Source organism: Janthinobacterium sp. BJB446 (assembly GCF_002735655.1).
Classification (GTDB): Bacteria; Pseudomonadota; Gammaproteobacteria; order Burkholderiales; family Burkholderiaceae_D; genus Janthinobacterium; species Janthinobacterium lividum.
Genome location: NZ_PDZK01000001.1, coordinates 2,340,252 through 2,397,642, shown reverse-complemented (window position 1 = coordinate 2,397,642; position 57,391 = coordinate 2,340,252). Strand labels below are relative to the sequence as shown.

The window sequence follows — 57,391 nt, the reverse complement described above, 5'->3', positions numbered from 1 at the left end:
CCGCTTGAATTGAGGCCTAAATTGCCCTGTATCCGGGCATATGAATGCAATTGCCGCGTGGCATTATTTGACGCTGCACACTGCCGCGCGCGGCAAGTGCAGGGCCAGCTGTCCTGCTAGAATCGGCATGGCGGCCCCGTCGCATGGATAAAAATATCATCAGGAGTCACATATGTTCCAATTGTTTGGTTTTGGCGGCGCCCGCTGCCCGCGCTGCGAGCACAAGAACGGCGCTGCCGCCGGCTATTGCGCGCAATGCGGCTTGTCGCTGGGAGCACCGGACAGCGACGCGGTGCTGCATGCCAATCAATGGCATCTTGCTGATGGGCAACTAGCACTGTTCTTTGGCGTGCGCGAACTGTCTTCGCTGTTCGGCAGCGCCGCGCGCCGCCTGCAGGTGCCGGCCGAGTCGCGCGCCTGGATCGTGCAATCGGACGCTTTCACCTTGATACCTGCCGGCGACTATGACAGCGCCGCCTTCTTCGCGCGCCTGCCCGCGCTGCTGCCGGCGCGTCCGGCCGAAGTGCTGATCGCGCGCGCCGACGCCGTCAGCCTGGAATTCGACTTGCCCGGCCTGGCCAGCACGGAGCGGCTGGACGTCGCCGCATCCCTGCGCGTGGATATCGCCCTGGGCCAGCCCGATGCGTTCGCGCGCCAGTTCATGCGCGCACCGGGCGCCGTCACGCGCGCCCACCTGCACGCCCTGTTGCTGCCATCCGTGCGCCAGATCGCGCTGGAATTCATCGGCAGCCGCGCGCTGCGCGAGATGGATGCGAATGCCGACCTGCGCCCGGAATTGAATGAACGCCTGCAATCGGCGCTGACGCAGCGCCTGGCGTCCAGCGGCCTGGCCGTGGCGCGCGTGGAAACCCTGGCGCTACGCCACGACAAGCGCGCAGGCGACGCCGGCGCCAGCATCGGCACCCTGTGGCTGGGCGGCTTGCCGGCGCAGGAACTGGAGCAGCACAGCCTGGAACGCATGAAGCAGCTCGACCAGCTGTATGACGAGGAAGAGTGGCAGCGCATCCGCCGCGAGGAACTGGCGGCGCGCCACGCGCATCGCCGCGCCGAACTGACGCAGGACGCGACGGTGGAAAAGGCGGAACTGAACCACCAGGAAGCGGAGCGCCTGCAGGCGCTGCGCGGCCGCCAGATCGACCTGTACGGCCGCATCCTGGAAGCGAAGTCGCGGCGCCAGGCGCTCGACCATGGCGCCGCGCTGGCGCTGGGCGAACTGGAACAGGAACTGGCGCAGAAGGGCGCGCAGCGGGCCGATGAAGCGGCCAACTGGGAACACGTGCGGGCGCTGGCCGCCATCAAGATGCGCAGCGAGCTGGAATTGTCGCAGCTGCATGGGCGCGAACAGATCCAGCTGGCGCAGCAGCGCTTTACGCATCAAGTCCACTTGCAGTCGATCGCGCAGCAAGTGGAAAGCGCGCTGCTGATCGACGACGAAACGGGGCGCCGCACCCAGCTGGCGCGCCTGCGCCAGGCGGAAGCGGATGCGGCCCAGCGCGAGGCGCAGCTGGAAGCGGAACAGCACCAGGCCGCCTGGCAGGGCCTGATGCTGGCGAACGCGGCGCGCAAGCGCGAAGCGGAGCGGGTGCAGGAGTGGGAAGACCAGATGCAGCTGGCGCGCCAGCGCGAACTGCTGCGCGCCGAGGCGCACAAGGATGAAGCGGCCCAGGTGCAGGCGGCGGAAATCGCGGAAAAGGTGGCGGCGCTGCGGCGCGGCGGCGCCCGCGAAGATGCCATCGCGCAGCAGGAAAAGCTGCTGCGCACCATCGAGGCCGATGGCGTGCACGCGCGCCAGCTGCAGCAGCAAACGCAACTGGCACAGCTCGACGCGCTGGCCATCGAGGAACAGCGCCAGCAGCTGCGCCAGCTGGAGCAGGAAGCGCAATGGCAGCGCGATCTGCTGGCCATGGCGCAGCAGCGCGAAAGCGATTACGCGCGCTGGAAGGGCGAGTACGAAGCCCTGCTGGCGCAGCAGGCGCATGCGGCCGAACTGGCGCGCATCGATATCGACCGCATCGAGAAAATCGGCTCGCTGAGCGACACGGGCAAGGTGGCCATGGCCGCCGGGCAGAACGCGGCCGCGCTGGCGCAAGTGCTGAAAACGCAGCTGCAGGCGGGCATGAGCGCCGAGCAGATCCACGCGCTGGCGGCGCTGGCGGCGGCCGAGAACAGCGTTTCTCCCGCCGATGCGCTGCGCATGGCGCAGGACGGCGTGGCGCAGGAGCGCAGCTACCTGGAAGGCCAGGCGGAACGCGAACGGCGCCAGCAGCTGGACCTGATCACCCTGCAAAATGCGGCGCATGCGCATGGCCTGTCGGCGCAGGCGCAGCTGGGCGTGGCCGTGGCACAGGCGCTGCAGCCAAGTGTCGGGCTGGGCGCCGCTGCGCCGCTGCGCTGCAAGAACGGCCATGCGCAGCGCGCGGGCCATCCGGAAGATAAATTCTGCGCCGCCTGCGGCGTTGCCTTGCAGCCTTGATGGAAGCGTTTCACCCCAGATGATGCAAAAAGCACGAGACAAACTGCGGGAACTGCGCGCCCTCCACGATGACGGGCTGCTCAGCGAGCAGGAATTTGAAAGCCGCAAGAACGCCATCCTCGACGCCGAGTACGCGCCGCCCGGCGCCGCATCTGCGCCCGCGCCGCTGCCCGTGCGCCAGGGCACGGAGCTGGGCTTCATGACGGGCCAGGAAATCGGCCCGCAAAACCGCCGCTACCGGCTCGAACGGCTGATCGGCACGGGCGGCATGGGGCAGGTGTGGCAAGCCACCGACCTGGCCACGCACGCGGAGCTGGGCAGCAGCGAAATGGTGGCGCTGAAGATCTTGCCGCCGCAGCTGACGCAAAGCGCCACGCATGCAAAACTGCTGATCGAGGAAGCCACCCAGGCGCGCAAACTCGCGCATGAAAACATCGTGCGCGTCTACGAGTGGGCGCAGGATCCGGCCACGGCCAGCTATTTCATCATCATGGAATGCCTCGATGGCGAAGACCTCGAGCACTATCTGGCGCGCGAGGGCGCGCTGCCGCTGTCGACAGTGCAGCAATTGCTGCAGCCGGTGGCCGACGCCCTGTCGTATGCATGGGAAAAGCACAAGCTGGTGCACCGCGACATCAAGCCTGGCAATGTCTTCCTGACGGCGAAGGGCGACGTCAAGCTGCTCGACTACGGCATCGCGTCGCGCGTGCGCAATGCGGACAGCAGCCTGGCGCTGGACATGCCGAATGCGGGCACGCACGGCTACCGGGCGCCCGAGGCCGGCGCCAACCAGCGCCAGCCCAGCCCGCGCCTGGACGTGTATGCGGTGGCGGTGATGATTTACCAGATGCTGGAAGGGCGCATGCCGTTCGACGACATGCGCAGCGCCAGCCACTTGCCGTCGGCGCCGCAAGCGCTCAACGCGCAGCAGTGGCAAGTCTTGCAGAACGGTTTTTCCTTGACGACGGAATTGCGGCCGCAATCCGTGCAAGCCTTGCTGGAAGGGCTGGAGCGGGCCGCCGGGCCGTCGCCCGAAGAACTGGCGGAACAGGCGCGCCAGCAGCAGGCGCGTGCGGCGCAGCAGCAAAAGCAGGCGGCGCTGGCCGCCGAACAGGCCCGCGAGGAAGAGATCAAGCGGGCCCGGATACGCCAGGAAGAACTGGATCAGCGCCGCAAGGCGGAAATCCAGGCGGCCGCGCTGGAAAAGCAGCGCCAGGACAAACTGCGCCGCGAGCAGGAGGCGCAGCGCCATTTCGAAGCGGAAGAGGCGCGCAAGCTGCGCAAGGAAGCGCTACGCGGCCAGCTGCGCGCGCGCCGCGAAGCCGACGCGGCCACCGCCTTGCAGGAACACCAGGAATTACAGCGCAAGGCCATCGTCGCCAAGGCGGAGGCGGCCTACCGCGCCGAGCAGGAGCGCGCGCGCCGCGAAGAGGCCAGCCGCGCAGCGCAGCACCAGGCGCCGGCCGCCGCCGCAGTGAGCGAGCCGGCACCGGCGCCCGCACACGCGGAACCGGTGGCCAATGCCGAAGGCATCTTGCGCGATGATTTCCTCGATGGCGCGGGACAGGGGCCGGAACTGGTGCTCATTCCCAGCGGCCGCTTCCAGATGGGCGCGCACGAGACGGAGCACAAGGCGGCCTTGCAGGCCGGTTCGCAGCAGTCATGGCTGGACCGCGAAACACCGCAGCACTGGGTCGGCATCGAGCGCCCGTTCGCGCTGGCGCGCCACCCCGTCAGCGTGGGCGAATGGCGCGCCTTCGTCAAGGCGACCGATTGGGCGGGCGGTTCGGAAACGGACTGGGACAATCCCGGCTTCGTGCAGAACGAGCAGCACCCGGTGGTGGGCGTGAGCTGGAATGACGCGCAGCTGTACCTGGCGTGGATGAGCGAACGCACGGGCCGCCAGTACCGCCTGCCCAGCGAAGCGGAATGGGAATACGCGTGCCGCGCCGGCACGCGCACGGCCTTCAACGTGGGCGACACGATCAGCACCGAGCAAGCCAACTACGACGGCCTGTATGTGTACAACGGCGGCCCGCGCGGCGTGTACCGCGGCGGCACGACGCCGCTGGGCACATTCGCGCCGAATTCCTGGGGCCTGTTCGACATGCATGGCAATGTGTGGGAATGGGTGCAGGACGTGGTGCACGATAATTACGAAGGCGCGCCCGTCGACGGCAGCGCGTGGGAAGAGGGCAGCGACAGCAGCCGGCGCATCCTGCGCGGCGGCTCCTGGCTGTACCACCCGCGCTACCTGCGCTCGGCCTTGCGCAACGGCTTTTCCACCGTGCTGTCGAACGACATCGTGGGCTTCAGGGTGGCGCGCACGCTCGATTAGCATGTTGTTAAGTCGCTCATCTTGGCGGATACTTCATGCACCTTAACCGTGCCGGAGTGTCCGTGTTCAAACGCCGCCTGCTGTCCATCGTGTTTGCCTGCCTGCCCCTCGCCGCCCTGGCCGGCGATCTGCCCTCCTATCCCTTCATCCACGCGACGGGCACGGCGTACAGTTTCGTCACGCCGGACCTGGGCGAGATCGATTTCGACGTCAGTGTCTTCGACCCGGCGCCGGACGTGGCCACCGCGCAGGTAGCGGCGCGCATCGCGGAAATCAAGGCGCTGCTGGTGGAGCAGGGTTTGCCCGAGGCGGCGGCCGGCATCGAGGTGCGCGACGTGCGCAAGGAGATCCGCAAGGGCGCCGAGCAGGACCCGGCCAACCCGCAGTACCAGATCAAGGCGAGCGTGCATATCAACGTGGCGGATTTGTCGAAATGGCCCGCCGTCATGCGCCCGCTGCTGGCCATGCCCAACCTCGATGCGTTTGCCGTCACCTTCGGCGCCACGGAGCGCATCCGCCTGGAAGAGGAACTGATGGGCGAAGCCGTCAAGGATGCGCAGCGCAAGGCCGATGCCATGGCGCGCGGCTTCGGCAAGCGCGCGGGCGCCGTGGCCGGCATCTCGTCGGACCAGCTGAAAAACCTGGGCAATGCGGTAGGCCTGGTGCCTTCGGACCGCTACAACCGCGCGAATAGCCGCCAGCGCCAGAACCCCGAAGACATGCTGATGGTCACCAGCCTCAAAATGGCGCAGACGGTCGACGCCGTGTTCCGTATCAAATGACCAGGTAGCAGGGCAGCAGGCTGCGCAAAGCGGGCAAACGGTGTAAATTGTGGCTTTCCAAACGCACCAAGGAACGCCATGACCATCAAAGCCATCCGCGATCAGTCGCAACCCATGCGCCACATCGTGCACGTGCGCGATCACATCATTTCCGCCGACGCCTCGGTGGCCGAAGGGGGCGGCGATTCTGGCCCCTCGCCGCACGACCTGTACGACGCGGCCCTGTCGGCCTGCAAGGCGCTCACCGTCGTCTGGTACGCCAAGCACAAGGGCATCCCCCTGGAACACGTGGAAGTGTCGACCGAGCGCGATGCCAGCGAAGAGCGCAAGGGCGTGTACCGCCTGGCCGCCACCCTGCACCTGACGGGCGAGCTGACGGATGCGCAGCGCGAGGAATTGCTGGCCGCGGCAGGCAAATGCCCGCTGCATAAATTGATGACGGCCGTGACGACCGAAGTGACGACGGTGCTGGCATGAGCGCGGCCATCCTGAAAAGCCACGAAAAGGACCTCGGCGGCGGCTTCGTCGTGCGGCGCCTGCTGCCCTCCGCAGTAAAACAGGCCGTCGGTCCCTTCATCTTCTTCGATCATTTCGGCCCCATCGACGTGGCGCCCGACGCCAACCACGACGTGCGCCCGCATCCGCATATCGGCCTGGCCACCGTCACCTATCTGTTCGAGGGCGCGATCGACCACCGCGACAGCATCGGTTCCTGCCAGCGCATCGAACCGGGCGCCATCAACTGGATGACGGCCGGACGCGGCATCGTGCATTCGGAGCGCACGCCGCCCGACCTGGCCGGCCAGCCGCACCGCACGCACGGCTTGCAGCTATGGGCCGCGTTGCCGAAGGCGCATGAAGAGGACGAACCGAGTTTCACGCACACGCCGCAAGCCGACATTCCCGTCGTGCCGCTCGATGGCGCCGTGGTGAAAGTGTTGATCGGCACGGCCTTTGGCCAGACCTCGCCCGTGCGCACCTACATGCAGACGGTATACCTGGATGTGGCGCTGCAGGCGGGGCGCGAGTTGCGGCTGGAAGGCTTGCCGGCGGAAGCGGCGATTTATCCGATCAGCGGGGAAGTGCTCGTCGATGGCGTGGCGCTGGTGCCGCACACCATGGCCTTGCTGGAAGCGGGAGCCGCGCCCGTGGTGACGGCAGGCGGCGGCCCGGTGCAGTTCGTCGTCATCGGCGGCGAGCCGCTGGACGGCCACCGCTTCCTGTTCTGGAACTTCGTCTCGTCGAGCAAGGAGCGCCTGTCGCAGGCGGCCGACGACTGGAGCGCCCAGCGCATGGGACAAGTGCCGGGCGAGACGGAATTCATCCCGTTGCCGAAGGCGCCATTGCGCCCGGCAAGCTAGGCATCGTTCAGAAGCGCGCGCGCAAGGTCAGTTGCGCCTTGCGCGGTTCGCCATAGAAATTGCCCCACGCAGGCGCGCCCACTGTCTGGTAGTAGCGCTTGTCGAGCAGATTCGTCACGGACAGCGACACCGTCCAGTTGCGGTCGATCTGGTAGGCGGCGCGCGCGCTCCACAAGGCATACGCGCCTTGCGCCACCGTGATGTTCTGCGTCACGCGCGAGCTCTCCGTCTGGAAGTTCACGCCGCCGCCCACGCTCCACTTCTGCAGGGCGCCGGGCAGGCGGTAGTCGCTCCACGCGCGCAGCATGTGGCGCGGCGAGTAGGTGCTGGCGAACATCACGCCCGCATTCGACGTCTGGTCCAGGTACTTGAAGTTGTTCAGGGTATAGCCGGCGAACAGCTGCCAGCCCGGCGCCACTTCGCCGCTGATTTCCGCATCGAGGCCTTCGCTGCGTACCTTGCCGGCCGAGAAATAGCACTCCGTGCCGCTGGAGCAGGTGTTGACGAGGTCGAGCTCCGCGCGGTTGCGCTGTTCGATGCGGAACAGCGCCAGCGAGGTATTCACCTTGCCGTCGAACAGTTCACCTTTCACGCCCACTTCCAGGTTGCGGCCTTTCAGCGGGTCGAGCAGGGCGCCGTCGGCCGTGCGCTGGTTCTGCGGCTGGAAGATGTCGGAGACGCTGGCATAGCCGGACCAGCGCGGGTCGAATGCGTAAATGACGCCGCCATACGGCGTGACGACGCCATTTTCGTGGTACGGGTCGATATACACCTCGCCCGTGTCGCGGTACACGCTGCTCCATTTGTAGTTCGACACGCGCGCACCGGCCACCACCGTGAGCGGATCGCTGACGCTGAAGCGGGCCACGCCGTAGGCGCCCGTCTGCGTCATGGTTGTTACGCTGGGATCGCCCCGGTAGCTGTTTTCACGGAACCAGGCGTCGCTCGGTTCGGCCACGCCGTGGTTCGGCCGCAGCGGATTGTTTGCTTGCTGCAGCAGGGCCAGGCTGAAATCGCTGTCGCTTTCCAGCCTGTTCGTGCTGATGCCGGCGCTGAATCCATGACGGCGGCCGAAGGCGTTGAATTTTCCATCGAGCGACAGGTCGATGCCCTTGTTGGTGCTGCCGTAGTCGAACACGCCGCCATACATCATCATGCCGGCCAGTGTGGCGGGATTGAGCGCGCCCTGGCTGAACATGTATTTCACGTCATGCCGCTCGCGCGTGTAGTTGGCGCTGGCCTTGAGCGACCAGTCGGCGTCGAAGCGGTGCTCGAATTCGGCGAAGACGGCCGTTTGCCTGCTATTCCAGCGGTTCCAGTCGGCGCCCAGGAAGGTTGCGCGGGGCAGCTTCGGGTCGCTGCCATCGCGGTAGCGCGGCATGCCGGAGAAAAACGGCGTCGAGTGCAGCTTCTCGTAGCTGGCGCCCGTCGTCAGCTTGCTGCCCGGCGCCAGGTCGAATTCCAGCACGCCATACAGCACGTCGGTGCGGCTGTCGGCCACGTCATAGAAATAATCGCGCTGCTCCATGGAGGCCACGGCGCGGCCGCGGATGCTGCCCGATTCGTTCAATGGGCCGGTGACGTCCACTTCGCCGCGCACGTCGTTCCAGCGGCCCGCGCCGAGCGCCAGCTGCACCTGCTTTTCCGCCAGCGGACGCTTGCGCACCATGTTGATGGCGGCGCCCGGCGAGCCCGTGCCCTGCAGCAGTCCCGTGGCGCCGCGCACGATTTCCACGCGATCGAGCATGGCCGTATTGCTGGTAAAGCTGTTTGCCTGCGGGTAGTACATGGCGCGGTTCACGCCATCGAACTGGTACGTTTCGACCATGAAACCGCGCGAATACACATAGCGCCCGCCCATGGGGCTGTCGTACATGGTGATGCCGGTGGTATTGGCCAGCACGGCGTCGATGGTGTTGAGGTTCTGGTCATCCATCTTCTGGCGCGTGACGACGCTGACGGATTGCGGGATCTCGCGCAGGGTCTGCACGCCCTTGCCGACGGTGACGGCGCGCGCCGCATACGAGTTGCTGTGCTCACTGACAGGGTCGCGCTCCATGCTGGCGCTGACCGTCACGGGCGCCATGGTCTTTTCCACGCCGGCCGCCGAGGCGGAGGAGGGAGGGGCCTGGCGCAGCACATAGGCGCCGTTCGGCAGCTGCACGGCTTCCAGGCCGCTGCCGGCCAGCACCTGGGCGAAACCCTGTGCCACATTATGGCTGCCGCGCACGCCGGGCGAGCGCAGTCCCCGCGTCTGCGCGGGATCGGTCGACAGGCTGACGCCGGCGGCGACGGCAAAGTCGTTGAGGGCGGTGGCCAGCGGCCCGGCTGGCACGGCATAGGCTTGCGGCGCTGCGGTGGCGGCGACCTGGCCTTGCGCCAGCGCGGGCGCGGCGACAAAGGCGGCGGGGGCGGCGCAAGCCATGGCCATGACGGCTAGGCGGATGGCGCGCGCGGCGGGATGGAGAACGGGGGGGGTCAGCTGCATGCTCGGTCTTTCTGCTCAGAGGGATAAGAAAATGGCGTATGAATCGGCTTCTTACTTGTCAAGCCGAAGCAGCGCATCGAAACACCAACCCCTGGCGCAAAAAAACTGAAAATAATTATGCCGGCCGTGCCGCCACCGTGGCCCAGTAGCGCGTGAAGTACGTCACTTGCAGCCCGTGCGAGGCGCACAGGCTTTCCAGCACGGCGTCGATATCGTCGAGGCGGTAAGTGCCCGTGACGGGGCGCCGCGCCACGCCGGCGTCGCACGCCAGGCGTCCGCGCCGGTAGCGCGCCAGTTCCGTGACCAGTTGTTGCAGCGGCCAGTCGGCGGCCACCAGCATGCCGCGCAACCAGCTGTCCTGGTGCGCCGGCATGGCCTGCACGTCATCCGCGCCGGTGTCGCCAAAGCGCAGCTGCTGTCCCGCTTCCAGACGGCGCACGGCGTCCGGGCGCGCCGCGCAACGTACTTCCACGGCGTGCTCGAAGACGCTGACGGTGCTGCCATTGTCGTCGCAGCGTATGCCGAAGCGCGTGCCCAGCGCGCGGATCACGCCGTGCGGGGTGTCGACCAGGAAGGGGCGCGGGTCGGGCGCCGTCGTGATCATGATTTCGCCATGGTGCAGGCGGATGCGGCGGTGCGTGGCGCCGTAAGCGACATCCAGGGCGCTATCCGTATTCACCTCCATGCCTCCGCCATCGGCCAAGGTCACGTGGCGGCGCTGGCCCGGTGCCGTGCGCAAGGACGCCGTCAGGGCTTGCCATGGGCCGGACTGCAAGCCCGCCTGGCCCAGCGCGATGCCGCCGCCGGCCGCCACCAGCAGGGCGAGTATCCTGGCGGCCGCGCGCCGGCGCTGCTGCGCCGCCTGCAGCGCGGGCATCGCCAGCGCTGCCGGTATCGTGCCCAGCTGGCCGTGCATGCGTTGCAACAAGTCCCAGGCCCGTTCATGCTCGGCGCTGGCGTCGCGCCATGCCTGCACGGCGGCCAGGTCGGCGCTGCCGCACTGGAGTTCCACATGCCAGTGCGCGGCGGCGGCCAGCACCTTGCGGGCAATGGGTGCGGAAGGCGAGATCGCGGGGCCGAACATCAGCCGGCCGCCAGCATCAGGCATTCCGTGTAGGCGCGCACCAGGTGTTTTTTCACGGTGGGCAGGGAGACGCCGAGGCGCCGGCTGATGTCCACATAGCTCAGTTCTTCGATCTGCGCCAGCAGGAAGATGGCCCGCGTGCGCGGGCCCAGGCGGTCGAGCAGGCGGTCGATGGCGAGCAGGGTTTCGATGATGATGGCATGCGTTTCGGCGCACATCGATGCCGGCTCGGCTTGCTGCGCCAGCGCTTCCAGGTAGGCCTGTTCCAGCGCCTGGCGCCGGTAGCGGTCGATCAGCAAGCCGCGCGCAATGGTCGCCAGGTAGCCGCGCGGTTCGCGCAGGGGCGCCAGCGGTGTCACCTCGCGCTTGCCCAGCAGGCGCACGAACGTATCCTGCGCCAGGTCGGCCGCCTCGGCGCGGTTGCCCAGCTTGCCGCGCAGCCAGCCATACAGCCAGCCGTGGTGCTCGCTGTACAGGGTGCTCAGGTGGCTGGTATGGACGGGACTGACGGTGCTCACTGCGTTCTCCAGGCAAGGGAAGAGCTGGGCTGACGGAACGCGCGGTGCCGGCTGGCTGGGCTGTTTGAGAATGATACTCATTATCACATTGCCACGTCGCCGGCGTCAATTGGCGTCGCCGCCGAGGCGCCAGCGCAGCTGCCATTGTTGCAGATCTGCCCAAGCCTGCTGCAGGGCGCCGGCGGACCAGTGCAGCAGGCTGTCGAACGCCAGCAGGGTGCGCCGCAGGTGGATGCCGTCAAAAAACACATGGTCGGCCACGACGGTGGCGGCCAGCCAGGCGGCGATGATGACGATGATGTCGTGGCGGCCGCTTTTCCACCAGCGCAGCGAGTGGCGGCGGAAAATCCACGGCACGCCCAGCGGATTGGGCCAGTCGGCCAGCAAATGCATGATGCCGCCGGCGGCAAAGCCGAACAGGGGCGGCGCCCACAGGTGGTGCGGCAATTGCAGGTACGTGTAGACGAGCAGGGCGATCCAGGCCAGGCCCCAGTGCGTCCACGTGCGGTGCGTGATCCACAGCCGGTGCGTGCGCGCCCACCAGGCCACTTCCAGCCAGTCCGGCGCCGTGCCGCCCAGCGCACCCATGACAAAGGCGAGCACGCTCAGCACTTGATACGGGCCACCGGCGCCAGCGTGCGCGACCAGGGCCGCGGCGATCACGCCGGCAGCCCAACCGGTCGCATGATGCGCTTTGTTGGAAGCCATAGGAAATGTAAAACGCCATGCGGGCGTTGTGTGAAATACAGGGGAATATTAACTGGATGAATATACAGTACGGAAGGGTAGGTAAGGGGGCTATTTGCAGAATATCTGCCGATAATTTGTTAAATTGTGTGTCGGGATGGCTTGGCCAGCGGACTCGGCAAGTCATGCCGGGCGGTCAAGTGTATTGTGCGGCTGATAATGCAATTGGCGCAGGGCGCGCTATGCTGAAGGCAGTCCTGTGTTTTGAAGAGGTGTCGCCATGAAAATCCCGCGCGAATTGCAGATTCCCGCCATCGTGTTTACGCTGGAAGCGGTGTTCATACTCGGCCTGTCGATGATTTTCCTGATACTCGTGCCGCGCTAGCGCCTGGTAGGTAACTGCAGATTTACAACACTGAACAAAACCGTAGCGAGCGGAAGGGAGAGGTGGTCGAGAAGCGCAACCGTACTCGGTACGGGGGCGCCGAGCCGGTGAGCATCGCAGGCCGCCTATACCGACGCGCAGTAGGTTTGGTTCAGTGTCCCTATGCAGTTTGCATGGCGCTGTCGCACAGGGCAGCACCTTCGGTGCGGATGATCCAGCATTCCGGATACGGCTCGCTGGCGAAGCGGTTGTGCCGCGCGAAGCCGCTGAGCTTGTCGAGCGCGGTGGCGGGGGCCAGCGCGGTTTCCTTGCCGCTGGCCGTGTCCAGGTGCCAGAAGCCGCCATTGCGGTGGAAGAGCACAGGCAGGCAGCTGGCTTGCGGCGTGGCAAGGTGGCTTGCCGGCGTGGGCTGGGTGTCGGGCAGCAGCAGGTAAAAACACTCGGCGCGGGCGCCGTGGTCGATACGGTGCAGTATCACGCCGTGCGCGAGCAGGGCCGTGACGCTGAGTACGACGATACCCTTGATGCTGGCAGTCAATTCGATGCGCATGCCCAGGCGCAGGGGCACGGGCTTGTGCTTGCCGGGCCACACGCCGTCGAGCAGCATGCCGTAGCGCGACACATCCTCGATTTCAAAGCCTTGCTGGCTGCGCCGGATGATGGCGTGGCGGCCCGACAGGCGGCGCGTCAAGCCACTGTTGTCCTGGCCGTCGGGGCTGAAATGGCTGAGCAGCACATCGGCTTCCGGGTCCACCAGTTCGAAGCGGCCCAGCATGCATTCTTCCAGCGCGAACAGGCGGATCTGGCGCTGTTCGCCCGCTTCCGGCGCCGCATTGACGAGGCAGGCGGCCTGGCTCGGGTGCGGATGGCAGTGGCTGGCGGCGGGCAGGTCGACTTCGATCAACTCCTCGTCCCAGGCGATGGTGGTAAAACCCATGTCGATCTTGCCTTGCGGCGCAGACAGATCCACGTGGGCGATGCCGGCATTGCGCGCCGTCACGTCGAGGTTGCAGCCGTCACCCCCCGTCACGCGGGCGATCGAGGCGTCATCGGCCATCACGCGCACGTTCTTGTGCGTGCTGAGGAAGATTTGGTGGATTTCCGTCAGGGTGGCGTCGCGGCGCGGCACGAGGATGACGAAGGTGCACACCCATTTCTGCGCCACGGCGCCATCGACGTGGCTGTGCACTTCCACTTCGATCTGGTATTGCCCGTGTTCCTTGTTGCGCGAGGAAAACTCGACAAACACGGGACGCCAGTCACCGCGCGTGGTGCGCACGAAATCATGCTGCACGTGCCCGCGGGGGATCAGGTCCGAGCGCAGGCGCAAGGTCAGCTGCGGCGCGCAGGCGGCGCTCATGCCGCGCAATTCCATTTTCAGGGTTTGCCGTCCGCCTGCCGCGCGCGGATCGAAGCCGCTGATGTGCAGGTGGGCTTGCACCGGCTGGTAGGCCTGCGGGCCCGATGGCGGCGCAACCGGCGTTGGCGTGAACGCCGGAGGCGCGGCGGAAGCGGGCACGGGGCTCGTCAGCGTTTGCATAGCAGCATCGCGAATAACAGCATCACGGGCAGGGGCGTGCGAAGGCGCCGTTGCCGATGGCTCGGAACGGGCGCTGCGCAGTGCGGTCAACAGGTCGTAGCTGCTGGGGGCATTCGTCGTTTGCGGGTGGTTGCCCGCGCAGACTGTTTCCCCAGGCAAGACCCAGAACGTACAGTGCGGGTGCTCCGGGTTGCTGCATTTTTTCATGACATTCTGACTCGAATCGAGCGGGGGCATTTTGCCCTCTGTTATACATGAGAGCTTACGCGCTTTTGCGCCCGCTTGGCAACTTTCACGGTGCCGGAATCCACTCTTTTTGCCCAAATTCATGTCCCTGGTCACACCCTGTCATACATGCCATCGAAACTATTGCTTAAAAACACATTTTATGTCTTTCTGGATATGTTATTTTGATATTGCCTGAAACAGGTTTCCAGCCACGCGCGTGGACGCCGGCTGTGCATGGTTACATTCGCGACAAGAGCTGGAAGGCGTTTTGTATTATGCTGGCACAGCCGTTCTCCCGTTGCTGCCTGACTTCGAAAGATGACCATGCCTGTCCAACGTCCGCTCCAGCTTGCCATTGCCTATGGCGCCACCTTGTGCGTATTTTTGGCCATCGATGCCCTGTGGCTGGCCGTGCTGATGAAACCGATGTACGCCGCGGCGCTGGGGCCGTTGCTGGCGGATACGCCCCGCTGGGCGCCGGCCACGCTGTTTTACCTGCTGTACGTGGCGGGCCTGCTGGTCTTTGCCATTTTGCCCGGCTTGCGCTTGCGCCGCGGGCGCACGGCGGCAGCGCTGGGCGCGTTGCTCGGGCTGCTTGCCTACGGCACCTATGATTTGAGCAACTACGCGACATTGCGCGACTGGCCGCTGGCCTTGACGGCGATCGACATGGCCTGGGGCGCCGTGCTGTCGGCCGTGTCGGCGACGGCCGGCTACCTGGCCGCTAGCCGCCTGGGGCGGTGAATTCCGCATCGAAGCGCAGCGCCAGCATGGTAATGTTGTCGCTATGCAAGCCTGTTGGCGGGTGGGAGAGGAAGTCGTCGAACAGGGCGCTGACGGCCTGTGCCGCAGTCTTGCCGGCACACAAGGCGGGCCAGCTGGCCGTGAGGGCCAGCGGATAGTCGCAGGCCCAGAAACCGTCGCTGGCCAGCAGATAGTGGGCGCCGGGGCGCACGCGCAGCACGCGGCGGTCGCCCAGGTGCGCGAGGAAGGGCGGCAAGGTGGCCGCATCGAGGCCGCGCAATGGCTTGTCGAGCTGCAAGCTGTCGCTGATGGCATTGCCTAAAATGAATGCCTGCGAGATTTGCGGATGATGCTCGCCGTGCACGGCGGCACGCCAGCGCGTCTCGTCGAGCGCGCCGCGCATGGCGTACACGGTGGCCGGCACGTGGTCCACGGTGAGGATGCTGGCTGCCCCGTCGGCGATTTCATACAGGCGCGAATCGCCCACGTGATACAGCAGCGGCGCTTCGCCGGGCGGCACTTCCAGCAGGGTCAGGGTGGTGCCGGGCGGACGCGCCTGGGCTGGCGCGGCCTTGGCGAAACTGTCCTGCAGCCGCGTGTGCAACTCGTCGAGCCTGGCGGCCAGGCTGGCCGTGTCGAGGCAGGCGGGCATGGCCAGCAAGCCTTGCACGGCCGCTTCCGCCGCTTCTCGCCCCTGGCCGTGGCCGCCCATGCCGTCGAGCACGGCGGCGCGTACATGGCCGCGCGGCCAGCCCGGCACCTGGCAGTGGAACGGCGCTTGCTGCGACAGGCAGACGGCGTGGCCGCTGGCATCGATCAGCAGGAAATTGTCCTGGTTCTCGCGGCGCGGCAGGGGGCCGGCGCCCACACTGGTGCCGGCGGCGGCATCGAGCCAGGGGCCGAAGTCAAGTCCGTCTTTGATTAAATGCATCGGTTGGTGCGGTCCAGGCGGCCAGCAATGTTGATCATAGGACACAGCTTAGCCGATATTGTGCAGGGGCGATACCTTGCCTGTCGCGCAAAAAAACCTGCGGCAGCAGGCTGGCGCAGGTTTTTCATGGTGCAGGTGCAGGGCGGTGCTTAGCGGCGATGGCCCCAGCCGTGGCCGTGACCGTGACCACGGTCATAATAGTCGCGGCGGCCATGGTCGCGGTAGTAGCCGCGGCCCGGTTGCACGTAGACGACAGCCGGCGGGCCGTAGTAGCGCGGTGGCGGCGCGTAATACACTGGCTGCGGGGCAGGGGCGTAGTACACCGGTTGCGGCGCAGGCGCGTAATAGGTTTCGCGGTAACCGCCGCGATAGCCGCCACGGTCATAATAACGGTCATTCGTGCTGATGCTGTTGCCGACGGCGGCGCCAAGCACGCCACCGACGATCGCGCCATTGCGCCCGCCGGTGCTGTTGCCAATGGCCGCTCCGACAACGGCGCCTGCAACGGTATTGAAGTCGCGGTCACCGGCGACTGCGGCCGAAGACACAGCCACTGCCGCTACCATTACCGCACCCAGGAGTTTCTTGTTCAACATGGCATTTCCTTCCATTCCGGCGAGATCACAATGATCTGCATGGAGTGGACTATATCCGCTGCCGCAAGCTTGTTCCACGTCTAATACAACTTATTACAATCAGGGCGGCGTGGTAACAGTTTCAGCCTGACACGACAGGTGCAAACGCTTGCCATTCCGGACGCAGCAGGCTATACATTTTCACGTCGCGCATGACGCCATTGATGAAAAAGGCCTGGCGCTTCACGCCTTCCTCGGTAAAGCCGCACCTTTGCGCGATCCGTTCGGAAGCCGTATTTTGTGGGTCCATCAGCAATTCCAGGCGGTGGTAGGGATAGGCATTGAACAGGTAGTCGACCACCAGGCGCGTCGCTTCGCCGCCATAGCCGCGTCCGCCCCACTTGGGGTCGAACAGGCGGTAGCCGATTTCGCGGCAAGCCGGGGTGCGGCCCTTGAAGTGCGTGATCGAGCCGATGATGTGCTGGTGATGGTCTTCAATCAGGAACAGTTCACTATCCTCCGTGACCAGGCCCGTCTGCAGGAATTCGCGCCGGATCGCTTCGGGCGACTTGAATTGCATGGAAAAGAACTCGCTGCGTGCGGGCAGGTCGTTGATCAGCGCGATATAGGTATTGAGGTCGGCGGCGGTCAAATGCCGGACGATACAGAGTCTTCCCTTGAGCATGGCGGTATCCGGTAGCGATCACGATCTGCATGGTAATCGACTCTGGGGGAAAGAGGCAATCGATCCCGTAAAAGTTGCTGCAATGACAGAATAAATGCGCTATCGTAGAAAAATTCGCGCCTTGCCCATGGCCACGGCGTACCCGCTTCGACCTTGTTGACTGGAACTGAACACATGCATAGCATCCCGACTGGCGCGCCACTGCGCCGTTCCGCCGTATCCCTTGCCCTTGGCTGCATCGTCAGCGCCGGCGCCTTTGCCGCCGCGCCAGGCAACACGCCGCAAGCGCTGGCGCAGGTGCGCGACACCGCGCTGCAGAGCGAGTGGGCCTACGCCCGCCTGGCCGACATGACGGATCTGATCGGCCCGCGCCTGTCCGGCTCCGCCGGCGCCGCCGCCGCCGTGCAGCAGGTGGCCGACACCATGCGCCAGCTGGGCGCCAAGGTCACCTTGCAGCCCGTGAAAGTGCCGCACTGGGTGCGCGGCGTGGAAACGGCGGAAATCGTCGACTATGCGGGCCGTCCGCAGGGCGTGTCGCAGCGCGTAGTGCTCACGGCCCTGGGCGGCTCCGGCGCCACTGCGGCCGCCGGCCTGACGGCGCCCGTGATCATCGTCAAGAGCCTGGAAGAACTCAAGGCGCGTGCGGCGGAAGTGAAGGGCGCCATCGTGCTGATCGACACGCCGTTCGACCAGGAGATGGCCGAGCGGGGGCTGGCCGGCGTCACCTACGGCCAGGGTTCGCGCTCGCGCTTCCTCGGACCGAAGGCGGCGGCCGACCTGGGCGCGGCCGCCGCGCTGGTGCGCTCGGTGGGCGGCGCCGATTTCCGCATCCCGCATGCGGGCGCCACGGGCCTGGACGACAATAAACGCATTCCCGCCGCCGCCGTCACCGTGGAAGACGCCCTGCTGATCGGCCGCCTGGCCGCGCGCGGCCCGATGAAAATGCACCTGACCCTGACGCCGCAAAACCTGCCGGAAGCCGATAGCTACAACGTCATCGCCGACTGGCCGGGCACGGACAAGGCCGACGAAGTGGTGGTGGTCTCGGGCCACCTCGACTCCTGGGACCTGGCGACGGGCGCGCACGACGACGGCGCCGGCGTGGTGGCGGCCATGGGCGTGGTGGAAACCCTGAAAAAGCTCGACTACCGTCCGCGCCGCACCATCCGCGTGATCGCCTGGATGAACGAGGAAAACGGCGGCCGCGGCGGCCAGGCTTACTTCGAGGCCCACAAGCAGGCGCTCGGCAAGCAATATGCGGCCATCGAGATGGATAGCGGCGCCGGCCGCCCGTTCGGCATCAAGGCCAGCGTGGGACCGAAGGCGGAAAAACTGTTCACGCCTTTGCTGGCCGCCCTGCAGCCGATGGGCGCACACGCGTTCACGCGCCGCGATGCGCTGGGCACGGGCGATTTGCACCGTCTGGAAACGGGAGGCGTGCCCAGCTTCGAGCCGCTGGTCGACAGCCACAGTTACTTCCACTACCACCATACGCCGGCCGACACCCTGGACAAGGTCGACCCGCAAAACCTGAAACGCAACGTGGCGTTGATGTCGTCGCTGGCCTGGTTCCTGGCCAATATCGACGGGGAGATCGGCCGCGCGCCGGAGCAGGGAGAGTAAGTGGCATGGCGCCGGGACAGCGCCAGCTGTGGCGCCTTGACAGGCCCCGCGCCTGGGCAAGGGGAGCCTGCCCCCGGCCCTCAGTTTTTCAGATACCAGACCTCCGGAAAGACAATTTGCCTGGCCAGCGCGGCAACCATAAGATATGCAGCTGTAAATAATTCTCATTTAGTTGGGAATCCATTCTACGCAGCACACTTGCCCGGCCCATGGCGGCCGGGGTTTGCCTCTCTTCTGATCGTCAGGAACGCTGGTGCCCCGTCTTCGCTTGCTTTTTCCCCTTCTCCTTGCCGGCTGGCTGGCGTGTGCCGGCGCCAGCGCCAGTACGCAGCAGCCGTCGCCGGCGCCGCGCATCGAGCGCTGTACCATTGCCGATGAACAGGGCGACTTCGGTTTGCCGACGCCCTACACCCATGCCAGCGGCGGCATGGGCTATACGCTGACGAGCCTGATTTTCGACACCCTCGTGTGGCGCGATGCCAGCGGCAAGCTGGTGCCGGGGCTGGCCAGCGCGTGGCGGGAAAGCGCCGACCACCGCACCATCGATTTCACTTTGCGCCCCGATGCGCGTTGGCATGACGGCAAGAGCGTCACGGCGGCGGACGTGGTGTTTACCTTTGCGTATTTGCGCCAGCACCCGCATCCCCTGTTCGACCTGGGGGCCATCGACGGCGTGGACGACCTGGGCAAGGGACGCGTGCGCGTGCGCCTGAAGCGCGTATATGCGCCGTTCGTGGCGCAGCTGGCCGGTTCGGTGCCCATCCTGCCGCAGCATGTGTACGCGCGCCTGGACGACCCCCAGCACGTGAAACAGGCCGACATCGTCGGCAGCGGCCCCTATCGCCTGGGTGCGTATGACAAGGCGGCGGGCCGCTATCTTTTCACCGCGAACGAAGAGTACTACCTGGGCCCGCCCAGGGTGCGCAGCCTGCTGTTCCTGCGCATGCAGCCTTCGCTTGCCGTGGGCGCGCTCAAGCGGGGCCAGGTGGACATGATCCGCAGCCTGCCGGCGCCTCTGGCTGCCGAAGTGACGCGCTTTGCCACCGTGGTCAGCGCGCCTTCCGGCCATCCGGTGCGGCTGCGCTTCAATCATGCGCGCCCGCCGTTTGCCGACAAGCGCCTGCGCCAGGCCATCGCGCGCGGCATCGACCGGCAGGAACTGCTGCGCGTGGTCGAGAACGGGCAGGGCGAGGTGTCCGCCGGACGCTTCGTGCGGGGCAGCATCTGGCAGAGCGGGGCGCCGTTCGATGCGTATGCCTACGATCCGGCGGCAGCGCGCCGCATGCTGGCGGAGCTGGGCTACCGCGCCGCGCCGGACGGTCGCCTGCGCGACAGCGGCGGCAAGCCGTGGGTGCTTGAACTGGCGGCGACGCGCAGCCTGGCGCGGCCCGCCAGCCAGCTGGCTGGCCAGCTGGAAAAGCTGGGCATGGAAGTCAATGTGCGCATCATGGACGGCGGTATCCTGGGCGCGCGCATGGTCGCGGCCGATTTCGACCTGGCGCTCGTCAGTCAGGGCAGCAATGGGGACCCGGAAAGCATGCTGCGGCAAACGGCGGGCAACGGCGCCTTCAGCGATGCCTTCCGCCGCGCCGATCTGCTCGAGCTGCTGCAGCAGCAGGTCGGCACCGTCGACGTGGCCAAACGGCGCGCGCTGCTCGACCGCGCCCAGGCCATCTATGCCGAGGAGCTGCCGGCGTTTTTCCTGTATTCGCCGCAGTGGATCACGGCGGCCAATGCGCGCCTGCGGCCGTGGTTCACGCCGGGCGGCATCGCCGTCGGCATCTCGCTGCCGCTGAACAAACTGATGTTCGTGCAGTAGACGGGAGCCGACGCTGAGCGCTTCTACCTTCCCGGGCCGGCGCGCCGCGGGCTATGCGCTGGCCTTGCTGGCGCTCGTCAGCCTCGACTTCGCGCTGCCGCTGCTCATGCCCGGCGACCCCGTCACGGCCATCCTGGGGCAGGATGCGCTGATCGAACTCGATGCGGCCGAACGCGGCGCCCTGCTGGCGCGCCATGGCCTGGGCGGCGGGCAGCCGCTGTGGCAGCTGTACCTCGGGCACCTGGCGCAGCTTCTGCGGCTCGATTTCGGCTATTCCATCCGCCACGGCATGCCGGTAAAGGACTTATTGGCGCAGCACCTGCCTTGGACCATGCTGCTGGTGGCGTGCGCGCTGGTGCTGGCCCTGCTGCTGGGCGTGGTGCTGGGCATCGAGGCCGCGTTCGCGCAGGGCAGGGCGCCGGACCGCGTGCTGACGGCCGCCACCCTGGCACTCGACAGCATCCCGCCTTTCGCCCTGGCGATGGGCCTGGTCATGCTGTTCGCCTATGGTTTGCAATGGTTTCCCAGCAATGGCGCCATGGCGCCGTTTTCCATGCAGACGGGTGCGGCAGCATGGCTGGAGCGCGCGCAGCACCTGGTGCTGCCCGTGTGCGCCATGGCGCTGCCAGCGGCCGCCGGCGTATTCCTCAGCGCGCGCGCCACGGCCGTCAGCGTACGGCAGCGCACCTTCATGGACCTGGCCCGCGCGCAGGGCGTGGGGCCGTTCGCCTTGCGCTACCGCCACCTGGCGCCCAACGTGCTTGCCGTCGTGCTGTCGCGCCTGGGTGGCGTGGCCGCGCGCCTGGTGTCGGGCGCCGTGTACGCGGAAACCGTCTTTGCCTATCCCGGTATCAACCTGGTGCTGACGGACGCCATCATCAAGCACGACTACCCGCTGGTGCGCGGCGCCCTGCTGGCGACGGGGCTGCTGCTGTTCGCCATGAACTTGCTGGCCGATGCACTGGCCGCCCGCCTGGCACGGCGCGCGCAGCGCGCGCCATGAACGCGTCCGTGCGCGCGGGGACCGGGCTGCTGCTGGTGCTGGCCCTGATGCTGGCCGGCGCCAGCTGGCTGCAGCCGGCGTCCGGCGGCGCCATGGATGCCGTGCTGGCGCCGCCCGGCGCCCTGCACTGGCTGGGCACCGATGACCTGGGCCGCGACGTGCTGCGCCGCCTGGCCGTCGCCGCGCTGCCGACCCTGGGCATCGGCGTGGCCGTGAGCGCCGCCAGCATCGCGCTGGCCGTGCTGCTGGCGCTGTGCGGGCTGGCCTGGCCGGCGGCCGATACGCTGGTGCTGCGGCTGGCCGACCTGTTCAGCGCCTTGCCATCGACTCTGGTTTTCATCGTCATCGCCTCGGCCATGCAGCCGGGCGTGGCGGCCCTGGTGGCGATGCTGGCGGCATTCGGCTGGGATGTCGAATTTCGCGCGCTGCGCCTGCGCCTGCGCCAGGTGTGGCGCCAGGAGAGCCTGGACGCGGCACGCCTGGCGGCGGCGTCGGGCGCCTACCTGCTGCGCCGCCATGTGTGGCCGGCCATGGCGGGATTGCTGGCCGTGCAAGCCGTGGCCCTGGTGCGCCGCGCCGTGTTTCACTACGCGGGCCTGGCCTTCCTCGGGCTGGCCGATCCGCGTACCCCGACCTGGGGCGGCATGCTCAATGAAACCATGCCCTATCTTGCCCACCCGGACGCGCGCGCCTGGATCCTGGCGGCCTGGCTGTGCCTGGCCATGCTGCTGATCGCGCTGGCGCTGCTGGGCCAGGGCCTCGACGAGCGCGCGCGATGCTAGCGGCGGCCGCGTTCTGCATCGAGGCGGATGGCCGCCAGCTGCTGCGCCAGCTGCATTTTCAGGCGCGCCCCGGCGTGCCGCTGGTGATCATCGGCGAATCGGGCGCCGGCAAGAGCACGCTGGCGCGGGCCTTGCTCGGCATGGCGCCGGGGCGCGGCAGCGGCAGCTTGCGCGCCGGCGGCATGCAACTGGTGGATGCGGACGAAGCGGCGCTGCGGCGCTGGCGCGGCCGCCAGGCCGGCCTGGTGCCGCAGGATGTGCACGACGCCCTCAATCCCCAGCACACCTTGCTGGCGCAGGTGGCGGCGCCTTTGCGGCGGCATCTGGGCATGCGGCGCGGGCCAGCCGAACTGGCGGCCGGTGCCCTGCTGGTTTCGCTGGGCCTGGCCGAAAACCTGCACCGGCGCTATCCGGCCCAATGCAGCGGCGGCCAGCTGCAACGCGTCCTGCTGGCGGCGGCGCTGGCGCCTGACCCGGCACTGCTGGTGCTGGACGAGCCGACGTCCGCGCTCGATCCCGCCGCCAGCGCGCTGGTGCTCGGGCGCCTGCGCGCCGAAGCGGCGCAGCGCCAGCTGGTGGTGGTGACGCACGACCTGGAGCTGGCGCGCGCGCTCGATGGCGACGTGCTGGTGCTGTACGGCGGCAGCGCCGTGGAAACGGGGCCGGCCGCAGCGGTGCTGGCGGCGCCGCGCCATCCCTACACGCGCGGCCTGCTGCGCGCCTGGCCGCGCGAGAACGGCAAGGACTTGCAGGGCATCGCCGGCACCCATGAAGAGGGCGCGCGCGGCTGCGCCTTCGCCAGCCGCTGCAGCCAGCGCATCGCCCGCTGCGGCGACGAAGCGCCGGCGCTCGATGCCACGGGCGTAGCCTGCCTGCGCGGCGGCATCGTCACCGTGCTGTCCGCGCGCGGCGTGCACAAGCGCCTGGGCGGGCAAGCCGTACTGGCGGGCGTCGACCTGGACGTGCAGTCGGGCGAAACGGTGGTCATCGTGGGCGCGTCCGGCGCGGGCAAGTCGACTTTGGCGCGCATCCTCGTCGGCCTGCAGCAGGCCGATACGGGCACAGTGGCCACGCCGGAGCGCGAAGAGGGGGGCGCGGCGGCGGGCATCGCCTACGTGCCGCAGCATGCGGGCGCCTCGGTGGCCAGCCACTTCAGCGTGTTCGAGGCGGTGGCCGAGCCGCTCGCCATCGCGGATCGCGTCAGCGTGGACGCGATCCGCGCGGCGGCGCTGCGGGCGCTGGCCGACGTGCGCCTGCCGGCCACAGAGTCCTTCCTGGCGCGCCAGGCGCGCAGCCTGAGCGGCGGGGAATTGCAGCGCCTGGCCATCGCGCGGGCGCTGATCGCCGATCCGGCCGTGCTGGTGGCCGATGAACCGACCGCCGCGCTGGATGCCTCGGTGCAGGCGAAGGTGCTGCGGCTGCTGCTCGACGTGCAGGAGGCGCGCGGCCTGGCCCTGCTGCTCATCACGCACAATCTGCCTGTCGCCCGCCACGTGGCGGACCGCATCGTGCGGCTGGAAGATGGCCGCTGCGCGGCGTTGCCCGAGCCGCAGGACGGCACGGAGGGCGCCGTGCCGGCGGCCTGGATGCGCCTGGCCTAGCCGAGGAAATCGCCTACATACACCAGGTGTTCGAATGGCGGCTTTTCGTTCTCCGTGCGGGCCAGCACCGTGCCCAGCGTGGCGCGCAGCACGGCCTGTTTCGCGTCGGCGCCCGCGTGGGCGACGATGGCGAGCGGCGTGCTGCCGGGCAGGTGGCGCGCCAGGCGTTCGACCAGCGAGGGCAGGTCGGCGCGCATGGTAAAGAAGACCAGGGTGGAACCCGTGGCGGCCAGCTTGTCCAGGGTGTCGCTGCCCGTGTAGTCGTCGCGCGTGTCGGCCGAGGCGGCGAGGATCACGGAACGGCTGTGCTTGCCGCCGGTGACATCGCGGGCCAGCGCCGCATTGGCCGCATTGAAGCAGGAGATGCCAGGGATGACGACGGGATTCAGTTCGCTAAACTCGCTCAGGTAGCCCGATTGCGGCCCGAAGATCATGGCGTCGCCATAGTCGAGCACCGCGACGGTCTTGCCTGCCGCCGCCGCCGCGTGGATGATGTCGCGCGTCTGTTTTTCCATGACGTCGACTTCCTCTTCCGGCGTGTCGCGCCGCGCCAGGGGGCTGAACAGGCCGTGGCCCGCCTTGTGCAGTTCCTTGCCGTCAAGCAGGTCGGCAAACGCTTCCAGCAGGCGCGGGATGCCGAACACGATATCGACGCCGCGCAGGGTTTTCTGCGCCTTCACGGTGATGCTGTCAGGGTCGCCGATGCCGGCGCTGACGAGGTACAGGCCGCAGCGCGTGCCCGCTTGGGTGGTATAGGTCATGGTTCTCTTCTCTTTACGGATGGGTGATTGGGATGGTGGAATCGCTTAAAAGTGGTAACTGGCGCTCACGCGCACGTCGCGTCCCGGCTCCGGCAGGATATTGCCGACGCCGCCGTCGAGCGAACTGTGGCTCGTGTAGCGCTTGTCGCCCAGGTTGCGCACTGTCAGCGCGAGGCTCAGCGCGCGCAGCGCGGCCGGCTGCCATTGCAGCTGGACGTCGTGCAGCACGTAGCCGGCCCGCTGTACTGCCGCTTTCGGCACGTCGTCCAGGCGCCGCACGGCGTTCAGGGTATAGCCGGCCGTGAGGCCGGGCAGCATCTGCCAGTGGCTGTCCCACGTGAGCCGGTCACCCAGCGCCGTGCCCACGCGGCGCGCCGGGTTCAAGGGCTTGCCGCCCACCGTGGTATCGGCCAGCACCACGCCGACGGACGTGCCGTAGCCGCCCCGCTGCCAGCGCGCCTTCCATTCCCAGCCCTTCGAGCGCAGGGTCTCGGGCATGTTGCGGATAGATGCGGGATACACGACGCCCTGGCCGGCCCATTCGATCAGGTTGACAATGCGGGTGTCGAAGTAGCCGAGGCGTACGGTCAGGCTGTCGCCGTCCAGCAGCGCATTGGCGCCTTCATATTTCAGGCCCGCTTCGCGCGTGGTCGAGGTTTCCGGCTTGAAGGGCTTGCCGTTGTTGAAATTGCTCTTTTTGTCCAGGCTGGTGAGGAAACCGATGGGGATGATGCCGCTGGCGCGCACGGCTTCGCCATAGCTGGCAAAGGCGCCCACGCCGCGGCCCAGCTCCAGCTCGGCGCCCGCGTTCGGCGATGTCTTGCCACCCTTGAAGGTACGCGGTCCGAAGGCGGTATCGTAGCGGTCGTGGCGCAAGCCCAGCGACAGCTGCAGGGCTTGCCAGCGCATGCGCTCCTGCACGAAGAGGCCCAGATTGCGCGCCTGCGTGGATTTGCGGCCCGGCCCCAGGACGGCGGCGCCCAGCACGCCGTTGGTGATGCCTTCCTCGTCCATGAAGTCGGCGCCGGCCGTCAGGCGGTGCTGCGTGCCGGCCAGGGCCAGGTTTGCCGTATTGCGCACGCTGCCGCCCCGTTCCGTCGTCTTCGCGCTGCGCGCCTGGCTGACGTCTTCCAGCTCGTTCTCGTTCAGGTACAGATTAAATTTCCAGTCCAGCAGCGCATTGCCGGCCGGCTGGTAGCGGTGTTCCAGGGTATAGGTATGGCGTTCGCTGCGCTGGTAGGTGGGCACGGCGTTCGCGGGCGCATAGCCGTTGTCGCTGCCGACCCGGCTGAACAGGTAGAGCCCCGCATTGCGGTTGCGCGCCGCGCCCAGGCGCAGGCTATGCCCGGCCAGGTCCAGCAAGCTCAATTTGAGCAGGTAGTCGCGGTCATGCCCGGCCGAATTGGGCACGTCGCCACCGCCGCCGATGCGGTAGTTGTCGCGGTTGACGGCGCTGACATGGGCCAGCAAGCCCAGCTTATTGTCCAAGGTCTCGCCCAGCATGCCGTACACGCTGACGGCGCCGCGCCGCGCTTCGTCGGCGCTGGCGTACGCCGCGCGCATGCTGGAGCCGGCGCGTTTGCCAGGCGCCAGCAAGTCCTGCGCATCGACGGTGTCAAAGCGGATGCTGCCGCCCAGCGCGCCCGGTCCCGCGTCGGCGCTGGGGCCGGGCTGGATATCGACCTGTTTCAGCAGGTCGGGATCGATGCCGCCCAGGTCGCCCCGGTGCTGGTGCAGACTGCGGCCCTGGCGCGCGCCGTCGATGCTGATGTTCAGGTTGGCGCCATCGACGCCACGCAGGTAGATGCGTTGCGCATTGCTGGCGCCGCCGCCCACGCTGACGGCAGCTTCGCTGGCGAAGACGTCGGCCATGTCCATGGCTTGCTGGCGCTGCAGGGTCTCGCGGGAAATGCGCGTAATGCCCGGCAGGGGCGCGTCCGGCGCGGACTGGTCGATCAGTTTGATTTCGGGCAGGGTCGCCAGCGGCGCGGCCTGTTCGGCGCGCGTGTCGGACATTTGCTGGGCGAAAGAGAAGGGGGCGATGGGCAGCGCACTGGCGCCAAGCAGGAAAAGGGGAACGGCATGTCGCATGGGAAGGTCGTCTTTGTCAGAAGGGAAGCTACGGGAAGGGAGGGCGCAGGTGCTGGCCTGCGCAGCGTCAGTCGAATCTGCTACAGCAGCGCTGTCCCGGGACTGGAAGCGGCGCGCCGCACCGCTTCCAGTCCCTGAAATACCCGGTTGGCTTCATCTCGTCAGCCGCCATTCTGAAAGACGGGGGCAACGTTGGCTATTTGTATTTCTTGAGCGGCGCCATCAGGAAAGCTGAGGGCTGCCGCTCACAGTCCTGCGCGCTTGGCGACCAGAGTCAGGATGTCGTAGCTGGCCACCAGTTCATCGTTCTGGTTGGTGACCTGCACGTCCCACGACACCACGCCCTGGCCGACACCCTTATCGTCGCGCCGCTGGCGGTCGACCTTGCGCTTGCACGTCAGGCGCGCGCGGATGGTGTCGCCGATGCCGACCGGCGCGACGAAGCGCAGGTCGTCGAGCCCGTAGTTGGCCAGCACGGGACCCGGCGCCGGGGAGACGAACAGGCCGGCTGCCGCCGCCAGCACGAAATAGCCGTGCGCGATGCGCCGGCCGAACTGCGAATCGCGCGCGGCGATCTCGTCGAAATGCATGTAGAAATAGTCGCCCGAGATGCCGCCGAAGGCCACGATATCCGCTTCGCAGACGGTGCGCCGGTGCGTCAGCAGCGATTCGCCCACTTCCAGCTCGTCGAAATGCTTGCGGAACGGATGCTGCACGCTTTCGCGCACGGCGGCGCCGCGCACGTATTCGCCCGTCACGGCCGTCAGCATGGTGGGCGAGCCTTGCAGCGCCGAGCGTTGCAGGTATTGCGAGATGGCGCGCAGGCCGCCCAGCTGCTCGCCGCAGCCGGCGCGGCCCGGGCCGCCGTACTTCAGGTGCGCCGACGCCAGCACGTCCGTCCCCGCCGCCGCCACTTCGCGTTCCAGCACCAGCACGCGCCCGTGCGAGGCGGCCAGGCGCGGCACCGCATACGCGGCCAGCCTCGGATCGCGCGTGGCCAGGGTGCTGGCCAGGCTGCCCCTGCCGCGTGCGGCCAGCGCCAGCGCTTCCTCCACGTCCGCATACGGCATCAGGGCGCAGACGGGGCCGAAGGCCTCGATTTCATGCACGGCGTCGCTGCGCGCGCCGCCGCGGCACAGCAGCAGTGTGGGTGCGGCAAAGGCGCCATCGCGCACGCCTGCGCCGGAAGGCGCGTAGCCGTCCGCCTGGCCGCAGACGATGTCGCTTTCCTCGGCCAGGGCGCGCACGCGGGCGCCCAGTTCGCTGCGCTGCTCCTGCGATGCCAGCGGTCCCATTTGCACGCCTGCCTGGGCCGGGTCGCCGATCACCACCGCCGCCAGGCGTTCGCGCAGGCGCGCCGTTAGCGCTTCGATCTGCCCGTGCGGCACCATCACGCGGCGGATGGCGGCGCCGTCCTGGCCCGCCTTGACCGTCATCGAACGCACGATGGCGTCGACCAGCAGCTCGAATTCCGGCTCGCCGCTGCGCACGTCCGGTCCCAGGATGGCGCAATTGAGCGACGCCGCGCCCAGGCTGACCTGGACCGAACGCGCCAGCAGGTTGGGATGGTTGCGCAAGGTCGTGGCGGTGGCGTCCGAACCGGTGAAGCTGACGGCATCGTTGTCCTGCAGGCGGGCCAGCAAGGCATCGGCAGGGCCGATGGCCAGCTGCAGCGCGCCTTTCGGCAGCACGCCGGACGCGTCGATCAGGCGCACCAGCGCTTCGGCCAGGTAGCTGGTGCAGGTGGCGGGCTTGACGATGCAGGGCATGGCGGCCAGGAAGCTGGCGGCGAATTTTTCCAGCAGCGACCAGACGGGCAGGTTGAACGGGTTGATGTGCAGGGCCACGCCGCCGCGCGGCACCATGATGTGCGTGCCGGCCGCTCCGCCGCGCCGGCACAGCGACATGGCGGGCGCTTCGTGCAGCACATTGCCTGAAGGCAGGCCGCTGGCGGCGATGCCGGCGTAGGAATTGAGCACGCCGATGCCGGCGCAGATATCCTGCTTGCTGTCGGCGCGCGTGGCGCCGCTCAGGTAGGCGATCGTGTACAGCTCCTCGCGGTGCTGCTGGATGTGCGATGCCAGCGCCCGCAGGCAGGCCGCCCGCTGCTGGAAGTCGAGGGCCATCAGCGCCGGCACGCCGGTGCGGCGCGCATAGTCGAGCGCATGCTGCGCGTCGACCGACTCGGCATGCGTGTGATAGATCAGCGAATTGTCGATGGCGCTGTGCAGCGACAGGCCCGCTTCGCTGCCCATCCAGCGTCCGCCTATCCAGCTTTGCAGTGTGCTTACCTTGCTCATGATTGTTCCTCGTTCGTGTGCGTGAGCGATGCCGCCGTTTCCAGCGCATCGATGAACATGCCTGCCACATCGAAACCCGTCTGCTGCATGATTTCGCGGAAGCAGGTGGGACTGGTGACATTGACTTCGGTGAGATGCGCGCCGATCACGTCCAGCCCGACCAGCAGCAGGCCGCGCGCCGCCAGCACCGGCGCCAGGGTATCGGCGATCTCGCGGTCGCGCGCCGTCAGCATGCGCGCTTCGCCGCGCCCGCCGGCAGCCAGGTTGCCGCGCACCTCGCCCGCCTGCGGTATGCGCGCCAGCGCATGCGGCACCGGCTTGCCGCCGATGAGCAAGATGCGCTTGTCGCCCTCGCTGATGGCGGGAATGTAGCGTTGCGCCATGATGGTGACGGCGCCGTCGCGCGTCAGCATTTCGACGGTGGCGCCCAGGTTCATGCCGTCCTCGCGCACGCGGAAGATGCCGGCGCCGCCCATGCCGTCGAGCGGCTTGAAGATCACGTCGCCGTGCTCGGCGTGGAAGGCGCGCAGGCGCGACGGCTCGCGACTGACCAGGGTCGGCGCGCAAAACGGCGCAAATTCCAGGATCGCCAGTTTTTCGTTGTGGTTGCGCACGGCCGATGGCCGGTTGAAGATGCGCGCTCCCTGGCGCTGCGCCATTTCCAGCAGGTAGGTGCTGTACAGGTATTCCATGTCGAAAGGCGGATCCTTGCGTACCAGGACGGCGTCGAACTGCGCCAGCGGCAGCGTCGTCGCCGCCTCCCGGTGGAACCACGTGCCGGCGTCGTCGACCAGCTGCACGCGCGCGGCATGGGCGCTGACCACGCCGCCCTCGCAGTGCAGATGCTGCTGTTCGAACACGTGCAGTGCGTGGCCGCGCGCGGCCGCTTCCTGCATCATCGCGTAGGTCGAATCTTTCTTGATGTTCAACAGCTCGAGGCGGTCAGCCAGGATCGCGATTTTCATCGATGCGCCTTTCATTCAATAGGGTGGGGTAGAGGAAACCGGTGGGCCGCGCCAGTGCGCGCGGCAGCCGTGGCGCCATGCGCCGGGTCCTTGTTGCTGGAATATTTCTGCAGCGATGGTAGCGCAACGGGCGCCATTCGGCTCCTCAGATATTTGGACGTCCGCCCTCAGATATTGCGTCTTGTGAGGTACCCGCTATCGGTCTTAGCATCATTGGCGAAATGTCACTACCCAAGCCGGCCTGACCGGATATAACCGCCACATGAGGACACAATGATGCGCCGCTCTTTCAAGACCAATCTCGACATCCGTTACCGCGACACCGACTCGATGGGCCACGTCAGCAGCCCCGTGTACTACGAGTACATGCAGACGGCCTACCTCGAATACATGCACCGCATCCTGGAAATTCCGAAGAGCGAAAAGCTGCCGCACATCATGGTGAAAACCGCGTGCGAATACATCGCCCAGGCCAAGTACGGCGACAAGGTGCTGGTGCTCAGCCATGTCTCCAAGTTCGGCGGCAAGAGCTTTGAAATGGAGCACATCATGCACATCGGCGACGAGCAGGGCGTGGTGATGGCCAAGGCCATTTCCGTGCACGTCATGTACGACTATGAAAAGCAGGCCACGCAGCCCGTGCCCGAGTCGTTCAAGCAGACCGTGCTGGCCTACCAGGGCAGCCTCTAAGATGGCGCGCCTGGCATTCCTGCAAGCGCTTGGCGCGCTGGGCCTGCTCGCGGGCGCTGCGGCGCCGCTGGCCGCCGGCGCCGGTGAACCGGTGCGGCGCGTGCTGACGCCGATCGACTGGCCCGCGGCCAGCTTGGCGCGTGCCGGCGCGGCGCAGGCCGACGCGGTGCTGCGGCCGCTGCGCGCCACGGCGCCCGCCGGGCTGGCGCAGGTCAACATCCCGGTACTGCTGCTGCCGGCCGAAGGCGACTGGGGCGCGCCGCGTTTCCATGGCCAGGGCACGGCCTATGCGGCCCTGTATGCGCCGGCGGGCGCGAAGCTGGGGTTGTTCGGCAGCGCCACGCACCTCGTCGCACCAGGTGACCTGAAGCTCGAACATGCGGGCGGCGCCTTCGAATCGATAGGCGACGGCGCCGACTACAGCTTCACGCGCTTTGGCGCCGCCTACACGCTGCGCATGAGCTGCGACGAGCCGCTCAAGGACAAGCGCTGCACCGATCCGCAATATCTGACCGACACGGCGCGTGCGCTGCTGCTCGTGGCGGGAGAAAAACCATGATGAAGACTTTGCTACTGGCTGGCGTGCTCGGTGCGCTGGCGCTGCCGGCACTGGCCGGCAATGATGACCGTTTCCTGCCGCCCGGAGCACTGCTACCCGGCAGCGGCAGCGGCGTGGCCAGCGCCGCCGTGCTGTACCCGGACATGCGCTTTCCCATCGAGAAGGGCGCGGCCTACGCCAGTTCGCATTTCTACGGCGTGGGCGGCCAGCGCGGCAAGGCAGGCGATTCCTGCGACGACGCCAACTATGCCTATCCGTGGCGCGACAATTTTTGCGAGCTGCGCAAGGACAACCTGCCGTTCTGCCTGTCCGGCGGACATCAGGGGCAAGACTTGCGCCCGGCCACCTGCCGCGCCAACTTTCACTGGGCCGTAGCGGCCGACGATGGCGTCATCGTGCAGATCGCGCGTTTCAGCGTCACCCTGCAGACGGCCGCCGGCACCTTGTACCGCTATGTGCACCTCAATACCAGCGACCTGGCCGTGCGCGAGCTGCAGCCGGTGGCGCGCGGCGCGCGCATCGGCAGGATTTCGAACAACTGGATCGACAAGCTGCCGATCCACCTGCATTTCGACGTCAAGGACACCATCAAGGTGGGCCAGCAGACCCTGGTGACCTTCGTGCCGCCGTATGCCAGCCTGGTCGAGTCCTACATCCAGCGCAACAAGATACAAGGAGAGCAGCATGAGTGAAACGATGCAAGGCCGGCGCGGACGCAAGCGGCCGATCCTGGCGATACTGCGCCAGGAGGCGTCGACGCCGGGCCGCGCCGGCAAGCTGCTGCGCGACAAGGGCTTTGAACTCGATATCCGCCGTCCCGTGTGCGGCGACCCGCTGCCCGACACCCTCGATGGCCACGCGGGCGTGATCTCGTTCGGCGGCCCGATGAGCGCGAACGACAGCGATGCGCACATCCGCCGCGAGATCGAGTGGCTGTCCGTGCCGCTGGCGGAAAACCGGCCGTATCTGGGCATCTGCCTGGGCGCGCAGATGCTGGCCAAGAATCTCGGCTGCAAGGTGACGGCGGCCGAGGGCGACGTCACGGAGATCGGCTGGTATCCGCTGAAGCCGACGGCCGAAGGCCAGCGCATCATGCCCAAGTGGCCGGATATGGTGTACCACTTCCACATGGAGGGTTTCGAGCTGCCCAAGGGCGCCATCCTGCTGGCCGAGGGCGACGCCTACCGCAACCAGGCCTTCCGCTACGGCGAGAAAGCCTGGGGCATCCAGTACCATCCCGAGCTGACCCTGGCCATGCAGCGCCGCTGGGCGGTGAAGGGCGCGCACCGCTTCCACCTGCCGAACGCGCAGCAGGGCGAACAGCACCTGCAGGGGCGCGTGCTGCACGACAAGGCGCTGCGGGCATGGTTCAACGGCTTCCTGAACCGCGTGTTTACCGAAGCATGAGCCGCCAGCTCGCTACCCTGCAGGACGGCCTGGCGCTGACCCTGGACCAGCTGCTGGCGCGCCAGAGTTTCAAGTGGCGCCAGTACCAGCCCGGCGTGCTTGCCGCCTGCGTGGCCGACATGGACCTGGGCACCGCGCCCGCCGTGCAGGCGGCGCTGGCGCAGGTGCTGCAGCGCGTCGATTTCACTTATCCCCTGCGTGACGGACGCAAGGCCGACCGCGCCGTGGCACACGCGTTCGCCGCGCGCATGCGCCGCCTGTACGGCTGGCAGGCCGAGGCCGACCAGGTGCTGGTCCTGCCCGACCTGGTGCAGGCGACGTTTGCCGCGGTGATGGCGTTTTCCGACCCGGGCGACGGCGTGATCGTGCAGGTGCCGCACTATGCGCCGTTCCGCGAAGCGGTCGAGGGCACGGGCCGGCGCCTGGTCGCGCTGGAAATGCGCACGGGTGCCGACGGCTTCCAGCTCGACCTGGAGAGCCTGGAACAAGCCGTCGATGCCCGCACGCGCGTGCTGATCCTGTGCAATCCGCACAATCCGACGGGGCGCGTGCTGAGCCGCGCGGAGCTGGACGGCGTGCTGGCCTTTGCCGAACGCCATGCATTGATCGTGGTGTCCGACGAAATCCATGCCGACCTGGTCTACCCGGGCGCGCGCCATCTGCCATTCGCCTCCCTGTCGCAGGCGGCCGCCGCGCGCACCGTCACCCTGAACTCTGCCACGAAGAGCTTCAATATCGCCGGACTGCGCTGCGCCGTCGCCCATTTCGGCACGCCGCAGCTGCAGCAGCGCTTCCATGCGCGCCTGCCGGCGCGCCTGACGGGCGCCGTCAACAACCTGGGCATCGACGCCACCGTGGCGGCCTGGAACGACGGGCAGCCCTGGCTCGACGCCGTGCTGGCGCACCTGCTGGCCATGCGCGACTACGCGGCGCAGATCCTGCGCCGCGAGTTGCCGTCCGTCCGCTTCCACGTGCCGCAGGGGACGTATCTGCTGTGGCTCGATTGCGGCGCGCTGGAGCTGGACCAGCCGGCGGCGGATTTCTTCCTCCAGCATGCACGCGTGGCGCTCAGCCCGGGCGAAGTCTTCGACGCGCGCGCCGCGCACTGCGCGCGCCTCAATTTCGCCACCTCGCAGCCGCTGCTGGCCGAGATCCTCGACCGCATGGTCATGGCGGTGCGCGCGCACCAGCGCCGCCGTCCGCCTGCATCCCATTAATCCGGCACAGCCGTGCCACCACCTGGACACAACACCATGGAAACGCCCATCAAAAAACACAAGCCGCGCATCCTCATCGGCGTCACGGGATCGCTCGATTCGACCCTGCTGCCGAACTACCTGCGCATCATCAAGGACCACCTCGATTGCGAGCTGAGCGTGCTGATGACGCCGAATGCCACCAACTTCCTCAAGCCGGAATCGATCGCGCTGTACGTCGACCGCGTCATCAGCGGCGAGCGGCCGCAGGATTGGCCGACCGACAAGCCAGGCCGCCTGGCCGCCGAGCACGACCTGCTGCTGGTGCTGCCCGCCACCGCGAACACGCTGGCGGCCGTGGCAAACGGCTTTTCCGGCAACCGCCTGACCACCGTGATCCTGGCCGCCACCTTTCCCGTGCTGCTGTTCCCCGTGATGGGCGGGCCGATGCTGGCCAAGCCGGCCGTGCAGCGCAACCTGGCGCAGCTGCGCGAGGACGGCTACATCATCATCGACCCCGTCTGGCGCGACCATTTCGATCCGCTGCTCGAGCGCATGCACGGCCACCACTCGCTGCCGAGTCCCGAGCAGGTGCTGGCGCTGCTGCGCGAACGCTTCCCCGCCAGCGGCGTGCAGCGCCTGGCGCTGACCGGCGCCGCGGCCTGACCTTCACAACCAGAGAGAACCGCATGTCCATCATCCTGTACAGCCTGTGCGCCGCCGACCGGCGCCGTCATTATTCGCCCCATGTGTGGAAGATCATCATGGCACTCAAGCACAAGGAACTGCAGGCCGAGGTACGGCCCGTCTCCTTCGCGGAAATCGCCGGCATCGAGGACGGCAGCTATAAAAGCGTGCCGGTGCTGAACGACAACGGCCACATCGAGGGCGACAGCTTTGAAATCGCCGTGCACCTGGAGCGCGCCTATCCGGACCGTCCCAGCCTGTTCGGCGGCCCGGGCGGCCAGGCCATGGCCCGTTTCGTCGAAAGCTTCAGCCAGACGGTCATCCATCCGCCCGTCTCGGCCATCGCCGCCATGGACATGCATGCGCTGATGTCGCCGGCGGACCAGGCGTATTTCCGCGCGGCGCGCGAGAAACGCTTCGGCAAGACCCTGGAAGAGGCCTCGGCCACCCGCCACATCGAGCTGGCGGCCCTGCCGGAAAAATTCGCGCCGCTGCGCAGCGTGCTGGCCAAGCAGCCCTGGCTGGGCGGCGCGCAGCCCCTGTTTGCCGACTACATCCTGTTCGGCGTGCTGCAATGGGCGCGCATCACCGTGCCGTATCCCTTGCTGCCGGCCGACGATCCCGTCAGTACCTGGTTCGAGCGCTGCCTCGACCTGCACGGCGCCATCGGGCGCTCCGTCGTCCTGTCGGACTGACGGCCGGCGTACCTGCCAGGGCCGCCTGCGCGGCCCTTTTTCTTTCATTGACCAACAAGGCTAACCATGATGTTTACACCGCAACAGGGCGAGATACGCCAGCGCTACGCCGGCATCGGCAGCGACATTGCCGCCGGCGCCGCCGCGCGCGCCGAAGGTTTCGATTTTGACGGCTGGCAGCGCCTGCGCGATGCCGGTCTGTGGCGCATGATCGTGCCCGGCAGCGATCACGCGACGGGCGACTGGTGGAGTTTTACCGCCGCCCTCGACGGCCTGTCGTCCACCATCGGCGCGCCGGAGCTGCTGCTGTCGGTCATCGCCCAGGCCGGCATGGTGCGGGGCCTGGAGCGGCACGGCACGGAAGGGCAGCGCGACCGCTATTTCGGCGCCATCCTGCGCGGCGACGTCAGCGCCACCGGCATCGCCGAGCCGGGCACGGGCACGGACGTGCGCAGCATCCAGAGCACCTTGCGCGCCACGGCCGACGGCTACGTGCTCAATGGCGGCAAGTACAATATCGCGCACGCGCCCATCATGGATTTCGCCCTGATCGTCTGCCGCCTGGCGGACAAGGACGAGCACAATATCGCGCTGGCGCTGGTCGACCGCGGTACGCCCGGCCTGCGCGCCGGCCTGGTGGACGACAAGCTGGGCAACCGCAACCTGCCCACCGGCGCCCTGCATTTCGAGGATGTGGCCGTGCGCCCGTCGCAGCTGCTGGGCGCGCCCGGTCGCGGCCTGGCCACGCTGATCGACACCATTTCGCTGGGACGCCTGTATTACGGCCTGGCGGCGGCCAACCTGATCGCGCCCTACCTGGACGAGGCGATGCGCTACGCGGCCAGCCGCAGCAGCTTCAATAGCAGCATCGACAACCACCAGTACGTGCAGCGGCGCCTGGTCGATATCCGCATCGGCATGGAACGTTCGCGATGGCTGGCGTTTGGCGCGCTGTCGCAGTTGCTGGCAGGCCAGCGGGAAGGGTTGATGAGCTGTTCCATCGCCAAGCTGGTGGGATCCGAAGACCTGATCAACAGCGCTACCAGCCTGGTCAAGCTGTACGGCAGTCTTGGCTATCACAACGGCCGCGTGGCCGAGCTGATGAAAAACGCCCTGGCTTTCGCCAGCGTGGGCGGCACCGAAGAAATGCACCGCAAAAATATCTTCAATCAGATGCAGCGCCTGGCTCGCTAGGTTTCCCGGGCTGGCTGTGGCACTCGCACGGCATATTGGCGGTTCAGGCCGCCAATATGCCCGATTCGCTCAGCGCATCATTGATCGCCTCGAACATCGGCTCTCTGGCGCGCGAGGCCAGGTGCGCGAACAGATTGCGCACGGACGACTGTGCCACGCACAGGATGTCGATTTCACCGAGGCGCTGCGCTTCCAGCGCCGTGTCGCCATGCAGCAGGCCGACGCCGAGGCGCTCGGCCAGCATCGAGCGGGTGACGCTTTCGCGGTCGATGCTGATGATGCGGCGCGGACGGAAATTGCGCGTCTTGAACAGGTGCTCGGCGGCCCCGCCGCAGCACAGGCTCGATGGCGCGAAGATCCACGGCAGCTCGGCCAGCGCGTTCCAGTCGAGCGGCTGGGTGGTGTCGAGCATGCCGGCAGGCGCCGCCACGTAGACGGGGAAGCACGCCACTTCGATCGTCATCAGGTCATCGTCGGGCGAGCGCGCCTCGTTGTAGAAACCCGCGTCGAGCGTGCCGCTGCGGATGCCGTTCAGGGTGCCGGTGGAACTACCGTGCTCCAGCGAGACCTCGACTTCCGGATGGTGCTCGGAAAAGCGCCGCACCAGCCGGCCAATGGCTTCGTTGTTGGACTGGCCGCCGACGCCGATGCGCAGCTTGCCGGCCAGGCGGCCCTTGATGTGGTTGGCTTCGTCGAGCAGTTCGCGGTGGATGTTGAGCGTGCGTTCGGCCTTGGCCAGGATGCGCTGGCCGCTGCTGGTCAGGCTCATGCCGCGTGCCGTGCGTTCAAACAGGGTCAGGCCGAGATAATCCTCCATCGCCTTGACATGGGCACTGACTGCGGGCTGGCTCAGGAAGAGCCGTTCGGATGCGCGCGTAATGCTGCCCTCGCGCGCCACCGTGGCGAAGGTTTTCAGGTGATGGATTTCCATGAGGGGCGGGTCCACTAAGTTAAAATATGGGTGAAATTTCAGATATTCTTATTTGTTTTTCAACTATGCATTATATGTGATTTCATTAAGAAAACCGCATTAACAATGCCTGCAGGATGGGTAATTATTTGTGACTTTTCCCTTCTCCCTGTCACTTGCGCGACGCGCACCAGCCCTTGAAATGGCGTAAATTGTTACTTTTCGTGAGAAAGTTCCTGCCCGCGGGCCAGCGCTACAGCAGGCCGACCACGTGCCACCATACGAAGTCCAGCGGCGTGAGTATCAGCAGGCTGAGGATGAACAGGCTCAGGCACAGGCGGGTGACGGCCGCCACCGGAAGGCTGGCCGCCTGCATGGCGAAAATCAGGGGCGGCGCCTGGTAGGGCAGGCAGACATTGGAAAATGCCAGCACTTGCGTCATCAGCACCGTCATCAGCGGCAGGCCCGTGACGGCCGCCAGGTCCTGCGCCAGCGGCGTCATCGTCGCCGGCACGCCCGCCAGGTTGGTCACCAGCGACACCACCGTCGAGATCACCGTCAGCACGGCGGCGTTCCACAGCGGCGTGTCGGTGGCAAAGCGCGCATGCCGGCTCAGGCCATGCACCACGGCTTCGCCCAGGCCGCTTTCCGAAATCACCGCGCCCAGGCCCATCACGCCGGCCACGAACAGCAGCGAACCGTAGTTGATTTCCTGGTTCAGGCATTTTTTCGACGTCAGGTCGGCGGCCGGCCACAGGCAGACCAGGGCGGCGGCCAGGCCGACCCAGGCCGGCGACACATGATGCAGGCCGTCCGTCATCCACAGGGCCAGGCAGCCTCCCAGCACCACGGCCAGTCCCGTCTCCTGCGCCGACATGGGACCTTGCCGCTGCGCCGGCGCGGCCGCGCGCACGGGATCGGCGGCGGGAAACATCCACAGTATCAGCAGCACCAGCAGGACGGACTTGAGGATGCCCAGCACGGGGAAGTGCAGCAGCAGGTAGTCGACATACGCGATCTGCACGCCATATAGATTGTCCGCCATGCCGGACAGGATCATGTTCGGTGCGTTCGACGGCAGGATGGCGAAGGTCGGCAGGAAGCTGGAAAAGCTGGCCGCCATCAGCATGCCCGTGCGGCCGTTATGGCCCGCGCCATAGCCGATATGCTCGGCCACGGCCATGGTGATGGGAATGAGCAGCACCACGCGGCCCATGCCTGAAGGCATGACGAAGGCCAGCGCCACGCTGAACAGCACGATGCCGGCGATGACGCCCGCGTAGCGCCGCCCCAGCATGCGCGACAGGATGGCCGCCGCGCGCTTGCCCAGGCCCGTGTGGCCGATCGCCGCCCCCATCACGGCGCCGCTGAACAGCAGCCAGAAGGTGGTCGACTGCAGGCCGGAGAACACGGTTTGCGCGGGCGCCATATTGCACAGCATCGCCACCAGGAAGAAGGCCAGGGCCGGCCAGTATTCGGGCACCAGGGCCGTGGCCCACATGCTGATGCAAAAGACCAGCAGCGCCACCACGCCGGCCATGGAGGCCGGCAGGTAGAGCGCGGCCGCCAGGCCGCTGGCGAGCGTCAGCGCGGCGATGGCGGCCAGCGCGCGCAGGCGCGCAACGGGCAGGGGAAGGGCGAGGGACAAGGACTTCAAGGCTGGGCTCCTGGGCGCGCCGGCGCGGCAAGGCGCCGCGCCGTGTGGTGGTCAATGGAAAACATGTTTACTGGTAGCGCCGGATGGCGATGGTGCGGAAAGGCTGCTGGGCGTGTGGCGCGGCGGGGACGGCGGGAGCGGCCGGCTGTTCCAGCCTGGCCAGCAGCGCCTGCGCGCGCAGTTCGGCGGCATCGATGCTGGCCAGCTTCACGTGGCCGTAGCCGCGGATGGCCTGCGGCAGTTCGGCCAGCGCCACGATGGAATCGAGGTTCCCGGCGCTCAGGCGCGGCAGCAGGGCGTCGAGGCGTGCCGTGTAGTCGGTGATCAGCTGGCGCTCGCGGCGCCGTTCGGCGCTGTAGCCAAACACGTCGAACCGCGTGCCGCGCAGCCCCCTGGCCCTGGCCAGCAGCGCCAGCAGCCTGCCCATCCAGGGGCCGAAGGCGCGCTTGCGCTTGCCCAGCAGCGGCGGTGCCATGTGGAAGGTGAGCGTCACGTCGCCCTCGAACTGCTGCTGCAGCTCGCGCTGGAACTGGCCGTCCGAGAACAGCCGCGCCACCTCGTATTCATCCTTGTAGGCCAGCAGCTTGCTGTAGCCGCGCGCCACGGCCAGGGTCAGCACGGGCGGCGCATCGGCGCCGAAGACGGCGCTTTCGCGCTCGCGCACGCGCGCGACAAACGCCTGGAAGCGTTCCGCCAGCGCCGCGTTCTGGTAGCGCGCCAGCATGGCGCTGCGTTGTTCCACCAGCGCGCCCAGGCTGGCGTCTTCCGCCAGCGGACCCGCGGCCACGCCTTGCAGCAGGGGCGCGCCGCAGGCGGCCAGGCGGCCGGCGGCAAAGGCCGCCTTGTTGGCGGCGACGGCCACGCCATTCAATTCGATGGCCCGTTCCAGCGCCGCCAGGCCGACGGGGATCAGGCCGCGCTGCCACGCAAAGCCCATCAGCAGTATATTGGCCATGATGGTGTCGCCCATCAGCTGGCGCGCCAGCATTTGGCCGTTGCATTCGGCGATGTGTTCCACGCCGACGGCGTGGCGCAGCTTGTCCATCAGGGCACCCGCATGCTGCGGCGCATCCGGATCGCGCACCATGGCGGCGGTGGGGAACTGGTGCGTGTTGGCGACCACGCGCGTGTGGCCGTGGCGCAGGGTCTGCAGCGCGTCGGCGCTGGCGCCGACCACCATGTCGCAGGCCAGCATGGCATCGGTCTGGCCGATGTCGATGCGCGCCTGGTGCAGATCCTGGCCGGCCAGGGCCAGGCGCACGAAGGACAGCACGGCGCCGCCCTTTTGCGCAAAGCCCATGAAGTCGAGCACCGAGGCTTGCTTGCCCTCCAGGTGCGCGGCCATGGAAACGAGCGCGCCCACCGTCACCACGCCCGTGCCGCCCACCCCTGTCACCAGCAGGTTGAACGGGCCGTGCCAGGCATGCGGCGCGGGCAGGGGCAGGGCGACCGCGGCGCGGCGCAGGGCTTGCGGATCGATGGCGGCGTCGGCTGCCTTGCGCAAGGCGCCGCCGCGCACGGAGACGAAGCTGGGGCAAAAGCCGTTGGCGCAGGAATAATCCTTGTTGCAGGACGACTGGTCGATGGCGCGCTTGCGGCCGTAGCCCGTTTCCAGGGGCACGATGGACAGGCAGTTCGACTGGACACCGCAATCGCCGCATCCCTCGCACACGGCGCTGTTGATGACCATGCGGCGTGGCGGATCGGGCAATTCCTTTTTCTTGCGGCGCCGGCGCAGCTCGGCCGCGCAAGTCTGGTCGTAAATCAGCACGGTGACGCCCTTCACCTCGCGCAGGCGGCGCTGCACCTGGTCGAGCTCTTCGCGTCCGTGGAAGGTGGCGGGCGGCGGGAAGCGGCCGTGCAAGCCCGCGTATTTTTCCGGCGCGTCGCTGACCACGGCAATCGCCTTGGCGCCCTCGGCATGCACTTGCCAGGCGATGGCGTCGACCGTCAGGCTGCCGTCGATGGGCTGGCCGCCCGTCATGGCCACGGCGTCGTTGTATAAAATCTTGTAGGTGATATTGGCGCGCCCGGCGATGGCCTGGCGGATGGCCAGGAAGCCCGAGTGGAAATACGTGCCGTCGCCCAGGTTCTGGAACACGTGCGGGGTGGTGCTGAACATCGAGTGCGCCACCCAGTCGACGCCTTCGCCGCCCATCTGTATCAGCCCGGTGGTATCGCGCTCCATCCACGAGGCCATGAAATGGCAGCCGATGCCGGCTTGCGCGCGCGAACCCTGCGGCACCTTGGTCGAGCTGTTGTGCGGGCAGCCGGAACAAAAATAAGGCTGGCGCCGCACGCCGTCGGCCGCATTGGCCAGCAGCGCGGCGGGCGCGAAGCCGGGCAGCAGGGCGCGGCGGTCGAGCGCCGGCTTGTGCCGCGCCAGCCAGGCCGCCAGCACGCCGGCGATGCGCGACGGGCGCAGTTCGCCCTGCGCCGGCAGCAGCGGCGCGCCGCCGGCATCGAGCTTGCCCAGCACCAGCGGGCGGGCGCTGTCCGGCAGGTTGTAGAACAGGGTGCGGATCTGCTGCTCCACCAGCGGCCCCTTTTCCTCGATGACGAGGATTTCCCGCAAGCCCGCCTTGAACTGCGCCAGGCGTTCGGCTTCCAGCGGAAAACTCAGGCCCACCTTGTACAGGCGCACGCCGGCGCGTTCCAGCACATCGAGACTGAGGCCCAGGCGCCGCAGCACTTCGAGCACGTCGAGATGCGCCTTGCCGCAGGTGACGATGCCGATATCGGCTTGCGGGCTGGGACACAGCAGGCGGTCGATGCTGTTGGCGCGCGCGAACGCGTGCACGGCGGCCAGCTTGTGCGCGTGGCGCGTCTCGATGGGCAGGCCGGGCAGGTCGGGCCAGCGGTAATGCAGGCCGCTGGCCGGCACCGTGTAGTCGGCCGGCTGCTCGAAGCGCGTGCACAGGCCGTCCAGGTCGACCGTGGCGCCGCTTTCCACCGTTTCGGAAATGGCCTTGAAGCCCACCCACATGCCGGAAAAGCGCGACAGCGCCCAGCCGTACAGGCCAAATTCCAGGTATTCGGCGATGCTGGCCGGATTGACGATGGGCATGCTCCACGCCTGCATGGCGAAATCGCTCTGGTGCGGCATCGATGACGAGACGCAGCCGTGGTCGTCGCCGGCCACCACCAGCACGCCGCCGTGCGGGGAGGAACCGTACACATTGCCATGCTTGAGCGCATCGCCGGCCCGGTCGACGCCCGGCCCCTTGCCGTACCAGAGGGCGAACACGCCATCGGCCGTGCGCTGGGGATCGGTCTCGACCTGCTGGCTGCCCAGCACAGCGGTGGCTGCCAGCTCTTCGTTAATGGCGGGCAGGAAACGGATCTGCTGCGCTTCCAGCACGCCGCGCGCGCGCCACAGCGCCTGGTCGTAGCCGCCCAGCGGCGAGCCCCGGTAGCCGCTGATGAAGCCGGCCGTGTTCAGGCCCCGCTCGCGGTCGAGCCAGCGCTGCATCAGCGGCAGGCGCACCAGTGCCTGGGTGCCGGTCAGGAAGACGCTGCCGCCGCGTGCCAGCAAGTTGTCCTCCAGCGCATAAGTGCTCAGGCGTACAACGCCCGGGTCGTCCGCGACCATCTTGTCCATCACTTCCACCTGTGTTCTCCCATCGCCTTGTCGGCTTCCTTGTTGGCTTGCATGCCGCATGCACGCATGCATGTGTCTTGAGCACGCTGCCGTGTCGGCGCGCCGGATACGGAAGAGGGGCGCGCCGGCGCTGCGATGCCGGCGCAACCAAACTTTTCCGTCTATTGATATTCGTTTATCAAGATAAGGGGCCGCGCGGGACGGCGCAATTCGCAAATGCTGAGTGCAGCACTCAATAACACTGATGCGAACGCCGGTGCCGGGCGCAGGCCTTGGAAATCCGGGTGCCTGGCCCCTGGCATCAGTGTTTCTGATCCCCGCACTCAGGATTTGCGAGTTGTGTGGTGCGGGGCTTGGGGCTTATCGTCGGCGTCGAGATGGAAAGCCGAACGATGTTTTTTTGTAAAGGCAGCACAGCTATGAGTTCATTATTGACGCGCCGCATGGCGCTGCTGGCAGGCGCGGACGGACATGCGCTGCTGGCCCAGGGATTGCGCGGCATCGAGCGCGAAGCGCTGCGCGTGGATGGCCGCGGTCGCCTAGCCGCCACGGCGCATCCGCTGGCGCTGGGCGCGGCCCTGACCCATCCCACCATCACGACCGACTATGCGGAGGCGTTGATCGAGCTGATCACGCCGCCCGAGCAGGATACGGCCGCCATGCTGGACGGCTACGACGCCTTGCACCGTTTCGTCTTCAGCGGACTGGGCGACGAAATGCTGTGGAGCCACTCGATGCCGTGCCGCCTGCCCGCCGACCCCGACATTCCGATCGCCTGGTACGGCAATTCGCACATCGGTATGCTCAAGCATGTCTACCGGCGCGGCCTGGCGCTGCGCTATGGCAAAAGCATGCAGTGCATCGCCGGCATCCACTACAACTACTCGCTGCCGCCCGCATTGTGGGAGCGCCTGCGCGCGGACGAGGGCGATGGCCGCACGGCGATGCAGTTTCAGTCGGAAAGCTATGTCGGGCTGATCCGTAACTTCCGCCGCTATGGCTGGCTGCTGATGTATCTGTTCGGCGCCGCGCCAGCCCTGTCGGCGCATTTCCCGGGACGCGGCGACTTCCCGCTGGAGCAGCTGTCGGCCGATACCCTGTACCTGCCGTACGCCACCAGCCTGCGCATGAGCGACATGGGCTACCAGAACGATGCCCAGGCCGGCCTGACCCCCGACTACAACACGCTCGACAGCTATATCACCAGCCTGGCGGCGGCGATGAACCATCCGTACCTGCCGTATGTCGAGCTGGGCACGCGGCGCGAGGGGCAGTGGGTGCAGATCAATACCAACCGCCTGCAGATCGAGAACGAGTACTACTCGGCGATCCGCCCCAAGCGCGTGGCGCACAGCGGCGAGCGCCCCTTGCATGCGCTGGCCCAGCGCGGCGTGCAGTACGTGGAGGTGCGCTGCCTCGATGTCGACCCGTTCGAGCCGCTGGGCATCGGCGCGCCAGCCTGTCACTTCCTCGACGCCTTTCTGCTGTTTTGCGCGCTGCAGGACAGCCCGCTCACCGGCCATGCGGAAAGCCGCGAGAACACCGAGAATTTCGCCCGCACCGTCAAGGAAGGGCGCCGTCCGGGACTGCTGCTGGAGCGCCACGGCGAACAGCTCAGCCTGCAGGCGTGGGCTGGCGAGCTGCTCGATCGCATTGCCCCCATGGCCGCGCTGCTGGACCAGGCGCGCGGCGGCGATGATTGCGCCACGGCGCTGGCGGCGCAGCGCGCCAAGCTGGCGGACGTGGCGCTGACGCCTTCGGCGCGCGTGCTGGCGGCGATCCGTGCCGAGCAAGGCAGTTTCGACGCGTTCGCCCTGCGCCAGAGCGCGGCGCACGCGGCGCATTTTCGCGGCCGTCCCCTGGCGCCTGCGGCGCTGGCGCGCTTCACGGCGCAGGCCGATGCCTCGCTGGCCGAGCAGGAGCGCGTGGAACGCGCCGACAGCGGCGACTTCGGCCAGTTCGTCCAGCGCTACCAGGCCGGCGCCCGCTACCTGCCGGTGCCGGACGAACCGGCCATGGAAGCTGTCTTGCCACAGCAGCGCGTAGCCTGACCCCTTGTCCCAATTTGATTGAGCCATCACACCATGCGCATACTTCATTGCATGCTGCGCGTCGCCGACCTCGACGCCGCGCTGCATTTTTACCGCGACGCCCTGGGCATGACCCTGCAGCGGCGCCACGACTATCCGGATGCGCGCTTTACGCGCGCCATTGTCGCCTATGGCGAAGCGCCGGCGCACGCCGCCATTGAACTGACGCATAACTGGGACCGGCAAGCGTACACCCACGGCGACGCCTACGGCTACCTGGCCCTGGCGGTCGACGATGCGGCCAGCGTCTGCGCCAGGGTGCGCGCGCATGGCGGCACGGTCACGCGCGAGGCGGGGCCGATGAAACACGGCAGCAATGTCATCGCCTTCGTGCAGGACCCCGACGGCTACCGCATCGAGCTGATCGAAGCGAGCGCGCACTATGACTGATACATCGACTTAACAACGACTGACACGGCATGGCAGGCGCGCCGCTGGCGGCGCCTGCCGGCATTTTTGAAAAGGAAGCCACCGCATGGTGCAAGTATCAACGACAAGCAAGGCCGCCACGCCGCCAGCGCCAGCGCCAGTGCCGCAGCCGCAGAACCGGCAGGCGCTGGTACAGGCGGCCGTGGCCGCGGCCTGCGCCCTGGCCGTGGCGCTCCCCGCGCCGGCGCAGGCGCCGGAAAAAAAGGCCGCCGCCAAGAGCGAAATCTGCTATGGCGTGGCCAAGGCCGGCCAGAATGAATGCGCCAATACCACCTGCTTCCATTTGTGTTCGGGCATGGCGACCGTCGACCGCGATCCTGGCGAATGGATGACCGTTCCGGCCGGCACGTGCACGGCGCTGGGCGGCAAGGTGGAAGCGGCACCGCTGGCCTGCCCGGGCGCGGCGCCCGCCAGGACTGGCCCACCGGCCGATGTGGCGGCGGGCGATGCGCTGTACCACGAGGGTGACGCGGCGCGCGCGCTGCCGGCGTGCGCCGCCTGCCATGGCCCCAAGGGCAATGCCGCCGTCGCCGATTATCCGAAGCTGGCCGGGCAGAACCTGGCCTACCTGGATAGCCAGCTGCGCGCCTTCCGTTCGCATGCGCGCGTCAGCCCCCTGATGAACACGGCTGTCGCGCCCCTGACGGATGGCGATATCGCCAACCTGTCCGCCTATTTGTCCAGGCAAAAGCCGGACGCCATCGACCCCAGCCTGACCACCCCCGTGGCCGCCGGCAAGTCGTTCCGCGATTGCGACGGCGCGTGTCCGGAGATGGTGCCGCTGCCGGCCGGGCGCTTCCTCATGGGATCGCCGCCTGGCGAGAGCGGGCGCTTCGGCAATGAAGGCCAGCACCCGGTCGAGATCCTGCAGCCGTTTGCCATCGGCCGCTTCAGCCTGACGTTCGAGCAGTTTGACGCCTGCATCCAGGATGGCGGCTGTGACGGCTACCGGCCGTCAGACGAAGGCTGGGGACGCGGCACGCGCCCGGCCGTCAACGTCAGCTGGAACGATGCGCAAAGCTATCTGCGCTGGCTGTCGAAAAAGAGCGGGGCGCGCTACCGCCTGCCCACCGAGGCCGAGTGGGAATATGCGGCGCGCGCAGGCACCGTCACGGCGCGCTGGTGGGGCGAGGACATCACGCGCGGCGACGCCAAGTACGGCCCCGACGACTGTCCGCAGCAGAAGCATTGCGGCGGCGTGGTATCCGGTTCGGGCAACTGGCCCACCACGGCGCCCGTGGGCAGCTACGCGCCCAATCCGGCAGGGCTGTACGACGTGCTGGGCAACGTGTGGCAGTGGACGGCCGATTGCTGGCACAGCGACTACGAAGGCGCGCCGAAAGATGGCCGCGTGTGGGATGAAGCGGCTTGCAAGAAGCGCGTGGCGCGCGGCGCCTCCTGGACCGACACGCCGAACTTCGTGCGCGCGGCCACCCGCCTGGGCCTGGGCGCGGAAGGGCGGCGCGGCTGGATCGGCCTGCGCGTGGTGCGCGAGATGGACGCGGCGCCCGGCACGGCGGCCAAGGGCGGCGCGGCGCCGGCGGGCACGCGCGGCTTGCCCTGATGCGCGAGGTGGCGCAGGCCGCGCCCCTGGTGGGCATCGGCCTGCGCGGCGCGCATTACCGCGACATGCTGGCGCGGCGCCAGCCCGTGGACTGGCTCGAGGTCCACAGCGAGAACTACCTGGCCGAAGGCGGCTGGGACCTGCACGTGCTCGAGACGCTGCGCACCGATTATCCCGTTTCGCTGCATGGCGTCGGCATGGGCCTCGGCTCCGTGCACGGCTTTTCGCGCGCGCACGTGGAGCGCATCGCGCGCCTGGCCGCGCGCATCGAGCCGATGCTGGTGTCCGAGCACCTGTGCTGGGGCGCCACTGGCGAGGCGATACTCAACGACTTGCTGCCGCTGCCGCTGAACGGTGCCAGCCTGGAACTGGTTTGCCGGCGCGTCGACCTGGTGCAGGAGGTACTAGGCCGTCGCATCCTGCTGGAGAACGTCTCGACCTATCTGCGTTTTCCCGGCGACAGCTGGGGCGAGACGGAGTTCCTCGCCTGCGTGGCGCGCCGTACCGGTTGCGGCGTGCTGCTGGACATCAATAATCTGTATGTCAATCAATGCAACCACGGCGAGGATGCCCTGGCCGCGATGGCGGCGCTGGCGCCGGGCCTGATCGGCGAATTGCATCTGGCCGGCCACTGCGAAGATGGCGGCCTGCTGGTCGACCACCACGGCGCGCCCGTGGCCGCTGCCGTGTGGGAACTGTACCGGGCCGCCTTGCGCCGCTACGGTCCGCTGCCCACCCTGGTCGAATGGGATACCAACTTGCCGCCCTTCGCCACCTTGCTCGACGAAGTGGCCCGCGCGCGGGAGCTTGCCGGCGAGGTGCTCGCGCCGGCGGGCCTGGCGGCGTGCGATGACGCTTGAGGAGCTGGCGCGCCTGCAGGCCGCGTTCGGCGCGCAGATCAGCGCGCACACGCCGGATGCCTGCGCGCTGGCGCCGTGGCTGGACACCGATGCGCGCAGCACCAGCGCCCTGGCGCGCTATGGCCAGGCGCTGCGCCAGCATCACGCGCGCTCGCTGGAGCTCGTATATCCGGTGCTGCGCGCGCTGGGCGGCGCCTCCTGGTTCCTGGCCATGGCGCATGCCTACGGCGATGCGCATCCGTCGCGCAGCGCCGACCTGGCCCGTTTCGGCGTCAGCCTGCCGGTGTTTCTTGCCGCCTGGCCGCCGGCCGCCGCGCATGGCTATTTTGCCGACGTGGCGCGCCTGGAGTGGCTGCTGCATGAAGCCCATGGGGCGCCCGATGCCGCTGCGCTGACCTTGCGCGACGTGCAGGCGGCCGGGGCGGGCCAGGTCGATGCCTGGCAGCTGGCGCTGCATCCGGCGGCCGTGCCGTACCGTTCGCCCTGGCGCGCGGCGGCGATCTGGCTGGCGCACGACGCCGCGGCGCGGCATGCCATGCCGCCTGATGCATGGGGCGAGACGCTGGCACTCGTGTACCGCCACGGCTGGTCGGCGCAGGTGCGCGAGATCGACGCGGTGGAAGCGGCGGCGCTGGACGTGCTGGCTGGCGGGTCCACCCTGGGCGCTGCGCTGGCGGCGGCGCAGCAGGCGCACCTGAAGGGCAACGGCTGCACGCCGTTCGCGCCGGCGCCCTTGCTGCTGCGCTGGCTGGCCGATGGCTTGCTGGTGCAGGCGAGTGATGGCGGGCGCGCGTGCTGAGGTAGAGGCGTGCCTACAATGGCCAGCCGCAGGTACCCCAGCCGGTGGCGTCCAGAGGATAGGCATCGGCCGGCGCGGCCGCAGCCTTGCCTTCGCTGCCGTCTTGCTCCTGCTCCTGGATCGGCGCTTCGCTGGCCGGCGCAAGGAAGCGCGCGGCCCAGGACAGCAGGCGGCTCACCGGGTGCTCCCTGGCATCGATGCCAGTGCGTGGTAACTGGTGCGGAAGGCTGGGGCGGATGAAGGAGCAAGAATGGCTGGCATGTCGTTGTCGATCAAAGTGGCGATGCAGCCATCGTAGCGCCGCGCCGGGCGCGCCGGAAGGCGTGTGGCGCGCAATGTATCCATGCGTCTGGCGCCATGGCGCCAGCAAATCATGCTAAGGTAAGAAACTATGTCGATACCCGATCTGAACCTGTTAATCACCCTCGATGTCCTGCTTGCCGAAGGCAGCGTCACGCGCGCCGCGCGGCGCTTGCGCCTGAGTCCATCGGCCATGAGCCGCGCCCTGGCGCGCCTGCGCGAGACGACCGGCGATCCGCTGCTGGTGCGCGCCGGGCGTGAACTGGTGCCCACGCCGCGCGCGCTGGAGCTGCGCGAACGGGTGGGCCAGCTGGTGGGCGAGGCGCTGGCCGTGCTGGGACCGGCGCAGCGGCTCGATCCGCGCCAGCTGGAGCAGACCTTCACGCTGCGTTCGAGCGACGGTTTCGTGGAAAATTTCGGTCCTGCGCTGCTTGCGCATATCGGCGCGCAAGCGCCCGGCGTGCGCCTGCGTTTCGTGCAAAAGGTCGACCGTGAAAGCGTGCAGCTGCGCGAGGGCAGCATCGACCTGGAGACGGGCGTGATCGGCAATTTCACCAGCCCGGAAGTGCGCACGCGCAGGCTGTTCGGCGACCGTTTCGTGGGCGTGGTGCGCAGCGGCCATGCGCTGGCCCAGGGCGAGATCAGCGCCGAGCGCTATGCGGCCGGCCAGCATGTGCTGGTGGCGCGGCGCGACCAGGATACGGGGCCGATGGACGACGCGCTGGCGGCGCTGGGACTGCAGCGCACGATCGCCAGCATCGTCGGCGGCTTCACGGCGGCGCTGGCGCTGGCCGCCGGTTCCGACCTGATCGCCACCGTGCCGGAACGGCATACGGGCAATCTGCGCGCCGGCATGTTCAGCTTTGCGCTGCCGCTGCGCATGCCGGATCTGACCGTCTCCCTGATGTGGCATCCACGCATGGACGCCGACCCCGCCCACCGCTGGCTGCGCGGCTGCGTGGTCGACGCCTGCGCCGGCCAGTCAGGCGCCGCCTGACGCCGCCGGCAGCGTCATCCTAGCGCGTCACGGGCCCGTCGAAGCCGCCCGCCATGGCCGTGTAGCCACGGGCCGTGGCGATGGCCACGTCGCGGTGGGCTGTCACCAGCTGCTCCTGCGTGGCCAGCGCAATACGTTCCGCTTCGAGCACGCCGAGCAGGCTTTCCGCGCCTTCCTGGTAGCGCACCCTTGCCAGGCGCGCGCTCTCCTGCGCCAGCTGGTGCGCCTCGCGCAGTTCCGCGTGGCGGCTGCGCAGCTGTACCCATTGCGCGATGGCGCTGTCGGTTTCCTCCAGTGCCAGCGCCAGCGCCTTGTCGAAGCCGGCCTGCGCGGCCAGCACTTCGGCGCCGGCTGCGCGCGCGCGGGCGCGGCGCGTGCCGCCATCGAACAGCGGCAGGGAAAAGGCGGCGCCCGCATGCCAGCGCGCCGCATCGCTGCCATTCCAGTCGCCGGCCACGCCGGAGGCGCCGAACAGCGCGCCCAGGCTGATGCGCGGGAAGCGCTCGGCGATGGCGGCGCCTTCGCGGGCGCTGGCCGCCGCCAGCGCGCGCTCGGCCGCGCGCACGTCGGGCCGGCGCAGCAGCAAATGGGCCGGTTCGTCCGTCAGCAAGGATTGCGGCAGCGCCAGCGGCATCGGCTGGTCGAGCGCCGCCAGTTCCGGCGCATCGAGGCGCTGTCCCGTGAGGGTGGCCAGCCGGTTGCGCGCCACGCGCTCATCAAAGTTCAGGCTGGGCAGGCGGGCACTGGCCAGGCGCATCTGCGCCTCGGCGCGCATGCGTTCGGCCGGCGCGGCGCGGCCCGCGTTCTCGCGCTCGCGCACCAGCCGCAAGGTGCCGGACTGGTTCGATAATTGCTCCTGCAGGCTGGCGCGCATCTGCTGCGCGCCGCGCAGCACCAGGTAGGCATCGACCACCTGCGCCAGGATCAGGCGCCGCACGTCGTCGCGCACGGCGGCGCGTTCGTCCGCCGAAGCCTCGGCCGCGGCGATGCTGTGGCGCACGCGGCCGAACAGGTCGAGCTCCCAGCTGAAGATGGCGTTCCACTGCACCGGCGAGGCGATGTGCGGCTGGCCGTCGCTGCTCTCGATCGCCGCCAGGCGCGCGCGTCCGGCCTGGGCATCAAGATCTACCGCCGGCAGGCGGGCGCCGCGCGCCGCTTGCGCGAACTCGCTGGCGCTGGCCAGGCGCGCGGTGGCGATGCGCACGTCGTAATTGTCTTGCCAGGCGCGCTGGACCAGCTGCTCCAGCCTGGCATCGCCCAGTTCTTGCCACCACAGCGCGGGCGGCGCGCCGGCCTGCAGCTCCGGTGCGCCGGCGGCCGAGGGCAGGACCGGCAGCTGCGCCGTGTCGAGCGCCCGCGTGGCCGTGGGCGTGCCGACGCTGCAGCCGGCCAGGGCCAGCATGGTGGCCGCCAGCAGCGGCGCGGCGTGGCGCGTGTTCAAGTGAATCATGCGGCTCATGCGGCTTCTCCCAGCGCGACCGTGCGCGCGGCAGGCGCCGGGCGGCGTCTGCTCAGCAAAGTGAAAAACAAGGGCGTAAACAACAGGCCCGACAAGGTCACGCCCAGCATGCCGGCGAAGACGGCCGTGCCCATCGACTGGCGCATTTCCGCGCCCGCCCCGGAAGACAGCATCAGCGGTATCGCGCCCAGCAAAAAAGCCAGTGAGGTCATCAGGATGGGCCGCAGACGCGTGCGGGCGGCGGCGATGGCCGCTTCGCGCGCATCGGCGCCGGCCGCCATCGCCTGGCGCGCGAATTCGACGATCAGGATGGCATTCTTGGCAGCCAGGCCGATCAGCACCACGATGCTGATCTGCGTCAGCACGTTGTTGTCCAGGCCGCGCCACGATACCCCGATCAGCGTGGCCAGCACGCAGCTGGGCACGATCAGCACAACGGACAGGGGCAGCAGCCAGCTTTCAAACAGGGCTGCCAGCAGCAGGTACACCAGCAGCACGGCCAGGCCCAGCACCATGCCGGTGCTGCCGCCCGCGTGTTTTTCCTGCAGCGCCAGTTCCGTCCACTCGTAGTCGAAGCCGGCCGGCAGGCGCGCCTTGAGCAGCTCTTCCATCGCGGCGATGGTTTGCCCCGTCGAGTAGCCAGGCTTGGTGCTGCCCTGGATTTCGGCGGCGGGATACAGGTTGTAGCGCGGCACGCGGAACGGCGCCGTGCCTTCGCTGAAGGTGGCCACGCTGCCCAGCGGCACCATGTCGCCGTTGGCGGCGCGTGTCTTCAGTGCGGCCAGGTCGGCCACGCTGCGCCGGTAGGGCGCGTCCGCCTGCGCGGTGACCCGCCAGACCCGGCCCATCAGATTCATGTCGTTGACGAACACGGGCGCCATGTAGCTTTGCAGGGTCTCGTTGACGCGCAGCAGCGGCACGCCCAGGTACTCGGCCTTGGTGCGGTCCAGTTCAACCTTGATCTGCGGGCTCATGGCGTTGAACGGCGTGAAGGCGCCCATCACCGAGGGCAGTTTCCCCGCTTCCTCGGCGATGCCGCGCGCGGCCGCCTGCAACGCTTGCGGTCCCAGGCCGCCCGTGTCGCGCAGCATCAGCTTGAAGCCGCCGCCGGTGCCGATGCCGGGCACGGAAGGCGGGGGTATCACCATCACGCGCGCCGCGCTGATGGGCGCCAGCCTGGCGCGCATGGCGCCCAGCATGGCCGGGCCATCCAGGCCATCGCTGGCGCGCGCGCCGAAGTCCTTGAACATGGTGAAGATGACGGCCGTGTTGGGCGCCGAGGTAAACGTGGCGCCGTCGGTGCCGACGAAGGCGGCCGTGTGGGCCACGCCGGGGTGGCTCATCAGGCGGGCCGTGGCGTCCTGCACCACTTCGCTGGTGCGCGCCAGGGTCGAGCCGGCCGGCAGCTGGATCGAGACGATGGCATAGCCGCGGTCCAGCTGCGGCACGAAGCCGCGCGGCGTCACGTCCAGGCGCCACAGGGTCAGGCCCGCCAGCACCAGGTACACGGGCAGCATCAGCCAGCGCCGCGAGAGTATGCGCCCGGTCAGTTGCACATAGCCGCCTGTCAGGCGGGAAAAACCGCGGTTGAAGATGGTCATCCAGCGCGCGCCCAGGCTGTTGGCATCGTGCTGCGGCTTGAGCAGCAGCGCGGCCAGGGCCGGCGACAGCGTCAGCGAGACCAGCGCCGAGATCACGGTGGAGGCGGCGATGGTGACGGCGAACTGGCGGTAGAACATGCCGGAGATGCCATCGATGAAGGCCGTCGGCACGAACACCGCCACCAGCACCAGCGCGATGGCGACCAGGGCGAAGCCCACCTCGTTCATGCTGCGCTGCGCCGCGGCGACGGGGCTCATGCCTTCCTCCATGTGGCGCTCGACGTTTTCCACCACCACGATGGCGTCATCGACGACGATGCCGATCGCCAGCACCAGGCCGAACAGCGACAGGGTATTCAGGGTATAGCCCATCGCGGCAAGCACCGTGAAGGTGCCGACCAGGGACACGGGAATGGCCAGGATGGGAATGATGGCGGCGCGCCACGAGCCGAGGAACAGCAGCATGGCCAGGCACACCAGCAGTGCCGCCTCGAAGATGGTGTCGCGCACCTTGTCGATCGAGGAGCGGATGAATTCGGTCGGGTTGTAGTAGGCGTGGTAGGCGACGTCCTGCGGGAAATCGGCTTCCATCTTCGCCAGCTGGGCCAGCACGCGGTCGCCCGTGGCCAGCGCGTTCGAGCCGGGCAGCAGGCTGATGCCCAGCGCGATGGCCGTGCGGTTGTCGACAAAGCCGCTTTCCGTGTAATCCTGCGCGCCCATCTCGACGCGCGCCACGTCGCGCAGGCGCACCACGCCGCCATCGGCATGGGCGGCCACGACGATCGCTTCGAATTCGGCCACGTCGCGCAAGCGGCTTTGCGCCTGCACCTGCACCTGGTAGGCACCGTCGCTGCCGCCCGGTGGCTGGTTCAATACCCCCGCGGCGACCTGCGAGTTGGCTTGCCGCACGGCGGCGATCACTTCCGGCGCCGTCAGGCCCAGCGAGGCCACGCGCGCCGGGTCGAGCCAGATGCGCATCGAGAAGTCGCGCGCGCCGCGCGTGTAGATGTCGCCGACGCCTTCAACGCGGGCCAGCTTGTCCTTGATGGCGGTGCCGATGAAGTTGGAGATGTACTGCTGGTCGCGCGTGCCTTTCGGCGAATCGAACAGCACCACCATCAGCAGGTCGGGCGAGGCCTTCTTGACGGCCAGCCCCAGCCGGCGCACGGCTTCGGGCAGGCGTGCTTCGGCTACCGCCACGCGGTTCTGCACCAGCGACTGGGCCTGCTCGACGTTGGTGCCCGGCTTGAACACCACGCTGATGGTCAGCTTGCCGTCGCCCACCGATTGCGAGGACATGTAGAGCATGCCGTCGACGCCATTGATTTCCTGTTCGATCGGCGCGGCGACGGTATCGGCGATTTCCTGCGCCGAGGCGCCCGGGTAGTTGGCCTTCACCGTGACCGTGGGCGGCACGATCTCGGGAAACTCCGAGATCGGCAGGCGCATGGCCGACACCGCGCCCACCAGCGTGATCAGGATAGACAGCACGATGGCAAACACGGGACGGCGGATGAAAAATTGGGAAAAACGCATGGTCTCTCCTTATGCGCCGTTGGCGCGGGGAGTCGCCACCAGCACCTGGTCGCCCGGCCGCACCTTGGCCGCGCCGGAGACGATGACCCTGTCCTGCGGCGTGAGGCCGGAGAGCACGATCTGCTTGTCGCCCTGCAGGCCGCCCAGTTCCAGCTTGCGCGGCGCCACCTTGCCCGCCGCGTCCACGACGAACACCATCTTTTTGTTCTGGTCGCTGAGGATGGCGGCGTCGGGCACCAGCAGGCGTTCTTGCGCCGCGCCGACGGGAATGCGCACGCGCGCAAAGCTGCCCGGCATGACGGCGCGGTCGGCGTTGGCCAGGCTGGCGCGCAGGCGCACCGTGCCCGAGCGGGCGCTGATCTCGTTGTCGACAAAGTCGACGGTTGCATCCTGGGCGGGGCCGCCGCCATCGAGCGCCAGCTGCACCTTGCCCGGAAGCTTGCTTTGCTGGCGCAGGCGCTGGAAATCCGCTTCCGACAGGTCGACCATGGCGCGCACGGGGCTGTGCGCAACGATGGTGGTCAGCACGCCGCTCTGCGCCGCGCCGCCGGCCACGTAGTTGCCGACATCGACGCGGCGGTCCGACACCGTGCCGGCGATGGGAGCGCGCATGGTGGTGAAGGACAGCTCCAGTTCGGCGCTGCGCAATTCCGCCTTGCTCAGCATGACGGCCGCCTGCGCGCCTTCCAGCTCGCCGCGCGCCCGTTCCAGTTCCTCGGTGCTGGCCGCGCCCGTTTGCTGCAGCCGGCTGCTGCGCTCGAACTGGGCCGTTGCCAGCTTGCTGCGCGCATTGGCCTGGGCCAGGCTGGCCTGGGCGCGGTCGCGCGCCGCCGCGAAGGGACGCGGGTCGATGACGAACAGCGCATCGCCGGCCTTGACCTGCTGGCCATCGCGAAAGGCGATCTGCTGCAGATAGCCCGACACGCGCGAGCGCACTTCCACGCGCTGCGACGGCTCGATGCGGCCCGTGTAGTCGAGGGTCGCCTGCACCATCGACGTTTCCGGCAGGGCCACGGAAACGGTGGGCTTGGGCGGCGGGCCGCCAGGCGCGGCCTGGGAACGGCCGCAGCCGGACAAGGTGGCGCTGCAGGCCAGGGCCAGCAGCAGTAACAGCGGGACGGGCAGGGACGGGATCGGACGGGGGCGCATCATGCGGGGTCTCCAGAAGGCGTAGGGGGCTTGGCCAGGGCGCGGCCGAGCGCGAAAATGGCCAGCGCGGCGAGTATCAGCGCGCTGGCGACGGCAAAGGTGGCGTGCATGCCACGGATCATGGCGGCTGGCTGGGCGCTGGCGATATCGCTGGCGCTGGCAAAAAAAGCGAAGATGGCGCCCATCACGGAGGCACCCGTGACGAGGCCCAGATTGCGCGACAGATTGAGCATGCCGGAGATGAGGCCGCGCTGGTCGGGAACGATGTCGCCCATCACGGCGGTATTGTTGGCTGCCTGGAACAGCGCGTAGCTGGCCGTGAGCAGCATGATCGGCGCGACGTAGCCGGGGATGCCCAGGCTGGCGGGCAGCAGGGACAGCGCCAGGCAGGCAGCGGTCGCGCCGCACAGGCCCGCGCCGCCCATGCGCTGCGCGCCGTAGCGGTCCACCAGCCAGCCGGACGGCACGCCGCAGAACGCCGCCACCAGCGGTCCGGCGGCCAGCACCATGCCGGTGACGGCCGTGCCCAGGCCCAGGCCGCGCGCCAGGTAGAAGGGGCCGACCACCAGGGTGGACATCATGACCGTCGACACCAGCATGCTGGTCGCCAGGCCTGCGCTGAGCACGGGCGCGCGCAGCATGGCCAGGCGTATCAGCGGCGCCGGCGCCTTCAGTTCCACATACACGAACAGGGCGCCGCCCACGCAGGCTGCCAGCAGCAGCGCCACGTTGCGCATGCCGAAATGGCCGCGGCCCAGGGTCATGGCCAGCGCATAGGCGGCCAGGGTCAACGCCAGCAGCAGCGTGCCGCGGTGGTCGAAGACGGGACGCCTGGCGTGCGCGCCGCGCTGGTCGGCCGGCAGGAAGCGCCATGCCATCAGCAGCGCCACGCCGGCCAGTGGCACGTTGACGAGGAAAATGGCTTGCCAGCCGAACTGCGCGATCAGCAGGCCGCCCAGTGCGGGACCGAGCGTGGTGCCGACGGCCGACATGGTGCCGAGCAGGCCCATGGCGCTGCCCGTCTGCGCCTTGGGCACGGTGCTGCCGACAAAGGCCATGGTCAGGGCCATCATGACGGAAGCGCCTAGGCCCTGCAGGGCGCGCGCGGCGACCAGCAGCCACAGGGTGGGCGCCAGGGCGCACAGGATGGAGGCGACGGCAAACAGCGCGATGCCTGCCAGCAGCAGGCGGCGCCGGCCGATCATGTCGCCGAGGCGGCCCACGCTGACGATCAGCGCGGTGATGGCCAGCAGGTAGGCCAGCACGATCCATTGCACATCCTGGAACGGCGCATGCAGGGCCTTGGCCATGTCGGGCAGGCCCACGTTGGCGATGCTGGTGCCCAGCGCGGGCAGCAGCATCGACAGGGACAGGCTGGCAAGCGCGCCGCGCACGGGCATCGTGGCGGTACCGGCCGGGGCGGCCTGCTGGCTGGGTGAGGGTGGTACGGGTTTTGACGGCGAATTCATAAGGTGGTTGATCCATCCATTAACGGTCATTACATGGTACTGAGGGATTTGGTATGGCGGAAGACGCACAATTTGCACTTTGTTATTGCGTTTGACGCCATGTCTGGTGCGCCGGGCAGCGCTACAGCATCTGGTCCATCTCGAAGGCCGGCAGGCTGTCGGCCTGGTGGTAGCGGACGATGCGCCCGGGAATGCCGGCCACGGTGCAATGCGCGGGCACGTCGCGCAGGACCACGCTGCCGGCGGCCACCTTGCTCATGGCGCCGATCTCGATGTTGCCGAGGATTTTGGCGCCCGCACCCAGCATCACGCCCGAACGGATCTTCGGATGGCGGTCGCCATGCTCCTTGCCGGTGCCGCCGAGGGTGACGTTCTGCAGGATGGAGACGTTGTCGTCAACCACGGCCGTTTCGCCGATGACGATGCCGCTGCCGTGATCGAGCATGATGCCCGCGCCGATGCGCGCGGCCGGATGGATGTCGATGCCGAAGACGCTGGCCGCGTGGCTGGACAGAGCAAAGGCGGCCTCGCTGCGGCCCGCCGTCCACAGATGGTGCGCCATGCGGTAGGTCTGCAGCGCATGAAAGCCCTTCAGGTTCAGCAGCGCGTGCAGGCCGTCGGGACAGGCCGGATCGCGCTGCGCGATGGCCGCCAGGTCGGCCGTGATGCTGGCCAGGATGCGCGGCTGCGTGCTTAAAATGTCCTCGAACAGGGGGCGCAGCACGGCCGGGCGCATGTCGCGCGCGCCCAGGCGGTG

General features: G+C 68.1%; 46 protein-coding genes (1 of these 46 running past the window's edge). 25 read left to right on the top strand and 21 right to left on the bottom strand.

The annotated features are described in order from the left end of the window. Nucleotides 1-172 precede the first annotated feature (172 nt). The 5 genes from CSQ92_RS10515 to CSQ92_RS10495 all read left to right on the top strand — a co-directional run bounded on the left by CSQ92_RS10515 (nt 173) and on the right by CSQ92_RS10495 (nt 6,975). Nucleotides 173-2,494 (top strand): hypothetical protein, encoded by a 2,322-nt coding sequence (locus tag CSQ92_RS10515; RefSeq protein WP_099394077.1) that lies wholly within the window; start codon nt 173-175, stop codon nt 2,492-2,494. Nucleotides 2,495-2,513: 19 nt separating this feature from the next. Further along, nucleotides 2,514-4,832, top strand: a complete 2,319-nt coding sequence (locus CSQ92_RS10510; protein WP_180276987.1) for a bifunctional serine/threonine-protein kinase/formylglycine-generating enzyme family protein — start codon at nt 2,514-2,516, stop codon at nt 4,830-4,832. Between the two features lie 35 nt (nt 4,833-4,867). Next, a complete protein-coding gene (locus CSQ92_RS10505) occupies nt 4,868-5,614 on the top strand; it encodes an SIMPL domain-containing protein (RefSeq protein WP_092605711.1) in 747 nt (248 codons plus the stop codon). A gap of 78 nt (nt 5,615-5,692) precedes the next feature. After that, a complete protein-coding gene (locus CSQ92_RS10500; protein WP_092605709.1) occupies nt 5,693-6,091 on the top strand; it encodes an OsmC family protein in 399 nt (132 codons plus the stop codon). Continuing rightward, the gene (locus tag CSQ92_RS10495) at nt 6,088-6,975 is read left to right on the top strand and encodes a pirin family protein (RefSeq protein WP_099394075.1); all 888 of its coding nucleotides are present in this window, start codon (nt 6,088-6,090) and stop codon (nt 6,973-6,975) included. Before CSQ92_RS10500 ends, CSQ92_RS10495 begins: the two co-directional genes overlap by 4 nt. A 7-nt stretch (nt 6,976-6,982) precedes the next feature. On the opposite strand, the gene CSQ92_RS10490 is transcribed toward CSQ92_RS10495, so the two are convergent. The 5 genes from CSQ92_RS10490 to CSQ92_RS10470 all read right to left on the bottom strand — a co-directional run bounded on the left by CSQ92_RS10490 (nt 6,983) and on the right by CSQ92_RS10470 (nt 13,884). Then, entirely contained in the window at nt 6,983-9,463 is a 2,481-nt protein-coding gene (locus CSQ92_RS10490) for a TonB-dependent siderophore receptor (protein WP_099394074.1), read from the bottom strand. A 115-nt stretch (nt 9,464-9,578) separates the two neighbouring features. Continuing rightward, the gene (locus CSQ92_RS10485; protein WP_180276986.1) at nt 9,579-10,547 is read right to left on the bottom strand and encodes a FecR domain-containing protein; all 969 of its coding nucleotides are present in this window, start codon (nt 10,545-10,547) and stop codon (nt 9,579-9,581) included. Continuing rightward, on the bottom strand, nt 10,547-11,065 hold the full coding sequence (locus CSQ92_RS10480; RefSeq protein ID WP_249936106.1) for a sigma-70 family RNA polymerase sigma factor: 519 nt from the start codon (nt 11,063-11,065) through the stop codon (nt 10,547-10,549). The genes CSQ92_RS10485 and CSQ92_RS10480 overlap by 1 nt, the downstream gene beginning before the upstream one ends. 105 nt (nt 11,066-11,170) lie before the next feature. Continuing rightward, complete coding sequence (locus CSQ92_RS10475) at nt 11,171-11,773, bottom strand: metal-dependent hydrolase (protein ID WP_099394071.1); 603 nt, start codon at nt 11,771-11,773, stop codon at nt 11,171-11,173. Between the two features lie 524 nt (nt 11,774-12,297). Continuing rightward, nucleotides 12,298-13,884 carry an FHA domain-containing protein gene (locus CSQ92_RS10470; protein ID WP_257219184.1) on the bottom strand — a complete coding sequence of 529 codons (1,587 nt, stop codon included), beginning with the start codon at nt 13,882-13,884 and terminating at the stop codon, nt 12,298-12,300. A gap of 345 nt (nt 13,885-14,229) precedes the next feature. Between CSQ92_RS10470 and CSQ92_RS10465 the strand changes: the two genes are divergently transcribed. Beyond that, nucleotides 14,230-14,649, top strand: coding sequence for a DUF2177 family protein (locus CSQ92_RS10465; protein ID WP_034783974.1), 420 nt, complete (start codon nt 14,230-14,232; stop codon nt 14,647-14,649). On the opposite strand, the gene CSQ92_RS10460 is transcribed toward CSQ92_RS10465, so the two are convergent. From CSQ92_RS10460 to CSQ92_RS10450, 3 genes are all read right to left on the bottom strand, one after another. Then, nucleotides 14,630-15,580, bottom strand: a complete 951-nt coding sequence (locus tag CSQ92_RS10460; protein WP_099394070.1) for a PP2C family protein-serine/threonine phosphatase — start codon at nt 15,578-15,580, stop codon at nt 14,630-14,632. The genes CSQ92_RS10465 and CSQ92_RS10460 overlap by 20 nt on opposite strands. Before the next feature lie 149 nt (nt 15,581-15,729). Beyond that, the gene (locus tag CSQ92_RS10455; protein ID WP_034751896.1) at nt 15,730-16,176 is read right to left on the bottom strand and encodes a glycine zipper 2TM domain-containing protein; all 447 of its coding nucleotides are present in this window, start codon (nt 16,174-16,176) and stop codon (nt 15,730-15,732) included. Between the two features lie 121 nt (nt 16,177-16,297). Continuing rightward, nucleotides 16,298-16,840 carry a GNAT family N-acetyltransferase gene (locus CSQ92_RS10450; RefSeq protein WP_034783919.1) on the bottom strand — a complete coding sequence of 181 codons (543 nt, stop codon included), beginning with the start codon at nt 16,838-16,840 and terminating at the stop codon, nt 16,298-16,300. Between the two features lie 174 nt (nt 16,841-17,014). On the opposite strand from CSQ92_RS10450, the gene CSQ92_RS10445 reads away from it, so the two are divergent. The 5 genes from CSQ92_RS10445 (at nt 17,015) to CSQ92_RS10425 (ending at nt 23,668) form a co-directional block, all read left to right on the top strand. Further along, on the top strand, nt 17,015-18,463 hold the full coding sequence (locus CSQ92_RS10445; RefSeq protein WP_099394069.1) for a M20/M25/M40 family metallo-hydrolase: 1,449 nt from the start codon (nt 17,015-17,017) through the stop codon (nt 18,461-18,463). Nucleotides 18,464-18,716: 253 nt separating this feature from the next. After that, nucleotides 18,717-20,282, top strand: coding sequence for an ABC transporter substrate-binding protein (locus CSQ92_RS10440; protein WP_139179101.1), 1,566 nt, complete (start codon nt 18,717-18,719; stop codon nt 20,280-20,282). A 64-nt stretch (nt 20,283-20,346) separates the two neighbouring features. Then, nucleotides 20,347-21,285, top strand: a complete 939-nt coding sequence (locus tag CSQ92_RS10435; protein ID WP_099394068.1) for an ABC transporter permease — start codon at nt 20,347-20,349, stop codon at nt 21,283-21,285. Next, the gene (locus CSQ92_RS10430) at nt 21,282-22,067 is read left to right on the top strand and encodes an ABC transporter permease (protein WP_099394067.1); all 786 of its coding nucleotides are present in this window, start codon (nt 21,282-21,284) and stop codon (nt 22,065-22,067) included. Before CSQ92_RS10435 ends, CSQ92_RS10430 begins: the two co-directional genes overlap by 4 nt. Continuing rightward, nucleotides 22,061-23,668: an ABC transporter ATP-binding protein gene (locus tag CSQ92_RS10425; protein ID WP_099394066.1), complete on the top strand. Its 1,608-nt coding sequence runs from the start codon at nt 22,061-22,063 to the stop codon at nt 23,666-23,668. The genes CSQ92_RS10430 and CSQ92_RS10425 overlap by 7 nt, the downstream gene beginning before the upstream one ends. On the opposite strand, the gene CSQ92_RS10420 is transcribed toward CSQ92_RS10425, so the two are convergent. The 4 genes from CSQ92_RS10420 to gshB all read right to left on the bottom strand — a co-directional run bounded on the left by CSQ92_RS10420 (nt 23,665) and on the right by gshB (nt 29,785). Further along, entirely contained in the window at nt 23,665-24,429 is a 765-nt protein-coding gene (locus CSQ92_RS10420; protein WP_099394065.1) for an SAM-dependent methyltransferase, read from the bottom strand. The genes CSQ92_RS10425 and CSQ92_RS10420 overlap by 4 nt on opposite strands. A 45-nt stretch (nt 24,430-24,474) precedes the next feature. Continuing rightward, a complete protein-coding gene (locus CSQ92_RS10415) occupies nt 24,475-26,520 on the bottom strand; it encodes a TonB-dependent receptor domain-containing protein (protein ID WP_099394064.1) in 2,046 nt (681 codons plus the stop codon). A gap of 245 nt (nt 26,521-26,765) precedes the next feature. Continuing rightward, nucleotides 26,766-28,820 (bottom strand): phenylacetic acid degradation bifunctional protein PaaZ, encoded by a 2,055-nt coding sequence (gene paaZ, locus CSQ92_RS10410; protein WP_099394063.1) that lies wholly within the window; start codon nt 28,818-28,820, stop codon nt 26,766-26,768. After that, nucleotides 28,817-29,785 (bottom strand): glutathione synthase, encoded by a 969-nt coding sequence (gene gshB / locus CSQ92_RS10405; protein ID WP_099394062.1) that lies wholly within the window; start codon nt 29,783-29,785, stop codon nt 28,817-28,819. The genes paaZ and gshB overlap by 4 nt, the downstream gene beginning before the upstream one ends. Before the next feature lie 273 nt (nt 29,786-30,058). Between gshB and CSQ92_RS10400 the strand changes: the two genes are divergently transcribed. The 8 genes from CSQ92_RS10400 (at nt 30,059) to CSQ92_RS10365 (ending at nt 36,213) form a co-directional block, all read left to right on the top strand. Then, the gene (locus CSQ92_RS10400; RefSeq protein ID WP_034783925.1) at nt 30,059-30,475 is read left to right on the top strand and encodes an acyl-CoA thioesterase; all 417 of its coding nucleotides are present in this window, start codon (nt 30,059-30,061) and stop codon (nt 30,473-30,475) included. A gap of 1 nt (nt 30,476) precedes the next feature. Continuing rightward, on the top strand, nt 30,477-31,034 hold the full coding sequence (locus tag CSQ92_RS10395; RefSeq protein ID WP_099394061.1) for a hypothetical protein: 558 nt from the start codon (nt 30,477-30,479) through the stop codon (nt 31,032-31,034). Further along, complete coding sequence (locus CSQ92_RS10390; protein ID WP_034783928.1) at nt 31,031-31,726, top strand: peptidoglycan DD-metalloendopeptidase family protein; 696 nt, start codon at nt 31,031-31,033, stop codon at nt 31,724-31,726. Before CSQ92_RS10395 ends, CSQ92_RS10390 begins: the two co-directional genes overlap by 4 nt. Continuing rightward, nucleotides 31,719-32,441 (top strand): glutamine amidotransferase, encoded by a 723-nt coding sequence (locus CSQ92_RS10385; protein ID WP_034783929.1) that lies wholly within the window; start codon nt 31,719-31,721, stop codon nt 32,439-32,441. The genes CSQ92_RS10390 and CSQ92_RS10385 overlap by 8 nt, the downstream gene beginning before the upstream one ends. After that, a complete protein-coding gene (locus tag CSQ92_RS10380; protein ID WP_257219183.1) occupies nt 32,438-33,658 on the top strand; it encodes a MalY/PatB family protein in 1,221 nt (406 codons plus the stop codon). The genes CSQ92_RS10385 and CSQ92_RS10380 overlap by 4 nt, the downstream gene beginning before the upstream one ends. 36 nt (nt 33,659-33,694) lie before the next feature. Continuing rightward, on the top strand, nt 33,695-34,303 hold the full coding sequence (locus CSQ92_RS10375) for a flavoprotein (protein WP_034783931.1): 609 nt from the start codon (nt 33,695-33,697) through the stop codon (nt 34,301-34,303). Between the two features lie 23 nt (nt 34,304-34,326). Further along, nucleotides 34,327-35,019 (top strand): glutathione S-transferase family protein, encoded by a 693-nt coding sequence (locus CSQ92_RS10370; protein ID WP_034783932.1) that lies wholly within the window; start codon nt 34,327-34,329, stop codon nt 35,017-35,019. Between the two features lie 66 nt (nt 35,020-35,085). Then, the gene (locus CSQ92_RS10365) at nt 35,086-36,213 is read left to right on the top strand and encodes an acyl-CoA dehydrogenase family protein (RefSeq protein WP_099394060.1); all 1,128 of its coding nucleotides are present in this window, start codon (nt 35,086-35,088) and stop codon (nt 36,211-36,213) included. Between the two features lie 43 nt (nt 36,214-36,256). On the opposite strand, the gene CSQ92_RS10360 is transcribed toward CSQ92_RS10365, so the two are convergent. The 3 genes from CSQ92_RS10360 to CSQ92_RS10350 form a co-directional block, all read right to left on the bottom strand. Next, a complete protein-coding gene (locus CSQ92_RS10360) occupies nt 36,257-37,144 on the bottom strand; it encodes a LysR family transcriptional regulator (RefSeq protein ID WP_034783934.1) in 888 nt (295 codons plus the stop codon). Nucleotides 37,145-37,376: 232 nt separating this feature from the next. After that, nucleotides 37,377-38,780 carry an SLC13 family permease gene (locus tag CSQ92_RS10355; RefSeq protein WP_208672423.1) on the bottom strand — a complete coding sequence of 468 codons (1,404 nt, stop codon included), beginning with the start codon at nt 38,778-38,780 and terminating at the stop codon, nt 37,377-37,379. Nucleotides 38,781-38,847: 67 nt separating this feature from the next. Next, nucleotides 38,848-42,372: an indolepyruvate ferredoxin oxidoreductase family protein gene (locus tag CSQ92_RS10350; RefSeq protein ID WP_099394662.1), complete on the bottom strand. Its 3,525-nt coding sequence runs from the start codon at nt 42,370-42,372 to the stop codon at nt 38,848-38,850. 428 nt (nt 42,373-42,800) lie between these two features. Between CSQ92_RS10350 and gshA the strand changes: the two genes are divergently transcribed. The 5 genes from gshA to CSQ92_RS10325 all read left to right on the top strand — a co-directional run bounded on the left by gshA (nt 42,801) and on the right by CSQ92_RS10325 (nt 48,123). After that, nucleotides 42,801-44,432 (top strand): glutamate--cysteine ligase, encoded by a 1,632-nt coding sequence (gene gshA, locus CSQ92_RS10345; RefSeq protein ID WP_099394059.1) that lies wholly within the window; start codon nt 42,801-42,803, stop codon nt 44,430-44,432. 33 nt (nt 44,433-44,465) lie between these two features. Beyond that, nucleotides 44,466-44,861, top strand: a complete 396-nt coding sequence (gene gloA / locus CSQ92_RS10340) for a lactoylglutathione lyase (RefSeq protein ID WP_034783936.1) — start codon at nt 44,466-44,468, stop codon at nt 44,859-44,861. Nucleotides 44,862-44,946: 85 nt separating this feature from the next. Then, nucleotides 44,947-46,464: a BufA1 family periplasmic bufferin-type metallophore gene (bufA1, locus tag CSQ92_RS10335; RefSeq protein ID WP_099388182.1), complete on the top strand. Its 1,518-nt coding sequence runs from the start codon at nt 44,947-44,949 to the stop codon at nt 46,462-46,464. Continuing rightward, nucleotides 46,464-47,324, top strand: coding sequence for an MNIO family bufferin maturase (bufB, locus tag CSQ92_RS10330; protein ID WP_099394058.1), 861 nt, complete (start codon nt 46,464-46,466; stop codon nt 47,322-47,324). The genes bufA1 and bufB overlap by 1 nt, the downstream gene beginning before the upstream one ends. Then, nucleotides 47,314-48,123, top strand: coding sequence for an HvfC/BufC N-terminal domain-containing protein (locus CSQ92_RS10325; RefSeq protein ID WP_099394057.1), 810 nt, complete (start codon nt 47,314-47,316; stop codon nt 48,121-48,123). Before bufB ends, CSQ92_RS10325 begins: the two co-directional genes overlap by 11 nt. A gap of 13 nt (nt 48,124-48,136) precedes the next feature. Here the strand turns inward: CSQ92_RS10325 and CSQ92_RS29035 are convergent, their stop codons facing one another. After that, the gene (locus CSQ92_RS29035; protein WP_167468680.1) at nt 48,137-48,301 is read right to left on the bottom strand and encodes a hypothetical protein; all 165 of its coding nucleotides are present in this window, start codon (nt 48,299-48,301) and stop codon (nt 48,137-48,139) included. A 213-nt stretch (nt 48,302-48,514) separates the two neighbouring features. Here CSQ92_RS29035 and CSQ92_RS10320 point away from each other — a divergent pair, with 213 nt between their 5' ends. After that, on the top strand, nt 48,515-49,420 hold the full coding sequence (locus CSQ92_RS10320) for a LysR family transcriptional regulator (RefSeq protein WP_034783938.1): 906 nt from the start codon (nt 48,515-48,517) through the stop codon (nt 49,418-49,420). Between the two features lie 19 nt (nt 49,421-49,439). On the opposite strand, the gene CSQ92_RS10315 is transcribed toward CSQ92_RS10320, so the two are convergent. The 5 genes from CSQ92_RS10315 to cysE form a co-directional block, all read right to left on the bottom strand. Then, nucleotides 49,440-50,879, bottom strand: a complete 1,440-nt coding sequence (locus CSQ92_RS10315; protein WP_099394056.1) for an efflux transporter outer membrane subunit — start codon at nt 50,877-50,879, stop codon at nt 49,440-49,442. Further along, nucleotides 50,876-54,016, bottom strand: coding sequence for an efflux RND transporter permease subunit (locus CSQ92_RS10310; RefSeq protein WP_070280373.1), 3,141 nt, complete (start codon nt 54,014-54,016; stop codon nt 50,876-50,878). The genes CSQ92_RS10315 and CSQ92_RS10310 overlap by 4 nt, the downstream gene beginning before the upstream one ends. Before the next feature lie 9 nt (nt 54,017-54,025). After that, nucleotides 54,026-55,168 carry an efflux RND transporter periplasmic adaptor subunit gene (locus CSQ92_RS10305; RefSeq protein WP_052140251.1) on the bottom strand — a complete coding sequence of 381 codons (1,143 nt, stop codon included), beginning with the start codon at nt 55,166-55,168 and terminating at the stop codon, nt 54,026-54,028. Further along, on the bottom strand, nt 55,165-56,634 hold the full coding sequence (locus tag CSQ92_RS10300) for an MFS transporter (protein ID WP_081345714.1): 1,470 nt from the start codon (nt 56,632-56,634) through the stop codon (nt 55,165-55,167). The genes CSQ92_RS10305 and CSQ92_RS10300 overlap by 4 nt, the downstream gene beginning before the upstream one ends. A gap of 121 nt (nt 56,635-56,755) precedes the next feature. Beyond that, nucleotides 56,756-57,391, bottom strand: the 3' portion of a protein-coding gene (cysE, locus tag CSQ92_RS10295) for a serine O-acetyltransferase (protein WP_080753494.1). It continues 222 nt past the right edge of the window; the window shows 636 of its 858 coding nt (coding positions 223-858); its start codon lies off the right edge, out of view — the gene reads right to left on this strand; its stop codon occupies nt 56,756-56,758.

Bases quoted from the DNA above. Each gene is read 5' to 3' on its own strand.
- CSQ92_RS10420 (WP_099394065.1), bottom strand. From the start codon at position 24,429: ATGACCTATACCACCCAAGCGGGCACGCGCTGCGGCCTGTACCTCGTC.
- CSQ92_RS10515 (WP_099394077.1), top strand. From the start codon at position 173: ATGTTCCAATTGTTTGGTTTTGGCGGCGCCCGCTGCCCGCGCTGCGAG.
- CSQ92_RS10365 (WP_099394060.1), top strand. From the start codon at position 35,086: ATGATGTTTACACCGCAACAGGGCGAGATACGCCAGCGCTACGCCGGC.
- CSQ92_RS10465 (WP_034783974.1), top strand. From the start codon at position 14,230: ATGCCTGTCCAACGTCCGCTCCAGCTTGCCATTGCCTATGGCGCCACC.
- CSQ92_RS10360 (WP_034783934.1), bottom strand. From the start codon at position 37,144: ATGGAAATCCATCACCTGAAAACCTTCGCCACGGTGGCGCGCGAGGGC.
- CSQ92_RS10395 (WP_099394061.1), top strand. From the start codon at position 30,477: ATGGCGCGCCTGGCATTCCTGCAAGCGCTTGGCGCGCTGGGCCTGCTC.
- CSQ92_RS10490 (WP_099394074.1), bottom strand. From the start codon at position 9,463: ATGCAGCTGACCCCCCCCGTTCTCCATCCCGCCGCGCGCGCCATCCGC.
- CSQ92_RS10380 (WP_257219183.1), top strand. From the start codon at position 32,438: ATGAGCCGCCAGCTCGCTACCCTGCAGGACGGCCTGGCGCTGACCCTG.
- gshA (WP_099394059.1), top strand. From the start codon at position 42,801: ATGAGTTCATTATTGACGCGCCGCATGGCGCTGCTGGCAGGCGCGGAC.
- gloA (WP_034783936.1), top strand. From the start codon at position 44,466: ATGCGCATACTTCATTGCATGCTGCGCGTCGCCGACCTCGACGCCGCG.
- CSQ92_RS10475 (WP_099394071.1), bottom strand. From the start codon at position 11,773: ATGGCTTCCAACAAAGCGCATCATGCGACCGGTTGGGCTGCCGGCGTG.
- bufA1 (WP_099388182.1), top strand. From the start codon at position 44,947: ATGGTGCAAGTATCAACGACAAGCAAGGCCGCCACGCCGCCAGCGCCA.
- CSQ92_RS10400 (WP_034783925.1), top strand. From the start codon at position 30,059: ATGATGCGCCGCTCTTTCAAGACCAATCTCGACATCCGTTACCGCGAC.
- bufB (WP_099394058.1), top strand. From the start codon at position 46,464: ATGCGCGAGGTGGCGCAGGCCGCGCCCCTGGTGGGCATCGGCCTGCGC.
- CSQ92_RS10350 (WP_099394662.1), bottom strand. From the start codon at position 42,372: ATGGTCGCGGACGACCCGGGCGTTGTACGCCTGAGCACTTATGCGCTG.
- CSQ92_RS10505 (WP_092605711.1), top strand. From the start codon at position 4,868: ATGCACCTTAACCGTGCCGGAGTGTCCGTGTTCAAACGCCGCCTGCTG.
- CSQ92_RS10445 (WP_099394069.1), top strand. From the start codon at position 17,015: ATGCATAGCATCCCGACTGGCGCGCCACTGCGCCGTTCCGCCGTATCC.
- CSQ92_RS10385 (WP_034783929.1), top strand. From the start codon at position 31,719: ATGAGTGAAACGATGCAAGGCCGGCGCGGACGCAAGCGGCCGATCCTG.
- CSQ92_RS10455 (WP_034751896.1), bottom strand. From the start codon at position 16,176: ATGTTGAACAAGAAACTCCTGGGTGCGGTAATGGTAGCGGCAGTGGCT.
- CSQ92_RS10370 (WP_034783932.1), top strand. From the start codon at position 34,327: ATGTCCATCATCCTGTACAGCCTGTGCGCCGCCGACCGGCGCCGTCAT.
- CSQ92_RS10310 (WP_070280373.1), bottom strand. From the start codon at position 54,016: ATGCGTTTTTCCCAATTTTTCATCCGCCGTCCCGTGTTTGCCATCGTG.
- CSQ92_RS10320 (WP_034783938.1), top strand. From the start codon at position 48,515: ATGTCGATACCCGATCTGAACCTGTTAATCACCCTCGATGTCCTGCTT.
- CSQ92_RS10460 (WP_099394070.1), bottom strand. From the start codon at position 15,580: ATGCATTTAATCAAAGACGGACTTGACTTCGGCCCCTGGCTCGATGCC.
- CSQ92_RS10300 (WP_081345714.1), bottom strand. From the start codon at position 56,634: ATGAATTCGCCGTCAAAACCCGTACCACCCTCACCCAGCCAGCAGGCC.
- CSQ92_RS10450 (WP_034783919.1), bottom strand. From the start codon at position 16,840: ATGCTCAAGGGAAGACTCTGTATCGTCCGGCATTTGACCGCCGCCGAC.
- CSQ92_RS10375 (WP_034783931.1), top strand. From the start codon at position 33,695: ATGGAAACGCCCATCAAAAAACACAAGCCGCGCATCCTCATCGGCGTC.
- CSQ92_RS10415 (WP_099394064.1), bottom strand. From the start codon at position 26,520: ATGCGACATGCCGTTCCCCTTTTCCTGCTTGGCGCCAGTGCGCTGCCC.
- gshB (WP_099394062.1), bottom strand. From the start codon at position 29,785: ATGAAAATCGCGATCCTGGCTGACCGCCTCGAGCTGTTGAACATCAAG.
- CSQ92_RS10430 (WP_099394067.1), top strand. From the start codon at position 21,282: ATGAACGCGTCCGTGCGCGCGGGGACCGGGCTGCTGCTGGTGCTGGCC.
- CSQ92_RS10425 (WP_099394066.1), top strand. From the start codon at position 22,061: ATGCTAGCGGCGGCCGCGTTCTGCATCGAGGCGGATGGCCGCCAGCTG.
- paaZ (WP_099394063.1), bottom strand. From the start codon at position 28,820: ATGAGCAAGGTAAGCACACTGCAAAGCTGGATAGGCGGACGCTGGATG.
- CSQ92_RS10305 (WP_052140251.1), bottom strand. From the start codon at position 55,168: ATGATGCGCCCCCGTCCGATCCCGTCCCTGCCCGTCCCGCTGTTACTG.
- CSQ92_RS10390 (WP_034783928.1), top strand. From the start codon at position 31,031: ATGATGAAGACTTTGCTACTGGCTGGCGTGCTCGGTGCGCTGGCGCTG.
- CSQ92_RS10325 (WP_099394057.1), top strand. From the start codon at position 47,314: ATGACGCTTGAGGAGCTGGCGCGCCTGCAGGCCGCGTTCGGCGCGCAG.
- CSQ92_RS10470 (WP_257219184.1), bottom strand. From the start codon at position 13,884: ATGAAAAAATGCAGCAACCCGGAGCACCCGCACTGTACGTTCTGGGTC.
- CSQ92_RS10500 (WP_092605709.1), top strand. From the start codon at position 5,693: ATGACCATCAAAGCCATCCGCGATCAGTCGCAACCCATGCGCCACATC.
- CSQ92_RS10510 (WP_180276987.1), top strand. From the start codon at position 2,514: ATGATGCAAAAAGCACGAGACAAACTGCGGGAACTGCGCGCCCTCCAC.
- CSQ92_RS10315 (WP_099394056.1), bottom strand. From the start codon at position 50,879: ATGAGCCGCATGATTCACTTGAACACGCGCCACGCCGCGCCGCTGCTG.
- CSQ92_RS10485 (WP_180276986.1), bottom strand. From the start codon at position 10,547: ATGTTCGGCCCCGCGATCTCGCCTTCCGCACCCATTGCCCGCAAGGTG.
- CSQ92_RS10495 (WP_099394075.1), top strand. From the start codon at position 6,088: ATGAGCGCGGCCATCCTGAAAAGCCACGAAAAGGACCTCGGCGGCGGC.